Source organism: Vibrio cyclitrophicus (genome assembly GCA_023206055.1).
Classification (GTDB): domain Bacteria; phylum Pseudomonadota; class Gammaproteobacteria; order Enterobacterales; family Vibrionaceae; genus Vibrio; species Vibrio cyclitrophicus_A.
Window position 1 is genome coordinate 2,191,513 of record CP065366.1, and the last position, 57,671, is coordinate 2,249,183.

The window sequence follows — 57,671 nt, forward strand, 5'->3', positions numbered from 1 at the left end:
GTAAGCAAATCGCGTGTGCCTTTAACTTTAACTTTAACTACACCAAAGGCACACGATCACTTCTCGCAAACCTATCATTTATTCCTCAAGACCAACCTTTCCGTTGTTGCGCCCACTTAACTAAACCGTCAGTTCATTGCACAAAAATTAAACTTTTCTCGCACATACCTTGAATTCGATTCGATCTTCTTGTAATTTTAACTGACCAACCAATCGGTCAGCTTTCGAATTTAGGGAATACTATGAGCCATAATCTAGACCTTGAACCAAACACGTCGAGCACCAACGACATGGATCAAATATTCAACCGACAACAAGATCACTACCGTAGTAATGTTAATCCTACGCTTGAGCAGAGAAGAAAAAATCTCTCCACCTTAAAAGCATTACTAATACGCTACCAAGGGCAATTGATTGAAGCGGTATCTGAAGATTATGGCCATCGAGCAAAGCACGATAGCTTAATTGCTGACGTCACCCCTTCTCTGCACCAAATCAATTACAGTGATAAAAACCTTAAGAAGTGGTTGAAGCCTTCACGCCGTAAAGCAGGCTTGATGTTAACCCCAGCTAAAATCACTGTTCACTATCAGCCAATAGGTGTTGTCGGCATTATTGTGCCTTGGAACTTTCCTGTCATGCTCTCTTTAGGGCCCCTTATCACGGCGTTGGCGGCAGGTAATACTGCAATGCTCAAGATGTCTGAGTTCACTCCAGCGACAAACCGAGTTTTGAAAGCGATGTTGGCCGAAGGTTTTAACGACGATCAGGTTGCGATTATCGAAGGTGAAGCGGATGTTTCCGCGAAGTTTAGCCAACTGCCGTTTGACCATATCCTTTTCACAGGCTCAACCGCTGTGGGTAAACACGTCATGAGAGCTGCGGCTAACAACTTAACACCAGTTACCTTAGAATTAGGCGGCAAATCTCCAACCATCATTGCTCCTGACTTTGATGTGGCTGACGCTGTTGAACGCATCCTGTTTGCAAAAAGCTTAAACGCAGGTCAGATTTGTGTAGCTCCCGATTACATCCTATTACCACGAGAAAAAGTCGATGCATTCATTACGGCTTATAAGCGTTACTTCCACAAGCTATATAAAGACGGTATCGAGAGCAAAGATTTAACCTCAGTGATCGATATGCGTCAGTACAATCGTTTGAAGGGTGTAATTGCAGATGCTCAATCTAAAGGCGCGGTTATTCACACGGTAACCGAACAAGCACAAGACGATGTGAACCACAGAATGACGCCGCACCTTCTCACCGAAGTTAACGACGACATGGTCGCGATGCAAGAAGAGTTGTTTGGTCCTGTTCTGCCTATCGTGCCTTATGATTCTATTGAAGAAGCGATAAGTTACATCACCACAAGAGAGCGTCCACTTGCGCTGTACCTAATGAGTCACGACAAGAAAACCCAAAACAGATTCCTATCGGAAACTCACTCAGGCGGCGTTTGTATCAATGACTCTTTGGTGCATGTGGCAGCGGAAGACGCACCGTTTGGTGGTATTGGCCCTTCAGGCATGGGACACTACCACGGTATTGAAGGCTTCAAGACATTTAGCCATGCAAAAACCGTGTTGACTCGAGGCAAGATCAACTTCACTAAGTTGATGCACCCTCCATACAACAACCCAATCAAGAAAATGATGTTCAAAGTACTGAATCGATGATTACAAAAAGGCAAAAAATCCTAGATGCTGCGCTCTTGCTCTTCTCTCAGCAAGGGCTAGAGGGCACATCTACTGGGCAAATAGCGAAAACAGCCGGCGTGGCAAAAGCGACGTTGTTCCACCACTTCGAGAACAAATCTCTATTGATTGATGAACTGTTTCGCGAGCTGAAGCTAGAGCTATTCTCGACCCTTCAACCGCACACTAATGTGGCAGTAGAAGATCGCTACCAAGCCTTTAAGTTCATGTGGATCACAGGGATTGAGTGGGCATTAGAAAATCCGGTTGCGATGAAGTTCTTTACCAATGTTCATTTCGACCCAACAACTCAAACTCGAGAAGTGATTGTTTCACAGATGTTCGCATCGCTAGACGAGATCATTTTGAAAGGGCAAGAAGATGGTGAATTGATGGTGTTAGACATTAACCTTGTTAGACACTTCATCCATAGCCACTTTCTGATTTGTGCAAACTGGCTGATTGAACAAAGCGAGTCTCCACCAGAGCAAACATCGAAGTACATCAACGATAGCTTTGATATGTGTTGGCGAGCCGTTGGTGGGCAAATACAATAGACCTTCTGCTCTCTAGATTCTCCGCTATCAAGTAATTAAAGCGTCACACAGGCGCTTCAATTATTTGGATACATCTTAATCACATCACCATATTGACTTTAAGCACCCTCTTTCAGTAACATCCCACCATCATTTCAAAAGAGAATAACGCCATAATGAAGTACTAACATCCTGACATCCGATTTATTTTTATAAAAATCATTTGGACACTCGGGGTTAGTGGGCGTTACTTCGTCATCTATTTTCGCGACAAATCAAGTTCCTAAAGATCCGTATTTTGACAACATGTATCTTGCAGAACTGTACCTCAAAGACAGAAATTATCTCAGCACAGCTTTTCTATCTTTGATTGGTCATCTACCTAAGTAACGTCTTGGCGATCTATTCTTAGACTCCTATGTTGGAGTCTATGTAGAAAAGCGCCTCACCCCTTTTACTCGTTTACACGTAAAGGGAGGTATTTCTATGCCTACTATATTAGCCAACAATCTCTCATTCCAACTTGATACTGGTGAGTGGTTATTCAAAGACATCACCTTTAATTTGAGCACTCGCCTCACCGGCCTCGTAGGAAGAAATGGAGCTGGAAAGTCACTATTGCTTTCGTTACTGGTCGGGCAAACACAACCCACATCAGGCAGTGTTTCCAGACAAGGCTCGATCGGCTTTTACTCCCAGTTACCTTCAAAGCTACTGGATAGCGCAACCAGCATTGCTGACTTCTTGGGGATCACCGAAAAGTTAGACGCATTACACGCCATAGAACAAGGCAGCTGCGAACTTCAGCACTTCAATATCGTTGGCGAGGATTGGGATTTACAAGCGAACACAAAGCAACTTTTAGCCACATTAAAAATAACCAGTGGGTTGACCACGCCGTGCCATACATTGAGCGGTGGGCAACTCGCCCTTTTACAGCTTCATCGGTTATTTACATCAAACCACGACATACTGATTCTCGACGAACCTTCAAACCATTTGGATAACGATGGACGTAATTGGTTACTAGAGCAGTGCCAGTTGTTTGAAGGCAAAGTGCTTGTCGTCAGTCACGATCGAAGCTTATTGAGACACATGGAAGGGATCTATCACCTCAACAGTTTGGGCATGCGTTTCTACAAAGGGAATTACGATGATTACCTCACGCAAATGTCGAGTCAAAGTAAAGCACTGGACAAGCAGATAACGCATCATCTATCGGAAAAGAAACGACTCGAACGCCAAGCTCAAACTAACAAGGAAAAAGCTCAACAACGTGAGTCTCAAGGTAACCGACTCCGAAAATCGGGTAGCCAACCCAAGATATTATTGGATGCAATGAAAGATAAAGCAGGACGAACCCAAGGCGCATCGGCCACAAGCCACAAGAACTTAAAGGATCAAAACCAACATAAACTTCAATCTCTTAAAGAACAACAAGAACATCTGAAGCCACAAGCGTTGTACCTACAACAAGCGAATCGTTCTAAAAAACACTCACTATTAACCGTTGAAAAGTGTCGCCTAAATTTTGGTTCTGGTGCTCCTATTAGCTTCTCTCTATCACAAGGGGAACGATGTTATCTAACCGGGGCGAATGGGTGCGGGAAATCGACGCTATTAAAAGCCATTCACGGCCAACACTCGAACTATACCGGCTCCATTAAACGCTTAGGGGCCACTGTATACTTGGATCAACACTTTGGCCTGTTAAACGCCAACGACACTATGTTCGATAGCTTGATGACACACAGCTTTGGGTTAACAGAGAGTGACGCACGAACCTTGTTGGCTGGAATAGGGTTCAGGCGAGACTCCGTATACCGAAAAGTGGCACATTTAAGTGGTGGTGAAAAAATGAAACTGGCGATGTTGATCGTTAGCCACAAGCAAGACTCCCCGCTTCTATTACTCGATGAACCGGACAACCACCTAGACATCGACTCAAAGCAAATATTGGCGTCGGCTTTACGTGACTATCAAGGCGCGTTCATCCTAGTCAGTCATGACGCGGATTTTGTTGAGGAGGTCGGCGTAAGCCAAAATCACATACAGCTTTAAACTTCGTCGATTCGTTCAATGAACTTAGTTAGGCGAGCATCGTTCCGGTGCTCGCCTTTCTCGGTTGAGACAAGTACACTACGCGCCTCGAACATCTACTCATAAGGCTAAGGTTTGCATACTCTAGAACAATTAAAATCAGGGCAACTAAAAGGTATTAAGCGCTTAAAACTGTCAGAAGGTCTCACCGAATTTCCACTAGAGATCTTAGAGCTCGCCGATTCACTAGAGATTCTGGATCTTTCAGGGAATCAGTTATCGGAGCTTCCACAAGAGTTAACACAGCTAACTAATCTGCGTATTATCTTTGCGTCGAATAACCTATTTACGCACCTTCCTGATGTTCTTGGTTCGCTTCCTAAGCTTGAAATGGTTGGCTTTAAGACCAACCAAATCAAAACCGTGAGCGAAGAGTCCCTACCCGCTCAATTGCGCTGGTTGATCCTGACCGACAATGCCATCGAAGTTCTGCCTAACTCGCTGGGTGAAAGACCACGACTGCAAAAACTGGCACTCGCAGGCAACCAACTTCGTACTTTGCCTGAGAGTATGAAAAAGCTATCCAACCTCGGACTGGTTCGATTATCTGCAAACCAACTGACTGAATTCCCAGAGTTCCTTATTAAGCTTCCGAAACTAGCTTGGTTAGCGTTTGCGGGTAATCCGTTTTGTAAACACCCTAGCAGCTTAGATAGCGTGCCTGCGGTGAGTTCGCAATGTTACTCATTGAATCAAGTGCTTGGTCAAGGTGCTTCAGGCGTGATCTCTCATGCAAGCTGGCTAAATAGCGATTTTGATTTCCCTCAGGAAGTAGCAGTTAAAGTATTCAAAGGCGAAGTGACAAGCGATGGTTACCCACATGATGAACTGGAAGCGTGTCTTCAAGCTGGTCACCATAGCAACCTAGTGAAGTCTATCGCCCAAGTGGACGAGCAAGATTACCTCTCGTTGGTGATGGAGCTTATCCCAAGCAGCTATTACAACCTAGGCTTGCCACCGACACTCGAGACTTGCACCCGTGATACTTTCCCAGAAGGTTTCGAACTTCCAATCGCGCAAATCGACAACATCGTTACTCAAATGATTAATGTATTTAATCACCTACACGACAACAAGGTTTGTCACGGTGACTTGTATGCGCACAACACCCTAGTCAATGAGCAAGGCCAAATGATCTTTGGTGATTTTGGCGCAGCGACTATCTACGGTTACCTAACAGAAGAGCAGCAACAAGGCATTCGACGCATCGAAGCTCGCGCTCTCAAGTACTTTATTGAAGACCTATTAACGGTTTGCTCTACTGAAGAGATAGATTCAGAACTGTACAAGAAACTTGAAAACTATCACGCATAAGCGCTACCAAGCCTAAGTATTCAATCAAGGTTCGACAGAAATGAAAAAGCTAACGTTTGTCGTTAGCTTTTTTGCTTTTGGATCTAGATGAGTCAAACCAGAATTAACTAGCTTCCACCTGAACAAGCTTAAGGTAAGAGTGAAGCTCTTGGTTTTTATATTCCACTGCTGAGTGGATATTCAAGTCTTTACATGCAACCGCATCAAACTGGTAACGATTGTCACCTTTACTGATTTCAACTTGCAGCAACCCGCCCTTCAGCAGCCAATGACCTTGAGTTTCAAACCGGTCAAACAAACGGTATTCCGTTAGGCTACCATCCGAATGGAAGTGAACCTCAGTAATGTACCCTGCTGGGCAACTTTTTACCCAAGTACGCCCTAAGACATCCTCTACAACAAAGTTTCTTTTGCTCTCGCACCACTTTAAATAATCGGCGCTCTCGCTCAAGTCACTGTCTAAGTCGTGTTTATCCAGTAACTTTTGCTCTTGCTGTTCGCGGCAGTAAAGTTGAAGCAGTGTCTGTTGGTTATCACTCATTAATCGCCATTCCTAGCTAGTTAATCCAATCCAATAAGACTTAATCGACCAACTCATAAGAAACAACGTAAAGCTCAGAGATCCCAGGGTAGATGTCTTGAATTACGCCCTTCAGAACGTCTAACGTCATGTTCTCTTGCTGAGCATGGAACTCACCCAGTTCATCAAACAAGATTGGTTCTACGCTGATGATCTTAAGATTACAGAACACACGTCCTTGCTCTAGCGTTGAAACTTCCACAACGCTACCTGGTTGGTAGTCGCGCTCAGATTCATCGCGAATAGTAATCGTCTTCTTGCCAGAAAGGATATCGGTTTCAAAACGTTCGAAGAACGTCATAGTGGTAGGTGCGCTCATTTATTCGGTCGCTTAACATTTAGAGGTTAGGTAGATGTTTATATACCAGAATGCTTGTTCAAGCGAATAAAAATTAGATGCGGAAGTTCATCTCGTCATTCCCAAGACTGACGAAGGAAGGAGTTGGGAGTCTTTAAAAGCCAAATAGCAGGCAATAAAAAAGGAGAACCGAAGTTCTCCTTTTCTTAAACCTTTAAGCTAACTCTAAATTATAGAGATGCTTTCGCTTTTTCAACTAGAACAGCAAATGCTGCTTTGTCGAATACTGCGATGTCAGCAAGAATCTTACGGTCGATCTCGATAGATGCTTTCTTAAGGCCATTGATGAAACGGCTGTAAGATAGACCATTTTGACGAGATGCCGCGTTGATACGTGCAATCCAAAGTTGACGGAATTGACGTTTCTTGTTGCGACGGTCACGGTAAGCGTATTGACCAGCTTTGGTAACTGCTTGGAAAGCTACGCGGTAAACACGTGAACGTGCTCCGTAGTAACCTTTAGCTTGTTTTAGAACTTTCTTATGACGTGCACGAGCTTGTACACCACGTTTTACGCGAGGCATTATGCTTCTCCTAAACTAAACGAATTTATAAACTAAAAAGAATTAAGCGTATGGCATCATACGTAGAACTTGAGCAACTTCACATTTAGGAAGGATCGAGTTCGGACGAAGCTGACGCTTGTTCTTAGTAGTACGCTTAGTCAGGATGTGACGTTTACCAGCGTGCTTAAACTTAATACCACCAGCAGTTTTCTGGAAACGCTTAGCAGCACCTTTGTTGGTTTTCATCTTAGGCATGATGAATAACTCCGCATTGTTGAGTTGTTAATAACATAGTAATTAGGGCGAATAAAACCCCGCAACCTGAGGCTGCAGGGTTTAATTACTTGCAAAGCCGTTAATTACTTCTTTTTAGGGGCCAACACCATGATCATCTGGCGACCTTCAATTCTCGTTGGGAAAGATTCGACAACTGCAAATTCTTCAGTATCTACTTTCAAACGATTAAGAACGTCAACACCGATTTCTTGGTGAGCCATTTCGCGGCCACGGAAGCGAATTGTTACCTTCACTTTGTTGCCGTCTTCAAGGAAACCAGTCAGGTTGCGTAGTTTTACCTGATAGTCTCCAATATCAGTTCCAGGTCGGAATTTAATTTCCTTGATCTGAACCTGCTTTTGCTTTTTCTTCTGCTCTTTCGCAGCTTTGCTCTTCTCGAAGAGGAACTTACCGTAGTCCATCACACGACAAACTGGCGGCTCGGCGTTAGGGCTGATCTCTACAAGATCCATACCAGCTTCATTTGCAGCTTCCATCGCTTCAGCGATTGTTACTACACCAACAGCTTCGCCGTCTGCGCCAGTTAGACGCACTTCACGAACGCCACGAATGTCACCGTTTAAACGGTGCTGGTTTTGTTTGGCCGGTTGTTGGCCACGTCTTCCGCCTTTAATAGCTATTCCTCCAGATTGAGCTTACGGCTTGAAACCTCGGCTTGGATGTATGAAATAAAGTCATCCACTTTAAATTTGCCAAGGTCCTTACCTTTACGTGTACGTACTGCAATTTCGCCGGCTTCCATTTCTTGGTCACCACACACAAGCATGAACGGTACACGTTTCAAAGTATGTTCGCGGATTTTAAAGCCAATCTTCTCATTTCTCAAGTCTGCTTTGACTCTAAATCCACTTTTTTGCAGTTTTTTCGCAATTTCTTGTACATATTCAGACTGTTTGTCTGTAATGCCCATAACAATTGCTTGTTCTGGCGCCAACCACGTTGGGAAGAAGCCAGCGTATTCTTCAATAAGAATACCGATGAAGCGTTCTAGTGAACCTAAAATCGCGCGGTGAATCATAACTGGCGTGTGACGCTCGTTATCTTCACCTACGTAAGTTGCACCTAAACGCTCTGGTAATGCAAAATCGAGCTGCACTGTACCACATTGCCATGCGCGGTCCAAACAATCATGCAAAGTAAATTCAATCTTAGGTCCGTAGAACGCACCCTCGCCTTCTTGAATCTCGTATGCAATGTCCATTGCCTCTAGCGCTTGCTTAAGGTCAGCCTCTGCACGGTCCCACATTTCGTCTGAACCTACACGCTGTTCTGGACGAGTAGATAGCTTAACAACAATGCTTTCGAAGCCGAAAGTTGTGTAAGTATCGTAAACCATTTCAATACAAGCTTTAACTTCTTGTTGAACTTGGTCTTCAGTACAGAATACGTGAGCATCATCTTGAGTGAAGCCACGAACACGCATAATGCCGTGAAGTGCGCCAGACGGCTCGTTACGGTGACATGAGCCGAACTCAGCCATACGTAGCGGTAGATCACGGTAAGATTTCAAACCTTGGTTGAAGATTTGAACGTGACCAGGACAGTTCATTGGCTTGATAGCGTATTCACGGTTCTCTGAAGAAGTAGTAAACATCGCTTCAGCGTACTTATCCCAGTGACCAGAGCGTTCCCAAAGAACACGGTCCATCATTAATGGGCCTTTAACTTCTTGATAATCGTACTCAGTCAGTTTTTGACGAATAAATACTTCTAGCTCACGGAAGATAGTCCAACCATTGTGATGCCAGAACACCATGCCTGGTGCTTCTTGCTGCATGTGGAATAGATCTAAGTGCTTACCGATTTTACGGTGGTCACGTTTAGCCGCTTCTTCTAGGCGCACTAGGTGAGCCTTAAGCGCTTTCTTATCGTGGAATGCAGTGCCGTAGATACGTTGAAGCATCTTGTTGTCACTGTTACCACGCCAGTAAGCACCCGCTACGTTAAGTAGCGTGAAGTGTTGGCAGAAGCCCATATGTGGAACGTGTGGACCACGACACATATCGATGTATTCTTCATGATGGTACAGGCCTGGACGATCGTCTTTAGAAACGTTCTCATCCAAGATTTCGATTTTGTAAGTCTCGCCGCGAGCTTCGAATGCGTCACGCGCTTCCTGCCAGCTAACTTTCTTCTTAACAACCTGGTACTTGGTCTTCGCTAGCTCTTTCATACGCTTTTCAATCTTTTCTAGATCTTCTTGCGTTAGAGAGTGCTCAAGGTCGATATCGTAGTAGAAACCGTTATCGATGGTAGGACCGATCGCCATTTTCGCTTCTGGAAAAAGCTGCTTAATCGCGTGACCTAAAAGGTGAGCACAAGAGTGACGAACGATCTCAAGGCCATCAACTTCATCTTTAGCAGTGATGATTTCTAGGCTTGCATCGTTTTCGATAAGATCACAAGCATCAACACGCTCGCCGTCTACACGACCAGCAATGGTTGCTTTCGCAAGGCCAGGACCGATTGATAGGGCAACATCTAGAGTTGATACAGGGTTGTCAAATTGACGCTGACTACCGTCAGGAAGAGTAATAATTGGCATTATTTGTCCTTTACAGTGGTGTTGCACACCAAGCAACACATGAAAATGTTTAATATATGTTTTTCAACCAACAAGTATGTTGATCGGAGATATATGCATAATAAAGATACCCACATAGAAGCAAATACAGATGCCCCATTTGTGAGTAGCCGAACATTGTAACGAAATTATATGAAATGACAATGACAGAGAGAGCCTCTCGACTCTCCCATAGGCCCAATAGATGAGATCTCATCGTGCTAACCAGCGGCTTCCCCTCTCCTTCAAGCCACCTTTAAAATCGAGCTGCCCTAATTTGTTGTTTCGTCTTATTTATTGCACCTTATCTATTCCGACTTAGACCCCACGAATTCGGTATTTAGAACTAAGCTATATAGAAGCAATGGAATGCGGATGAAATGCATATGGGAACACAGACTACTTTTATATCGTTCATACCAACTTTATCGTTAATAGTAGCCGCAGTTATGTATGCTCCCGCGACATCGGCCAACAAAAATTACGGCCCCTTAATCAGCTATACTCAAGCACCATTACAATCAATGCGTCATACCCCAACACTTCGCTCAGGCTTTCCGCTCGAAGAGAAAAGGCTTGAAGTGTTTACAGCCTTAACTGCCGCGAGTATCTGGGCTAACTCCCACGACTATCATTTAGACTATTATCAGAATCAACTTCAAACAGGGCTGAAATGGCAGCTAACCACGGCGTGGCAAGTAGAACTCAACTACCGCTGGTTATACGCCGCAAATAATCACCTCGATAAAGTCATCATCAATTACCACGACCTATTTGGTATCGACCAAGCAGGAAGGGAACGTAAGGAGAGACACCAATTCGATATTTATGCACCAGACCATGAAGTCAATATTAGCGACTTCTCTGGCGACACACTGACCAGCGCTTTCACGCTCTACACTCAATATCAGATCATAAATATAGAAAACCACGGCTTGTCTTTTGGCGTATCTCTATATCACAATAATGTCAGCCACGGCGCCTTCGAAGGAAGCAGCAACGAGCAAAGCGCTCAATTCAACTATGCATACCAGCTAGGCATCAATACCTTCTATACAAGCTTGGGGGTGGCGAATCAGTCCAGTCGAGAGGTGGAAAATAGCTTTTCACATAAGAAAACGACATGGTCATGGATGGGAGGCTATCAGCTTACGTTATTTGAAAACCATGAATTACACCTAGAGTATCGATGGTATGAAGGTGCAGAAGATGGCGACACAGAGTTTTCAGAAGCCGCGAATGAAATGATGCTTGGCTATCGTTATCTCATGCAACGTTCAGCTATCGAGATATCCATTATCGAGAACATCTTCAACATGGACAACTCAACCGATGTTGCCTTCCAATTGGCCTATCGTCATCAGTGGTAAACACGTTTCAGGTCGACAAAGTAAAATCAAAAAAAGCCGAACGGATAAGTTCGGCTTAGGGAGTCTATGTTGTCTCTATTAATAGAAAAAGCGACTATTAACAGAAAGGGAACTACGCACTCATGATTCTTGATACAGCGTTGCGGATATCTGAGTCAGCCGCGTTTGCAGGCAAGCTGAATGAGATGTATTGATCGCCACGGAAGCTCATTGAGCGATCGATTTCTGCGAGGCAGTGAACCATTGAGCCTTCAACGATGAATGACAGCTCGATCTCTTTGTTATTCATGAAACCGCCGCTACGAAATTCAATCTCTTGGTAACACCCCGAACGAGAAGCAAAGCTGTTGCCTTTCAAGAAGCCCTTCTCTACGTCTGCTTTCACCATTGCCATTCCCGATGCTTCCACACCTTGGATAATTTTAGCGACAGTTGGCAGTGGGTGTACCGAGATAAAATCACGGTCTTTAGGGTCAATCGCGAAGCCAATATCTAGGTTAGTTTCTACCCACACATGGCATTGGTTCATTTGTGCGTTCAAGGCGGTGACTGGCGTTTCGTCATTTAACTTAAGACGGAATGGAACCAGTTTGGTTTCGCCCGGTTGGATAACGAAAGGTTCTACGGCTTGAATACGACCCAATGAAAAGGTTTCGTAGCTGGTGCTGTCTTCTGTTTCTACTTTAACTTCTGTGTTGAGAACCAAGTTGATAAGGTCAATTTGTTGCTCAACGTCGCCGCCAACAATGTGAACATTGCCAGACAACTCTCCACCTTGGAAAACTTCAATATTATCTAAGACGGTATCAACTTTTGCTGCACCGATGCCCAACGAGGCCTTTAATTTCTTAAACATATTATTTCCCTTTCTAATTATCTGATTTACGAATAGTTATTGCGTGACAATTTGCGACACTTACCTCACAGAATCAAGCAATTTGCCCCATCTATGTTGAATAACGTCACATTGCCCGAGGAAATGTTGAAATCGTGAAAAATTCCGTTACTCTATTTGTATAGTCAAATAAGGTTTCATTATGTCGAAAGCGCCGCTCTACCTTCAGATAAAACAGTTCATAGACGACAATATCACCAGTGGTCACTGGCCAGTGGGTTACCAGATAACCACAGAACTCGAACTCACAGAGCAGTTCAATGTGAGTCGAATGACGGTCAATAAAGCCATTCGAGATCTGGTGTCTGAAGGCAAGCTCATTAGGAAACCAAGGCTAGGTACTTTTGTTTGTGAACCAGATGAAAAAGCGCAGTCTCCCCTACTTGATATCAACAACATCGCGCAAGAGATCAAAGATCGAGGCCAAACGTATGCTAGTCAAGTTATCAAGCACAAGAGCATCAAGGCTGATGAAAGCACCGCCACACGGCTAGGTGTGATGATCAATGCCGAAGTATTCTATAGTGAAATCATTCACTTTGCTGACAACACACCGATTCAATTGGAAGCGCGCTGGGTAAACTCTCAAGCCGCTCCAAAATATCTAGAGCAAGATTTTTCAACCTCGACACCCAATGAATACCTTTCAAAAAGCTGCCCGTTAAGTGCTATCGAGCACACAGTTGAAGCCATTATTCCAGACTTACAAATCAGAACGTCACTTAAGCTATCTGAATCAGAGCCTTGCCTTCTTTTGAATAGAAGAACATGGAGCAAAGAGCGCCTAATCAGCTTTGCATTGCTCTACCATCCTGGCTCTAAGTACAAATTAAGCTCCAAGATACTTCTAGATTAAAGAACATCATCCTGATCGTCGATCACATTTTTGCAACATCAACTTGATTCGGGTCAGCATTTAGCCTATTTATTTGTATATACATTTAATGTTTAGCAAAGATCTAGGTGATTATGAATTTGATCCTCAAAAACGCACGAGTGGTCTCCATGAGTTCGGGAGCCGATGGTTATCAGCCTTCTTCCCCTCAAGATATCGTTATCGAAGACGGTAAGATCGTGTCCATATCTTGTTCAAACCAAAGCGCACTTGCTTCTGAATTAGAACAAGTAAGTATTGATGGTTCTTTGGATTACGTCACCTATGACTGCAAAAACAAGCTAGTAACACCTGGGTTAATTGATTGCCATACTCATCTCGTATTTGCGGGTAATCGCGCCAACGAGTTTGAGCAGCGTTTGAATGGTGTGTCTTACACCGACATCGCCAAGCAAGGCGGTGGCATTCTAGCGACAGTCACTGCAACACGCGCAGCGCAAGAATCCGAACTGGTTGAAATGGCCTTGCCGAGACTTGATGGTCTGCTAAGAAGTGGCGTAACCAGCATCGAAGTAAAATCTGGTTATGGTTTAACACTTGAAGATGAGCTCAAGATGCTGCGTGCAGCCAAAGCGTTAGAGAATCATCGCCGTATTAAGATCACCACGACTCTCCTTGCAGCACATGCTGTGCCGCCTGAATACAAAGAACAGCCGGACAGCTATATCGATCTGGTGTGCCAAGAGATCATTCCTAAAGCCGCAGAGCAAGGGCTCGCCGATGCAGTTGACGTGTTCTGTGAATCTATCGGCTTCAACCTAGAACAAACCGAACGTGTATTTGCAGCAGCCAAAAAACATGGGCTCGCGATTAAAGGCCACACAGAACAGCTCTCTAATATGGGCGGCAGCGCACTTGCAGCGAAATACGATGCCCTCTCTGTTGACCATGTTGAGTACTTAGATGAAGTTGGTATAAAGGCACTGGCTGAATCAGGCACAGTTGCTACCTTGCTACCCGGAGCTTTCTATTTCTTAAAAGAGACTCAACAGCCGCCAATTGCCTTACTTCGTGAACACAATATCCCAATGGCAATAGCGACCGATTTAAACCCCGGCACTTCGCCGTTTGCTGATTTAACACTGATGATGAACATGAGCTGCACCCTATTTGGCACGACGCCTGAAGAAGTCCTGCGCGGTGTGACTTGTCATGCTGCCGCTGCCATTGGTGAATCGCAAAACAGAGGCAAAATTGAAGTGGGTTACGCTGCTGATTTGGCTATCTGGAATATCGAGCACCCTGCCGACTTAAGCTATCAAGTCGGTGTTCCTCATTTGCATAAACGCATTGTTAATGGCGAGGTATGTCATGACTCAATCTAAGTCTAACGACATTAAAGCAACAGCAGTCACCACCCACAATTTTGTGTGGACGGGGCGTAATGACCTTGAAGATGGAGAACTTGGCACCCGAGTTCATCACATCACCAGCCAAGTCAAAAATGGCGATTTGGATGACCAGCTGATGAAGAATGCTATCGCCTTGGTTGGCTTTGCCAGCGATGCAGGCGTTGCACGAAATAAAGGCCGCGTGGGCGCGAAACAAGCCCCTAACCTGATTCGTCAAGCGTTGGCTAATATGGCTTGGCACAGCGATACACGCATTGCTGATCTTGGTGATATCGAATGTAGCGATGATCAACTAGAAGTCAGCCAAAAGCAGTGCGCAGATGTGATTGCCTATGCGCTATCAACTAGCAAAGTGATTACCCTCGGCGGCGGTCACGAAGTGGCTTGGGCGTCTTTCCAAGGCCTTGCTGAGCATCTTCACAGAACTCAACCAGAGCACAAACCTAAGATAGGCATTGTTAATTTTGATGCTCATTTTGATCTTCGTGAATTTGAAAGCGACATCGCTGACGTCAAGCCAAGCTCAGGCACACCATTTAATCAGATTAGCGAATACTGCCACAAACATCAGTGGCCGTTTCATTACGCTTGTCTTGGCGTGAGTGCTGCAAGTAATACCAAAGCTCTGTTAAACAAAGCCGACCAACTGGGCGTTTGGTATGAACACGACCGAAACATGACCCAAGTTAACCAAGTCGCTCAACTCATTAAGTTACAAAAATTCATCACTGAGTGTGATTACCTCTATCTCACTATTGATCTTGATGTGTTCCCCGCTGCGACTGCACCGGGCGTAAGTGCACCAGCGGCAAGAGGCGTGAGCTATGAAGCACTCGCTCCTTTTCTAGAACAGATTCTCCAACACAGTGAAAAACTCATTATCGCGGACATTGCAGAATACAACCCAGACTACGACATCGATGGCCAAACGGCTCGGTTGACGGCACGTTTGTGTTGGGATATAGCCAGTGCAATGGCCAGCGACTAATCCAGCTATACCGATAACTACAACTACAACTACAACTACAACGATATAACGTGAAACAGAAGGAATTCCAAAATGACGGAACACCACAACAGTGACCCTCGTCTCGACACGACTCGCGAAATTCGCGCACCTCATGGCACCACTTTGCGCGCTAAATCTTGGTTAACAGAAGCACCACTGCGTATGCTGATGAACAACCTAGACCCTGATGTGGCAGAACACCCACATGCACTGGTTGTATATGGTGGTATTGGTCGCGCTGCGCGTGATTGGAAATGTTATGACAAGATTGTTGAAGTATTAGAGCGTTTAGAAGACGACCAAACGTTACTTGTTCAATCAGGTAAACCTGTGGGCGTGTTCCCGACTCATAAAAACGCACCTCGCGTACTGATCGCGAATTCTAACCTTGTTCCACACTGGGCAAACTGGGAGCACTTCAACGAGCTCGATAAAGAAGGCTTGATGATGTACGGCCAAATGACAGCAGGCAGCTGGATCTACATTGGCTCTCAAGGCATCGTTCAAGGTACTTATGAAACGTTTGTTGCTATCGCGAAGAAGCATTTCCAAGGTGAAGCAAACGGCAAATGGGTTCTTACTGGTGGCCTTGGCGGTATGGGTGGTGCTCAACCTCTTGCTGCAACAATGGCAGGTTTCTCGATGATTGCGGTTGAATGTGATGAATCACGAATCGATTATCGCTTGCGTACTGGTTATGTCGACAAAAAAGCCACCAGCATCGATGAAGCGATGGCAATGATTAAAGAATCAGACACACCAATCTCTGTTGGCCTATTAGGCAACGCTGCTGATGTATTCCCAGAGTTAGTTGAACGCAACATCACGCCTGACGTAGTGACTGACCAAACCTCTGCCCACGATCCACTGAACGGCTACTTGCCTCAAGGTTGGACAATGGAAAAAGCGGCTCAAGAACGTTTAGCTGATGAAGCGAAAGTAGTGAAAGCCGCTAAGCAATCTATGGCGATTCAAGTACAAGCCATGCTAGATCTTCAATACCGTGGCGCTGCGACTGTAGATTACGGCAACAACATTCGCCAAATGGCACTGGAAGAAGGTGTGGAAAACGCGTTTGATTTCCCAGGCTTCGTTCCTGCATATATACGACCTTTATTTTGCGAAGGCGTCGGTCCATTCCGTTGGGCTGCTCTATCTGGCGACCCTGAAGACATCTACAAAACAGACCAAAAAGTAAAAGAATTGATTCCAGATAACCCGCATCTACACAACTGGCTAGATATGGCGCGTGAACGCATTCAGTTCCAAGGCCTACCTGCTCGTATTTGTTGGGTTGGCTTGAAAGATCGTGAACGTTTAGGCCAAGCATTCAATGAAATGGTTAAAAATGGCGAATTGAAAGCACCGGTTGTTATCGGTCGTGACCACTTAGATTCAGGTTCAGTTGCAAGCCCGAATCGCGAAACAGAAGGTATGATGGATGGATCAGATGCCGTATCAGATTGGCCTCTATTGAACGCTCTGCTAAATACTGCAGGCGGCGCAACATGGGTTTCTCTGCACCACGGTGGCGGTGTTGGCATGGGCTTCTCACAACACTCCGGTATGGTGATTTGTTGTGACGGCAGTGAAGATGCATCGCAACGTATTGCTCGTGTACTTCACAATGATCCGGCCACTGGCGTTATGCGTCATGCTGATGCGGGTTACGATATTGCCAAGCAGTGTGCTAAAGAGCAGAAGCTTGATTTACCTATGCTAAACGAAGAACTTCGTCGCCTTTAATGTCTGGAGAGAACATGTTGAATTTATTACTTAAACCAGGACTTCTTGGCCTACCTGAACTTCGTAAGATTAGTCGTAGCCCTGTGAACTTATCACTCGATCCAGCAGCGATTCCTGATATTGAAGCGAGCATGCACGTTGTCGAGCAAGTGATTGCTGAAGATCGCACTGTGTATGGCATCAATACGGGTTTTGGCTTGTTAGCAAATACCAAAATTGCGCCTGAAGATCTCGAAGTACTGCAGAAAAGTATCGTACTTTCTCACGCGGCGGGCATTGGCAAATTCATGTCTGATGAAACTGTGCGTTTGATGATGGTGCTCAAGATTAACAGCTTGTCTCGTGGCTATTCAGGTATCCGACTTAAAGTCATCAATGCTCTTATCGATCTAGTGAACGCGCAAGTTTACCCGTGTGTGCCACAGAAAGGATCAGTTGGCGCTTCTGGAGATCTCGCTCCCCTTGCACACATGAGTACAGTTCTACTAGGTGAAGGCCAAGCACGTCACAACGGCAAAATCATCACAGGCTTAGAAGCAATGCGAATCGCTGGCTTAGAGCCAATCACACTTGCTCCTAAAGAAGGCTTAGCGTTGTTGAATGGTACTCAGGCATCAACTGCCTTTGCATTAGAAGGTCTGTTCGCAGCTGAAGATTTGTTTGCGTCTGCAACCGTGTGTGGTGCGATGTCTGTAGAAGCAGCGCTAGGTAGTCGTCGTCCGTTTGACCCTCGTATACACCGCGTTCGTGGTCACCGTGGCCAAATGGATGCAGCACTTGCTTACCGACATATGCTTGATCAAAAGAGTGAAATTGGCGAATCACATACTTGTTGTGAAAAGGTTCAAGACCCTTACTCACTGCGTTGTCAGCCTCAAGTGATGGGGGCGTGTTTACAGCAAATTCGTAACTCAGCAGAAACCTTAAACATTGAAGCAAATGCCGTATCCGACAACCCGCTTGTTTTCGCTGACGATGGCGACATCATTTCTGGTGGTAACTTCCACGCAGAACCCGTCGCGATGGCTGCGGATAACCTTGCACTAGCGATAGCTGAAATCGGTAGCTTGTCAGAGCGTAGAATGGCGTTGTTGATTGATAGTGCGCTAAGCAAACTGCCACCTTTCTTAGTCGATAACGGCGGCGTGAACTCAGGCTTTATGATTGCTCAAGTAACGTCTGCTGCACTGGCTAGTGAGAACAAAACATTGGCTCACCCGGCGTCAATAGACAGCCTACCTACTTCAGCAAACCAAGAAGACCACGTATCAATGGCTACCTTTGCCGCTCGTAGGCTTAGATACATGGCTGAAAACACCCGTGGGATATTAGCAGTAGAATATTTAGCAGCAGCACAAGGGCTAGACTTCCGCGCTCCGAATCTATCGTCTCCTCGTGTGGAAGAAGCGAAACAGATTCTGCGTGAAAAAGTCAGCTTCTACGACAAAGACAGATATTTTGCACCGGATATTGAACAAGCGAACTTATTGCTCAAATTGTCCGTTCATAATCACCTAATGCCAGAAGGCACTTTGTGTAGCTTTTAAAGCAAAAACATTCTGAACAACACCCATTAGAGTGTCATATAAACAAGGGCTATCGATTAGCCCTTGTTGCATTGAGCCAAAGGCAACATCTCCCTTAAAATCGTCACATACCATCCAACGTATTTATCTAATTGACTGATATATAAGCAAAGTTAACTGGATGGACCATTAGATCGAAGTTAGTTAGCTATAATCCATGCCAGATTTGATGACTAATAGCGATACTATGTTTCTGACACCTTACTTTTCAACTGAAGACAATCAATTTCAATTCACTCGTGAACAGGCTAGCCACTTTGCTAAAAAAGTAGCCGCTGACTTCAACCCAATTCACGATGAAGACAACAAGCGCTTCTGCGTGCCTGGCGATCTTTTGTTTGCAGTACTTCTGCAAAAAGAAGGCATCAGCCAAAAAATGCGTTTTGATTTTTCAGGTATGGTGGGTAACGGTATTGCGCTAAGCGTTGACAACAAGTGTGAGAAAGAAAGCTCACTGGTTGACGAGAAAGGCAAAGAGTACCTACACATGTCTTGTGAAGGTGAAAAGAGCCACGATCAAGCGTTCATTGAGCACGTAGTAACAAACTACGTTAAGTTCTCTGGTATGAACTTCCCACACATCATGGTTCCTCTTATGGAAGAGCAACAGATGATGATCAACTGCCAACGCCCTCTTGTGATTTACGAGAGCATGGAAGTTGAATTTACTCGTCTAGACCTATCTCACCCAGAAGTTGAATTCTCTGGTGCGACTTTTGATGTTGAAGGCAAGCGTGGCATCGTGACACTGAACTTCGATTTCAAAGAAGACGGCGAAGTTGTCGGTAAAGGCGTGAAGCGTATGGTAGCAAGTGGTCTTAAGCCATACGACCAAGCTTCTGTAGACGACCTAGTAAACCGCTTCAACGAACGTAAAGAGATGTTTCTAGCTCAGTTCGCAGCAGCTGCTTAATCAGCATCCTTATTTACACCACGTGATGTAAATAACTCTAGAACAAGATCAATAAAGCCCAGCTTGATAATCTCAAGCTGGGCTTTTCTTTTTAGATTCCTGATTACGCTAAGTCACTCAAGCCCGCACTCAAATAGGCACATCATATCCAACGCCTAACCTTTTGTTTGTAATCAACATATTCTGCGCCGAACAATTGCTCTAGAGCACGCTCCTCTGGCTTGATTTGGAACTGGGTCATGTAAACCACGAATACAAAGCTAAGCAAAACACTTAACAGGTTTTGGAAGAAGTAACCGAAGCAAAACAGTAGGATGAATAATCCTAAATACATTGGGTTTCGCGTGTAGCCAAAAATACCGCTGTCCACGACTGACGATGCAGTTTCGACTTTGATCGGATTAACGGTGGTTTTCTGTTTTCGAAATTCCCATATGCCTAATATTCCAATGATGCCACTCAATACAATCCCAACAGCGAGCACAACAATTCCATAAGGCAATGCCAATGTCCCTAAACTCAGCTCCTGGGCGCACAAGTACGAGACTATGAATACAATAATGAATAGTGCGACGGGTGGTACTTTTAACTCTAGAAGTCTCATAGCTTTCCTTATTAACAATTCCATTGTTAGTTTAGAAAAAAGCCCAGCAATTGCTGGGCTAAATGTATTAAAGAATTTTGGCTAGCGCCTGTAATGGGTGGGCAAGCTTCTCACCCTCAAAACGCTTCACTTGGCTGCGGCAGGAATAACCTGTCACTAAGCAACGCTCTTTCGGTAAGTCTTGCATCCTTGGCTTCCAACTTAGACCGTATATATCTTTCGACATTTGCAACTTATCGACTTCATGCCCGAAGGTGCCCGCCATGCCACAACAACCTACAGGAACGCTGGTTAACGCAGCACCGAAATGTTTAAAGATAGTGCCCCACTCTTTTTCAGCGTTCGGCATTTTGGTCTTCTCAGTACAGTGAGCAAACAAGTACCACATTTCTTCACTTGCAGAGCGCGCTTCGAACTCACCTAGCGATGGCATTAACCATTCGTGCACGGTAAGCACACCAAAATCGCCGCGCTTGTCACCTAAGATTTCGACGTATTCATCGCGGTAACAAAGTACCAAAGCAGGATCGACACCCACTAAAGGAATACCGATATCAGCGACCATCGACAAGAAATCAGACGTCGATTTAGCCTCACGCGCAAAACGACTTAAGAAGCCTTTAATGTGCAGCGCTTTACCATTTGGCTTAAACGGCAGTAGCACCGGAATTTTACCAAGCTTCTGAGCCAAGGTAACGAAGTCTTCAACTACTTCTGCATCATAGAAGCTAGTAAACGGGTCTTGAACGATCAATACATGCTGTTTCTTCTGGTCAGAAGAGAGCCCTTCTAGATATTGAAGATCGAAGAGTTGCAGTTCTTTGCTCGCCAGACGATTTTTTAGTGTCGGCACCGACATCAACGGCGCATCGACATAACCGACCGTTTTCGCCGTTGCGGTTTGTATCCACTTTTGACCCAATGCAGCGTTCACTACTTTTGGCGCTTTCGCCATGAGTGGCAGCATTGTCTCAATGTTTGCTACTAAATAGTCTTTTGCTGGGCGTTGGTAACGTGAGTAATAGATATTCAAGAATCGAGAACGGAAACTCGGCACATCGACTTTAATCGGGCACTGACTCGCACATGCTTTACACGCCAAACAACCATTCATCGCTTCATGAACTTCATGCGAGAAATCGTACTCATGGCGTTTGTTCATCGTATTGCGAACACGCTCAATCATAGTCTTAACGGGTGTGTTATCTTTCAACGCTTCTTGCTCAAGGTCGAGAATATCAACACCTTGTTCAGTAAGTTGACGCAACCATTCTCTTACCAAGCCTGCGCGGCCTTTTGGTGAATGACGTCGGTCTGCCGTCACTTTCATTGAAGGACACATTGGCGAGCTAGTATCGTAGTTGAAACACAAACCGTTTCCGTTACATTCCATTGCTTGCTTGAAGCTATCACGAACTTGTACGTCGATCTGACGGTCGTAAAAGCCACGCTTAGTATCAGTAACTTTCACCAATTCAGCATCGCTTTCTAAAGGCGTACAGATTTTGCCTGGGTTCATCTTGTTGTGCGGGTCGAATGCTGCTTTAACTCGTCTTAATTCGGTAAACAGCTCTTCACCAAAGAAGTCTGGACCATACTCAGAACGGAAGCCTTTACCGTGTTCACCCCACATTAAGCCGCCGTATTTTGCCACCAGCTTAACCACTTCATCAGAGACTTCATGCATCAAGGCTTCTTGCATCGGATCACACAGATCCAATGCTGGACGAACGTGCAGTACGCCCGCGTCAACGTGGCCAAACATGCCGTAGTTCAACTCTTTTGAATCGAGCAACACTCTAAATTCAGAGATGAAGTCCGCCAAGTTTTCCGGTGGAACACAGGTATCTTCAGCAAAAGCGACCGGCTTAGCTCGGCCTTTCGCCGCACCTAATAAACCCACCGCTTTCTTACGCATGTTGTAGATTCGGCCAATACTCGCCAAATCGCTACAAACTTGGAAGCCAATAACGCCGGCCTCTTCGCTTTCAACCATGGTTTCAAGGCGTGCCGTCAGCGCTTGAACTTGCTGTTCAACTTCCGCTTCATCTTGGCCTGCAAACTCAACCATATTGATGCCGAGCATCTCTTTGTTCGGTACATCCATAAGCAGGTCGCTCACGGTGTGCCAAACAATGTCTTGCTTCGCTAAGTTCAATACTCTTGAATCAACCGTTTCAACAGACAAAGCTTTCGCTTCCACCATAAACGGCGCATTACGCAGCGCAGAATCAAACGTGTTGTATTTCACGTTAACCAGTGTGCGCGCTTTTGGAATCTTGGTTAGGTTTAATTTTGCTTCCGTGATGAATGCCAACGAGCCTTCAGCGCCACACAGAACACGAGTCAGGTCAAAGCTGTCGTCTTGTTCGTTAATTGCATTCTTTAGGTCATAGCCTGTTAAGAAGCGGTTCAACGGAGGGAATTTATCTAAGATTTGAGCGCGCTTGTCTCGACAAACCGCCTCAGTCACCGCAAGTGCATGGTGAGCGAATTCACCCTCAACGGGTAAGCCATGTGATAAATCAGATTCAAGACATGAACCATCTGCAAACACCGCTTGCAGTGACAATACATGGTCCGACGTTTTACCGTACTTCAATGACCCTTGGCCAGAAGCATCGGTATTGATCATGCCCCCCAAGGTTGCTCGGTTACTGGTAGAAAGGTCTGGAGAGAAAAAGTAACCATAAGGGCGAACAGCGTCGTTCAATTGATCTTTAACGACACCAGACTGAACTCTTACCCAGCCTTCTTTCTCGTTAATCTCAAGAACCTTATTCATGTATCGTGATAGATCAACCACGACACCTTTTGTTAAAGATTGTCCGTTGGTTCCGGTACCACCACCACGAGGGGAAAACGTCACACGTTCGTAAGCGGATTTAGAAACCACTTTACCGATAAGCACAACGTCTTGCGTTGTTTTAGGAAGGATGACCGCCTGCGGCAATTGCTGATAGACACTGTTATCAGTCGCCACAGCCAAACGGCTAGAATATTGAGATTCAATGTCGCCAGTAAAGCCCGCTGTTTTTAGTTCATCTAAAAAGCGTACGACAACTGGATCGACATCAGCATTGAGTTGAAGTCTTGGTAACATTTGCTTCCTGCCCCTACTTCGCTGATCCTATCAGCATTGGGTTATCTGAGATTTTTAATAATTTTCTTTGAATTTCGTCACTTTACTACTATTAAGATCATATAAAAAGGTGATCAAATCAGAATCTCAGTGCAAGAATGGAGAAATAGTCACTTTCGTCTTAATTCAGTAACAACATACTGAATAACATTTTGTTTAAGACATCTCCACGAGCACATAACAATGAAAAAAAACAAAACAGTCACAACTGAAGATATTCTTCTTAAACTATGCCAATCAGTCTCAAGCGTACTCACTTCAGCGACGGCTTCTCAGGTGTCCTATTCAGCTATGGTGCAAAAGATTAACAAGACAAGCCTTAAACCAGATTTTGGTTGCTTCGTTCTGTTTGATGGCGGCTTTTCTGGTCTTGTTGTCATCAATTTTACGTCTAAAGCGGCGCTAGAGATCTATACCAATTACATGCGTAACATGGGCATGCCAGAAGATGAGTTAGCAGTACTTCACACGTCTGACGAAGTGGGCGATGTTTTAGGCGAGTTAATGAACCAACTAGTTGGTGATTTCACGAATAAAATTCGCAAGGAACTGCAAACCAACATCACGCAGAACCAACCGAAAATGCTGGCACTGAACAAGCAGGTGAACCTTTCAGTTGATACTAACCTGGATCGTCCACAAGCTCGCCGTGTGACTTTCTCGACGGCGAACAACAACATCTTCTATCTTGAGCTTGCAATGGATAAGACCGAATTCATCCAATTGGAAGAATTTGAAATCGCTGAAGACGAATGCCCAGATAGCATTCTTGAAGCGACTCAGAAAAAAATGCAAGAAGCGAACAAACCAACACAAAGCTCAGGCAATGATTCTGCAGCAGATCTACTCGATGAGCTGGGTATTTAGTGTGCGAATGCTCTAATCAGTCTTAAAAATCGTGTCACGAACGCCATCAATGCTCTTGATGGCGTTTTTGTTTTTGGCGCTAAGTCGGTTCACACAATCCAATGTTAACGCCTCACGTGTTCATCAAACCAGTTTTGCCTTTCTGTTACCCGCGAAAACATGTAAAATGTTGGACTTTTAAAAATTTGCAGTAATGATTAAGTAGTCGATGGATAAGAAAAAAGCCCTAAAGAAAATTGCCAAGTGCCTTGAGCTTGGTAATTCTGCGAACGTCAATGAAGCTGCCAATGCAATAAAGATGGCGCATAACTTGATGCTGAAATATGGTCTCGAAAAAGACGATATTGAATTTATCAAGATGGGGAAAACTCAGTCCAGCCACCTGTTACCTGCAAATATCAGTTCTACACTGCTGCGTGTTATTCGCGGTATCAACACCAAATTTGGCGTAGAAGCCGTGTTACTGAACCACAAAGGCCTCAAGCGTGTTGAGTTCATAGGGGAAGCCGACCGTGCGATCTTCGCAGCCTTTGCGTTCGATATTATATATCGCGAACTGAATGAACACACAGGCCAATTCAGAAACAGCTTTGCTGGCTCTGGCACAGGTTCGCTAGAAGTCACTCGTCGCGTAAATTCTTACGTTTCTGGCTGGGTAGAAGGTGCGCTTGAAAAGTTGCCAACCATTACTCCAGACGACGAGTCAAACAACAAAATCAATAACTACATTGATAAAGAGTTCAAAAATATCGACCGTGAAACGTTCAAACAGCAACTGAGAGAAGCGATGAAAAACCTCACCGCCGATTATGAAGTTGGTTTGAAGAAAGGTCGTAAATTGTCTGTTAATCGACCAGTTGGCGGTACCCAGGCAGCTAAAAAGATAACTAAATCATAGAGCCACTTTACATTACTTCTTCGTATTGATAAAACCATCAGCAAAATTTACAGGACTATGTTTGTCATTCGGATTCATTCGTTTGACAGAAGTACATGATGGAGAAAATACGTTGAAAAAAATCACACTAGCCCTAGCGCTTACTATCGCTTTAACGGGTTGTCAGGCTACTCAACGCCAAAACGCTACAACTGGCGAATCTGAGACTAACTCTGCAACTCAAGGCGCTCTAATTGGTGCACTTGCTGGTGCCGTTGCTGGTGCTGCTACCGGTAACTCCAAAGACCGAGGTAAACGTGCACTTATTGGTGCGGCAGGTGGCGCGGCTGTTGGTGGTGGTATTGGATACTACTTTGACCGACAAGAAGCAGCCCTTCGTGAAGAGCTAATGAATTCAGGCGTTCAAGTTGAACGCGTTGGCGAAAACCAACTTCTACTTCGCCTAGAAAACGGCATCGGTTTTGATTCTGGCTCTTACGCTTTGGAATCAAGCATTCACAATACCCTTCGCGGCGTTGCTCGCATCCTAGTTGAATACCCGGACACTAGCCTAGTGATTGAAGGTCACACTGACAGCACTGGCAGCGAATCGACGAACCAAATACTTTCTGAGCGTCGTGCTGAATCTGTTCGTGCATTCTTGATCTCTCAAGACGTTGCAGCAGGTCGTGCCATTGCTCGTGGTAACGGTGAGCGTTACCCTCTGTGTGACAACAACACCTCTCAAGGTCGTGCTTGTAACCGTCGCGTAGAAATTCAAATCTTGCCGCTTAAGTAGCACGATTAAAGCCCAGTCCGTCTTTATCTATTGAATTAACCTCTATATAGTTGTTTATCAGTTATGTTATTCATTTAACGTGATAATAATAGCCAACAACCATAAAGCATATTCATACTGACATATCGATTCTGGGCTTTTTTACGAGACTTATCTTTTGCTTATCCTATCCAACTTTCTGACATCATCGCCTCTAAGAACTCTGCTTCTCGCCTTCATCTTTGCCACGATACAGTTATTCTCAACACATTTGGTTCATGCAGAAAGTAGCCCTCAGCTGTCATTAGGTTCACAACCTCAAGATCCAGCATCTCAATACCAATTGGCGCAAGCGTATGAATTGGAAACGGATGTGCCTGAAAACATCGATGACGCATTCTATTGGTACTCGCAATCTGCAGATAATGGCAATGGAGATGCGCAATTTAAACTCGGTGAGTGGTATTTGGCGGGAATAAGTGTCGAACAAGATAACAAACTGGCCTTAGAGTGGTTTATCAAAGCGGCACTGCAAGGTAACAAGCAAGCGCCTATAAAAGTAGCAAAGATCTACGAATCCTCACTTGATAAGGAGCTCCTTCAACCACTAGATGCCGCGCAACTATGGTATGAAGCAGCCTTACAAAATAATCCACAAGCAGAAGATGGTTACAACCGTGTTTTAGAAGCACAATTCAACCAACAGCGTGCTAAGCAGATCTCTTCGATTGAGAAGCTCAATGATGACGTCAATACTGAAACCAGTACAAGTCAGGCGCTGTCTGGTCAACAACGACCTAATCAAGGGCTATCAAGCTCATTCCCTTCCGTTCAGCCCTATAATGGGCAAGCGGCAAGCTCTAATCTAACGAACTCTGACTATATGATTGGCGCAATACTGGCCATTTTGATTTCTATCGTGAGTATCAGTGGGACTCTGGTGATCTCGAGAAAGGGACAGATTTTAAAGTCTGGTGAATTGAATCAGCAACAACAGACTCTTGAAGCGCAACTTAACTCGAAGGATTTCACCATTAAGCAGCAAAAGCGTCAGCTTCAAACCATTTATAACGAATTAAAGAAGCAGAAAAACAGCAAAAGCCTAAGTCATTTACAAGTGGCTTGCGCTCTGTTTGGATACACACCGAGTTCAATACCTGACCAAAAAAGCATCAAGATCCGATACAAACAGCTATCAAAGATCTACCATCCAGATGGTCACGGATGTGACGAAGAAATGAAACGTTTGAACAATGCGCTAAAAACCATTTTACAAAGTGTTACAAAATCGTAAATAACCAAACAACTTTGACTTTCCAATTCACGGAGATATCGATTTTATTGGTGTTGCAATCGATCACCTTCTCAAAAACGGGTAACAAACTATTAACTAATGGGTCTTACTTGTGTCATAATTTGCGCCGAAAATACACCTGACTTAAACAGGTGAGGAGAAAATATGTTCACAATAGAAGGCGTTTGTGATTGGTGCAAAAAGCCAAGCCTAGTAAAAAAGCACGACTACCTAGATGGTAAGTGTCATCATGCATGTAAAGAGTGCAATGATATTGCAACCATTGATGTTCGCCAGTTCAATATTGGTGAAATGGAAATGAGAACAAAACTCTCCCAAGCGACATTGAGATAAGCAACACCGTGAAATATAAGAAAGCGCCTAAGGCGCTTTTTTTGTATCTGGGATTTATCTTCTTATCTTCTATACAGGTGTATACAGTACTTTTCTGTAAAAACCACTGTATACACCTGTATAGAAATCACATTATTTCAACTTATGAGACAAAACAACAAATTCATTCAAATTTAATTTATTGAATCATTTCAATTACTTAATTATATTTCATCCATAACTCCAGACAGAATCGTCCAATAATCCCGCAAAAAAGGCTTGATCTTATAAGCAACTAAAACTACTGTATACACATACAGCATGTATATAAGGACAGCAAAATGATTCAAGCACACGTTAAAGCACAACACTCTAGCCCGCTAGTTCACTGCGCATTTACATCAGCTTCTCGTAAAAGTAAAAATTCAAACGAGGAAGCGTTGTTTGCAAGAATGGCGTTGCTGTCCAATCAACATCAGTGGTTGCTGTTTACAGCTCAAACGCCACGACCATCGGCTAAGCAGCTTAAGCAACACAACGTGTGCTGTGACCGCGTTATTCACATGAAAGCCTCTCACCAGATGACGGAAGTTGAAACGGTTGAGAAAGCCATCCGCTCTAAGAATGCGAGTGCGATTGTTGCAAGTGCATCGATTGATCAGTTCAGCCAGCAATACCTAAGAACATTAGGAATGCGCTTTCAATGTGAAGTATTCTTTATGGATGCAAATTCAGAGCGTATTCACTGATCTACGTTGCTTAACATTTTGGTTCACAAACATAGCTTAATCTTTTAGCTCAAAAACACGGTCCAAACATACTGCCTTCCCCTGCCCTACAACTCGCCAATTTTTAAGCGGATAGTTAAGCAGGGTTTTTTATTTGATTAATAGATTTAGCAATCGTTTGCTTTTTCTCTGGAAGCAAACAGTAGATTGGGTATAATGCCCGTCTAATCATGTGCACACCGCACTTCTCTGTATGACGTTTGATAAAAGATAGGAATGTCTAAATGAGCCTTGCTGATCAAGTTCTTGCCGTAAATGATGACCTACCAATCCGTACTGACAAACCTGTCCACAGTGGCAAGGTTCGCTCAGTCTACTGGTTAACTGAAGAAGATAGCCAACGACTAATTAAAGAGAAAGGCTACGATGTAGCACCAGATGCGCCTTTAGCCATCATGGTGATCAGTGACCGTATCTCTGCATTTGATTGCATCTGGCGTGGTGAAGGGAATCTAAAAGGTGTTCCAGGTAAAGGAGCGGCTCTGAATGCTATCTCTAACCACTGGTTCAAATTGTTTAAAGACAACGGCCTTGCTGACAGTCATATCCTTGATATCCCTCACCCATTCGTATGGATTGTACAAAAAGCTCGTCCAGTCATGATTGAAGCGATTTGTCGTCAATACATCACAGGCTCTATGTGGCGTGCGTACGCGAACGGCGAACGTGAATTCTGTGGTATCGAGATGCCTGAAGGCCTAAAGAAAGACAAGAAGCTGCCTGAGCTACTTATCACGCCTTCTACTAAAGGGATTCTGAGAGATATTCCTGGCGTTCCAGAAGCTGACGATGTGAACATCACACGTAACAACATCGAAGATAACTTCGCAGCATTCAACTTTACTCAAGCAAGCGACATCGCTCATTACGAAAAATTGCTTAAAGAAGGCTTCAACGTAATCAGCCAAGCGCTAGCAAAAGTAGACCAAACCTTTGTTGATACAAAATTTGAGTTCGGCTACGTCAACGATGCTCAAGGTAAAGAAAAACTTATCTACATGGACGAAGTCGGTACTCCAGATTCATCTCGCATTTGGGATACTCAGGAATACAACAACGGCAACATCGTTGAGAATTCAAAAGAAGGCTTCCGTCAGTTCTTGCTTAACTACTTCCCTGATGCCGACATTCTTTTGAACAAAGAACGCATGCCAGAACGTGAGGCATTGGCTCGTGACAATGAACTGCCTCTTGATTCGCTAATGTCTCTGTCTCGCACTTACCTTGATATCGCAGCGAAAATCACAGGTGCAGAGATCGTACTGAGCGAAAATCCTAAGCAAGAGATCATTGATGTTCTGCGCGCTAACTATGGTCTAATCGACTAATTGCTTAATTGCTTAATTGCTTAATCTTAAGATAAAAAGCTAATAAGCTAATAAGCTAATAAGCTAATAAGCTAGAAAGCTAGAAAGCACAGATTTTAGATACTAAAAGGGCCTCACAATATTGAGGCCCTTTTTACGTGTACGTTTTTATATCCTTTGAGAGAGCTTATAGGCGACTGAGTTACAACCTAATCGTCAACTCTTCCCCAGAATTACCCGCAATCACTAAATGACTGCGCGATTCGATGTACTCGATCTGCTCTTCTTCAAGAGAATATGGCATAACCACCTTAAGTTCATTGATACCTTCGAGCTTGGCAAGCTTAAGCAAAGTAACAATGTTTGATTCATCGCTTTTACGTGTCGACATTGATTTCAATGCCATCTGCCATAAGCGATCCTCTGGGGTACCCAGCTCTTTAATGCTATCTCGCCAAACGGTACTGAACACTGGCGCAATTGTGGTGAGTGCTTCCAGAAAAGTCCATTTTTTACTGCATGAGGCGCCAAGAAATGTTGTGTAATCGAACTCTACACGCGTTTCTTCCTGTTTATCCATGATGTCCCCCGACACTTTGGCAACACAATATACTCAATATCTATCAACTTTTTCTTTATAGCAATAGGATATAGAAGAATAGTCTTTTATGACCTTTTGATTGGTTAAAAAGGCATATAAAAATCAAACTTGTAACAAAATAAGCACTGAAAAATCATATATGCACCTATTTGATTAATATTTTAGAGATAAAAGTTATCCATCTATTTGATATCAATTATTCGGCTCGCTTTTTTGTATTGAATACGCCACCCAGACCATGTGGGTAGCTCCCAACGTTTTGGTGATAACTTCCGACTACCCGATTGATAATGAACGTAAATCAACTTCCTTCCAGTCAGGTATTCCACCTCAAGTTGCAAGTCGGCAAGACACAATGAAAACGGGTATTTTTCCGAGAATTCGTTATACAGCCAAGTAGGTATACCATCAAAGGGAATATCGTCATGTTCGAACATTTCCAGCTCACTGACATCCGTCACGCCTAACACTTCCAGTTGCTCTATAAACCATAGTTCAAAGCTCAATTGCTCGATCTCTGGCGTATATTTGGTTTGTTCATCTAACCCAAGTTTCACGTACAATTGCCAATGCTTAATCTCTTGAGTGCGAACCTCTGCAAAGCCAGGAAGCTGAGCACCACTTACCACAAGATCAACGATAGGCTTCAAAGATAACTGACCTTCTGCCGCAACGAGCTTGGTATTAATCGTGCGGCCAGCGTACACCAATGCCATTTCGGTAAACACACCCTCGTCATTGACCACAGTTTCACCTTGCTGCCATTCACCTAATTCTGCTTCAACAACGAGTTCTAAAGGAATAGGAGCAGTGGTCGTCGCTAATGTGAATGTTTGCTTCACACCGCGCCCCGGCAAGCTGTGAGTGTCCAACACCAACATCGCTTGTGCATTGTCAGGGAAGCGATTCTGACGGCCGAGTACTACTTCTAACATCCCGTTAGCAAAGGCTTCTGTTCTTTTCAGTCGGCGTACAAACACCAATTCAGGATGCAGCTGAATAATGGTTTCAAGTAGAGCGGTGCGTTGGTAGCGAGAGGCAACCTCTAACTGCGGAAGTTCAAATACCTCACGCATTTGCTTAGCCAGACCTTGAGCTTCATTCCGTGCTTGCTGGTCGATGTCTAAATGCGGATATTCGCGACCACGCACAACCTGTATGAGTAAAGATAAATCACACCCTTCTTTCTCTTGTTGCGCGAGCGCTTCTAGGTGCTCTGCATTGTTTGGTAACTGATACAAACGAGCAGGAACGGACAACGCCGCAGTGAGATCGACCATCGCTTCTTTTAATGATTTGGGTTTGATTCGAGTAACGATATCGGCATACAAAGCATCTATCGGCAACGGATACAGCTTTTTACCATGCTCGGTAATTTGATGGTCGGCGTTAATCGCTTCCATCCTCAGCAAGGTTTGAGTCGCGCTGTTTAATGATTTTTCAGGAATAGGATCAAGGAAAGACAGACTCTCTAGAGTCGCACCACAACATGCCGCCGCCAACATAGGTTCGGTCAGTTCTTCACGCTGTAGTTCAGGAGGCGTAACCAACTCCAACGCCGCATGTTCGCCATACAAACGAACACAGACACCATCCATTACCCTACCCGCGCGGCCCGCTCGTTGTTTGGCACTCGCTCGTGATATGGATTTAAGCATCAATGTGGTTCTGCCATTACGCTGGACGGTGCGTCTTTCTAATCCTGAATCTATCACCACGCCAATATCAGGAATGGTTAATGAGGTTTCAGCAACGTTGGTCGCCAAAATGACTTTTCGTAAACTATCGCCGTCATTTTTAGTATCGATATTACGACCAGAGAGCGCCAAATCTCGTTCTTTATCACTCACCGACGCATGTAATTTAACGACTTGGATATCTGGATTTTTCGCTAAGGCCTGTTCACATTGCACGATCTCTTTTTTACCCGGCAGAAAAACCAATATATCGCCAGAAGACGCTATCAATTGATGATTCACTTCTTCAGCAATGCGCTGCTCTAGATGTCGACTATCCGGCAGAGCTCTGGATTCATTCGCTCGGTGTTCAATCTCAACTTGATAAGTTCGTCCTTCACAGCGTATGCGATTCGCCTCCAAATACTGAGCAAGGCGTTCACCTTCAATGGTTGCTGAAGTGATCACCAAACGATGACTCGCTTTTTGCTTCAGAATCGCCACCAGCAGATCAATGTCCCAACGTCTCTCATGAAATTCATCCACCACAATCACATCGAAGTTAGCTAATCCATCTTCTGACAGCCAACGCAGCGCGATACCGGGCGTCACAAACACAACGTCTGTTTGCTCGTTGTACTCCGACTCTAGCTTAATCGCATAGCCAACCTTTGAACCCAGCTTTTCTCCCGATTGTTGCGCTAAATATTTAGCCAGTGATGTACACGCGATGCGTCTTGGCTCCACCACCAACACTCGCCCATGTTGAGAAGCCCAAATTGGTAAGCGCGTTGATTTACCTGATCCGGTTTCAGCCTCTACGACAAGGTGAGAACTAACGATTTGTTCGTGGAATACGTTTTGATAAGCATCGATGGGAAGTAATGACATAAAATGGAGAATTGCGAAAAAGTGTGTGCAGAGTATAACGAATTATCGTGTTGAAATTCGATAAGTGTGGGACAGAGGTAAGAATATCATTTTGTTTGCTCAGATCGCGGAGAAACTATTTACAATTGAATAACTAAACCGTTATCATTTTTCAGTTACCCTTTCTCCCATATTAGGCATCCAATGAACAACGATAAACGCCCTCTATATATCCCTTATGCTGGTCCTGCTCTACTAAGTACACCTCTTCTAAACAAAGGCAGCGCATTCTCGGCTGAAGAGCGCAGTTCTTTCAACCTTGAAGGTTTGTTACCGGAAACAACCGAAACAATCCAAGAGCAAGTAGGACGTGCATACAAACAATATTGTAACTTCGAAAGTGATATGGATAAGCATATCTACCTTCGTAACATCCAAGACACTAATGAAACGCTTTTTTATCGTTTAGTTCAAAACCACATCTCTGAAATGATGCCTATCATTTACACGCCAACGGTTGGCGCAGCATGTGAGAACTTCTCAAATATTTACCGTCGTGGCCGTGGTCTGTTTATCTCATACCCGAACCGCGATCGTATCGATGATCTACTGAATAATGCGACAAACCACAATGTTAAAGTTATCGTGGTTACGGATGGTGAGCGCATTCTTGGTTTGGGAGACCAAGGTATCGGTGGCATGGGTATTCCAATCGGTAAGCTAGCACTTTACACAGCGTGTGGCGGCATCAGCCCTGCTTACATGCTACCAATCGTGCTCGATGTGGGTACGAACAACCCTCAACGTCTTGCAGACCCAATGTACATGGGCTGGCGTCACCCTCGTATCACAGGTGCTGACTACGATGCATTCGTTGAAGAGTTCATCCAAGCGGTTCAACGTCGTTGGCCTGATGCATTAGTTCAATTCGAAGATTTCGCACAAAAGAACGCAATGCCACTGCTTGAGCGTTACAAAGATCGCCTCTGTTGTTTCAACGATGACATCCAAGGCACAGCAGCTGTAACGGTTGGTTCTCTACTTGCAGCATGTAAAGCAGCAAACAGCAAACTTTCAGATCAACGAATCACCTTCTTAGGTGCGGGTTCTGCAGGTTGTGGTATTGCTGAAGCTATCATTGCTCAAATGGTGTCTGAAGGTATCAGCGATGCACAAGCTCGCTCTCAAGTTTACATGGTTGACCGTTGGGGTCTGCTACAGGAAGGAATGCAAAACCTGCTTGATTTCCAACAGCGTCTGGTTCAAACCAACGAAAACACCAAAGACTGGGAAAGCGACGGCACTGGTTTCTCTCTATTAGACGTTGTTCGCCACGCGAAACCAACAGTATTGGTTGGTGTATCTGGTGCTCCAGGTTTATTCAGCAAAGAAGTCATCAAAGAGATGAACCTACACTGTGAACGCCCTATCGTGTTCCCACTGTCGAACCCAACTAGCCGTGTTGAAGCAACGCCAAACGACATCATTCGTTGGACTGATGGCCAAGCACTTGTTGCAACAGGTAGCCCATTTGAGCCAGTGGTTCACAACGGCACGACTTACCCAATCGCTCAATGTAACAACAGCTACATCTTCCCAGGTATTGGCCTTGGTGTACTGGCTGTGAACGCTTCACGCATCACTGACGAAATGCTAATGGAATCGAGCCGTGCACTTGCAACGTGTTCTCCACTAGCAATCAATGGCACAGGCGCTCTACTTCCACCATTGGAAGAGATCCACACCGTATCTAAGAAGATTGCTTTTGCCGTTGGTAAAAAAGCGATTGAGCAAGGTGTTGCTCTAGAGATCACTGAAGAAGCATTGCAACAAGCGATTGACCAGCACTTCTGGCAGCCGGTTTACCGTCGCTACAAGCGTACTGCATTCTAATAGAGCATACTTGTTCTCAAATAGCACTCTTACAAGAGCCTCTGCAATCGCAGGGGCTTTTTTCTTTACACTGTCTTGTCTTTTTAACTGATTTTTCTCATTTTTATTTGGTATTATCGAGCACTCAAAAATTAATGCTCAGTCAAAGGACCATACCGAGAGTGAAATTTGATTCTCACATTATCCGTAGCTACTTAAATAAAGCTTACAAGAAACTGCAAGGTTTTCTGTTTGGCGCTTTCCTCGTGTTCTTAGTAGGCAGCGCTGCGGTTATTGCGATCGATTATTGGGTTTCATGGCAAGCGGAAGATCGCATCATCTACGATATAGATGAAGTGCCCGAGCTTGAGGTCGCCGTTGTGCTTGGCACGAGCAAATATTTGGGTCGAACACTCAACGACTATTATAAGCACCGAATCGAAGCCGCAATTGAGCTCTTCGATCGTGAAAAAGTAGACCAATTTCTACTGAGCGGCGATAACGCTCATCGCTCTTACAATGAACCGTGGACGATGAAGCGCGACTTGTTAAAAGCGGGCGTCCCCGAGGAACGCATCAATCTAGATTACGCGGGTTTCAGAACCTTGGACTCGATTGTTCGCGCCAAAAAGATATTCGATACCGATAACTTTCTGATCATCACTCAAAAATTCCACTGTGAAAGAGCGCTATTCATCGCTAACTCTTACGATATTCACGCGCAGTGTTTAGCGGTTTCAGGTCCAACCCACCATTCGGGAAGCTCAATACGTTTACGTGAAGTGTTTGCGCGTACCAAAGCGTTTCTTGACCTGTATATTATGGGAACAACGCCAAAGTTCCTTGGACCTAAAGAGCCGATTCAACCGAGTCCAAAACCGGAATCATTTCCGATCCCAAACCCTATTACTGACCCCACTGTAAACCCTACAACAAACCCGATTGCAGACCCCGCAGAGACCGATGTGTAGAAAACTACACATTTTGAATTTGTTGCCTCACACTTCACCATTGTTAAGCAAAAACACACCAACACTCCTTTATTAACTTGAGTAACATTCTTCCAACAAAGTCTGACCCTACATCAAGCTATATACCTCGAAAATAATAAGCACAACTCAATGAAGTCGTGCACCAATAAAACGAGGATAAACAAAAGGAGCGTCTTATGACGGCACTTGTTACTACACTGAAACACTGGTTGTTTACCCGCAACAGCATGATATTAATTGGTAATTTCACGCTATTTGCAGTTTTGCTCAATACCCTGCCATTCGAAGCGCAAGTGAATACGGGGTTAAGTATTCTCGTGTTCGTTGCCATTCTATGGTTAACAGAAGCTATTCACGTCAGCATCACCGCTCTGCTCGTTCCCCTATTGGCTGTCTTGTTTGGTGTATTCAACACGCCTGCAGCACTGGCTAACTTCTCAAACCCTATCATCTTCTTATTTATGGGTGGTTTTGCGTTGGCAGCCGCACTGAACAAGCAAGAGCTAGATAAAGCGATTGCAGACAAAGTACTGCTGATAGCAAAAGGTAGAATGTCAGTAGCTGTGTTCATGTTGTTCGGTGTGAGTGCGGGCCTATCCATGTGGATATCAAACACAGCCACCACAGCAATGATGCTTCCTCTTGTTCTTGGCATCATGAACAAAGTCGACCAAAGTGAAGACCGCAACACGTACGTGTTCGTGCTGCTGGGTATCGCTTACTGTGCATCGATTGGTGGTATCGCGACCTTAGTGGGTAGCCCACCGAACGCAATCGCCGCTGCAGAAGTTGGCTTGAGCTTTACTGAGTGGATGGCGCTAGGTCTTCCAATCTCACTTATCTTGATGCCAATCGCGATGTTCATTCTTTATGTGATGACGAAGCCAAAGCTTGACCACAAATTCGAGCTAGACCACGCTCCTGTAGAGTGGACGAACAGCAAAAAAATCACGCTATCTATCTTCTTGTTAACGGTTACGCTTTGGATATTCGGTAAGCCAATCAACGCAATGATCGGCGGCTTCTCTAAGTTCGATAGCTTGGTAGCGATTGGTGCGATTGTACTGCTTGGTGCTTCTAGAGCTGTAGAATGGAAAGACGTTGAGAAAACTACGGACTGGGGTGTACTTATCCTGTTCGGCGGCGGTATCTGTTTAAGTAATATTCTGAAAGCGACAGGAACTAGCGTATTCCTAGCACACTCATTAAGCGGGTTTTTAGAAACAGCTGGCGTACTGCTTACGATTCTAGCCGTGGTAGCCTTCGTGGTATTCCTAACAGAGTTTGCGAGTAACACAGCGAGTGCGGCATTGCTTGTCCCTGTATTTGCGACTATTGCAGAAGCGCTGGGTATGTCTCCAGTTATCTTGTCTGCACTGATTGCGGTAGCTGCATCTTGTGCTTTCATGCTGCCAGTCGCGACACCACCTAACGCAATCGTGTTTGGATCAGGCCACATTAAGCAGAAAGAGATGATGCGAATCGGTATGGTGTTAAACCTAGTTTGTATCCTAGTTCTGACTTTGTTCGCTTGGATCTTCTGGTAAGCACTAACGTCCTATAAGCGCATACTTGTAGGAATGCTCCCCTAAACTGGTTGAACTTCCCCCGGTTCAACCAATACAAAAATGCCCGCTCAGTTTGAAACTACCAGTCAACTGAACGGGCACATAAAAACAAGAAACGCTTTTCCCTTTTGGTGGCCCCGCGCCACCTTTTTTGTTTTTGGCTATTGGCTATTGATGTGACCCCATAAAAGTAGACACTTAATACAGAGCATTGAGTGTCATGAAAGTAAAATCACAAAGGCAATATACAGACGAATTTAAACGAGAAGCTGTTCAGCGATCTCTTGATTCTTCTGACACCGTTAAGTCAGTAGCACTATCCTTAGGAATATCGCCGGTGCTACTTTCTAAATGGAGATGCCAAATGACGTCGAAGAAGACTAATAACTCCCTCCCAATACCTAATCACGGTCCCGAAAATCCGTTGCACAACTGGAGAAAGAGATCCGTCAATTGAAAAAGAAGCTTGAGATTGCAGAGCTGGAGAATGATTTCTTAAAGGAAGCGAAGGCTTTCTTCGACAGCCAAAAAGAATAAGGTTCGAGTATATCCTTAAGAAGGCCAGTGTGAAGTTTCCTGTCATTCGACTATGCAAATGGTTAGGCGTTTCTAAAGCGGGTTATTACAAGTGGCTAACAAGGAAACCATCGAAGCGAGAGACAGACAATGAGTCTTTAAGTCACTACTTGAGGAGAGAAAGCAAAGCTCAGTATTGTATTCCAGGCTATCGAAAGCTTTGGGAAGCAGCAGTCGCTAACGGCTTTATTTGCAATAAAAAGCGAGTACAGAGGCTTCTACAGAATATGGGCTATCGCTCTTGCGCGAGTAAGAGGCGATATGGACGAGCGCCAAGACAAAATGCGCTTATACCAGCCTATAACATTCTTGCCCGTCAATTTAAGGTGGATAAACCCGATCGAGTTTGGGTGTCTGATATAACTCAGGTGCGCTGTACGGATGGCTGGCAATACCTGTGCGTCGTCTTAGATTTGTTTTCACGCAAAGTGATTGGTTGGTCGACAAGTCGCATTAATAACGCAAAGTTAGTGCTTAGAAGCCTGAATAAGGCTTGGGAACAAAGGCAGCCCTTAGGTCACGAGCTTTTGTTTCACTCCGATCAAGGTATACAGTATCGAGCGTTGGAGACGATCCGTTGGCACCGTAAACGAAAGATTAAAGTCAGCATGTCGAGAAAAGGAAACTGTTGGGATAACGCTTGTTCCGAAAGCTTCTTTGCGCAATATAAGAAAGAGTGGATGAACAACTTAGATCAGCTTTCACGACAAGAAATGACGATGCAGAGTCGCATTTATATCGATACCTATTATAATCCAGTAAGAAGACATGGGACTCTAGGTGGAGTGAGTCCCATAGACTTTGAACTAATCAACTAAACCCCTGTGTCTACTTTTTAGGGGCCATATCACTATTGGCTATTGGCTATTGGCTAAAGCAAACAACTCATAACTATTCAGAACAACAGTGTTAAATTGCGCTTGGCACCAAACGCGTCCAACCTAGCAGTAGCATCGAAGCACATAACACCCACACTAAGGTTGCCAACGAGAGTGTCGATACCAAGTTATAGCGATAACTGAACACATACACTGCGCCAAGATAAGCGGCGTATGGCACAAGTGAAAACAGGCCAAACAACGCTGTGGTACGCAACTCGACCATGGTTTGTTCCGTGCCGACAATGTAGTGAGCAATCAGAGCAAAGGTCGGAAACAGCGGCACTAAACCAGAGATATAAAAGCTCTTACTTTTCGACAACAGAGCAATTAATAAAACCGCCGCTGCACCTAGCAAACATTTAAAGAACAGTGAAATCATTTCAATACGTTATCCAAACATACTAACCAACAAAAGGTTCTAGAGGGTAAACTCATATAGCGCCCATAAAAACGCCACACGTCACATATGCACGTGTGGCTTATTAAGTGATCAAAACAATTTTTAGATTAGTGACTCAAGATCACTTGATTTCTACCTGAATGCTTCGCTTGATATAAAGCTTCATCAGCGCGGGCAATGGTCTCTGTCACTCGTTCTTGCTTCATCTCGGCAACACCAATACTGCATGTCAGTGGATCGCCATGAACCCAAAGGTGTTGGCTGACTAAAAGTCGAATTTTCTCGGCCTTCCTTTGTGCTTCGCCAAGATCAGTCTCAGGGCAAAAAACAATAAATTCCTCGCCGCCCCAACGAACCAACTTGTCGGTAGCGCTGATCGAGCTGCCCACCACCATGCTGAACTCACGTAATATATGGTCACCCATTTGGTGCCCGTATTTATCGTTCACACTCTTGAAGTAATCAATATCGAGATAGAGCATACTCAGCTTACCGTGGCCTTGCTTCACGTATTGTGACTGCATTTTCAACCAATCACGAATCGCGTGTCGGTTGAGTATTCCTGTTAACTCATCACGATGGGCCATCTCTGAAAATTCAAAGTTTTGTTCTCTCAGTGCCCGATTGACGTTCTTCAAGTGATGATGTCTTTTCTCTGCAATCACCATGCGCTTTCTTGATCTGTGCAACTCTGAAAGCAGGAACACAGTGCCCGTACCTACCCAAACAAACAGCAAGATCATAAACAAGCTTTCACCCGTGATATACGAGCCTTCGAATTCAATACTTCGTATGACGATTCTGTGGTGACCGAGTTTCGCTCCAGACGCAGTAGCAAACTCGACCATATTCACGTTCGAATACTCAGGGGCAGAGTGCTCTAACGCAATATCGTTATCAGCCAACCACCATGTCATCACTTGCAGGTTTTTGATCGGAATCTCAATCACACCACCATCAATTCCTGGAGAAAATTCCATCCCGTTGTACTTGTGCGTGTACTCGTCATCAGGAACCGAATAAGCAGGGTTGTAGTTACGTAGGTAGGTTCTCAAACGACCGCTAGAGTCAGCCTCTGCATGGTAATCAATGTTCACTCTAAAGGTGTGATATTGGGAAAGATCAAGACCTTCGGTAATGTCAGGGGTGATTCGAATCGATAAGCCGCAATAAGGCCACGGATACTCGGATTCTTTAAGTTCACACTCGAGAATGTACTGCCCATTTTCATAAAAAAACTGGGATGTACTGATTCCCCTATCAACTCGATCGCTGGTCGCGATAAATTCATATTTATCAGGGGTAATTGCCGTTATCACACGATTTCCGCTCACACGGTAATACTGCACAATGGCAAGCGTTGCGATAACTAGAAAGATAACAATCTTATGGATCCACTTCACGTCTAAGCTTCCGGCTTAATATCCCTATAATTGGGACTTCATGATAAAAAATAAGTTGAGAGAATTAGTGATCTTAATGCCAATAATCCACTAAAAAACGTTATATCACGCCCGAACAAAATGTCATACTATATTTTTATGCAAGTGCATGCTGTTGATTATTCACGTCGAGAATCAAGTAATATTGCGTATAAAAACAGGTCCTATTTGTTATACTCATCGCATAATCATCGTTAACCGTATCGCCTGCTCACAAGGCGAACGAGTGGGCGAAATAATAATCAAAATACAACGAGTAATGTCATGTCTTTATTAGCAAAAGGAACACTCAAGAAGATGAGTGCTTCCCTTGATGGTGCGGTTACTTACCGTTTACCTGTAGGTGAAGAGTTTGTAGAACTAAACCCTCTGATTGGTAAAACCATCAACCTCACCCATACTGGCAATATTTTTTGTTGTTCGTGTGGTAAGAAAACCAAGAAAAGCTACTCTCAAGGCCACTGCTTTGTGTGCATGAGAAAGCTAGCAAGTTGCGACATGTGCATCATGAAGCCAGAGACTTGCCACTACGATGAAGGTACTTGTCGTGAGCCTGAATGGGGCGAAGCGAACTGCATGGTTGATCACTTCGTTTACCTGTCGAACACATCAAGCCTTAAAGTGGGTATCACTCGTCATACTCAAATCCCGACTCGCTGGATCGACCAAGGTGCCACTCAAGGCCTGCCAATCTTGAAAGTGAAAACACGTCAAATTTCTGGCCTGATCGAAGTTGAATTAGCAAAACACATTGCTGACAAAACCAACTGGCGCACGCTGCTTAAAGGCGACGGCGACGATATGGAATTGGTAGAAAAAGCCAAAGAACTGTTGCCGTTGGTTGAGGATAAAATCCAAGAGATCAGAGCGAAGTTTGGTGATGATGCTATCGAGATTCTTAGCGAAAACATCACTTCATTGAGCTACCCAGTAGAACAACACCCAGTGAAAATTGTATCGCACAACTTTGATAAGAACCCTGAAGTGACGGGCGTACTTCAAGGCATTAAAGGCCAATACCTAATCCTAGATACTGGTGTGATTAACATCCGTAAATTTGGCTCTTACGAAGTAGAAGTGTCTGCATAACTTTTAGAACTTAAGCGTTTCTCATCGTGAGAAGCGTTTAGTTAATAGCCAAAAACTCAAATGCCCTCAAGTGATGACTTGAGGGCATTTTTCGTTGTCGATTCTATTCGCCATTGGATAATGGTTATAAGCGTTAAAGCGCAACTACATCTCCGTCTACACAATTCTTGCCATTGGCTTTCGCGCGATAGAGAGATTGATCGGTTAAATTCACGAGTGCGTCAATCGTTACACCGCCTTCACAGGCTTGGCTATCACTGATTCCGATACTGACACTCGAATTAAATCGAATCTGTTCATCGATTTTGAACTCGACTTGATGGAACTGTTGGCGAACCTGTTCAGAAACCTCATGCGCTGTTTCAAGAGACGCATTTGGGATAAATATAATAAACTCTTCACCACCCCAACGGCCTGCTACTCCGCCGACTTTCTCGGCATTGCGCTTGGTAATATTAGCCAAAGCACAAATGACTTCATCACCAACCATATGGCCGTAAGTATCATTAATCGACTTAAAATCATCGATATCCAGCAGCATACACACAAGGTAGTTGTTAGAGGACATGTGCTCTCTCAGCCACTCATAAATCGCTCTGCGGTTAAGTAAGTTAGTCATTTCATCGTAGTTCGCTTGGTGAACCAACTGCTTTTCCAACATCACCTTTTGCGTCACATCTTCGAGAACAACCTGAACAGCGGGCAGACCTTTCCAAGTAATCGCATTGTCGTAAATATTGAAGAACCGATGAACGCCATCAAAGCCAATGTTTTCAACCACAGTACTCGTTCCGGACAACTCCCCCGAAACGATCGCTTGATAGTGCTTGCTAATGCCATCGGTATTCTGTTTTGGCACCAGTTCAAGGATAGAGTCCAACTCTAATACTTGCTCAATGGAAGAACCACCCTGCATTTTAACCCACGATTGATTGACCATCAGCGGTTTGAACTCTCGGTGAACCAAGATGCCCTGCCCTGATTGCATGATCATATCGTGATACATCTTATCTTGTTCACGCACCGCATTTTGTAGCTGAATCGCAGGGGAAAGATCGATCACCGTGACTTGCAGTGCTGGCCGACCTTGCCACTCTGTCACATGGTCAATAGAGAACACTGTGAACTCTCGACCATTGCGATCAACATTAACATAGGTGTGGACCTGCGGATCGCGTTGACCACTGATCGTTTCAAGGTAATTTTGATAGGCTAAAACATGGTATTCTTCTGAGATTAGATCTAGGAAGCTATCTATATTAGTAAGTAGTTCTTCGGGTGATTGGTATCCATAGATGCGAGCATAATTAGCGTCAACACTAACTACATTCATATCTTGAATAGTTATTACACCGTACGTGGATTCGAAATTTATTGAAGACATTGCCAACTCCGCACTCTCGCTACACTCCACAAACTGGAGCATAACAACACATCCTGCCAACGCTTCCACACAATCTTTCACGCGTTAGGGGCATTAATATGGTATCTAGTATATCGTACTGCTACAGGCTTCTCTACAATTCTATCGCTAACACGAGTCACTAAAAGTAGACAAGTATCTCAATCCTATTACTCGCGTCAAAAAACAAAAAAAGATAACGTATATCTATGTAAGCGTTAGCTTTTCTGTTTTCCGCTTTAAAGTAGGTAGCTAGAGCTAATCACGACTCTTTTCAAATCCTTTTATTATTCACTTCTATCTTGTTGGCTGTTAGCTTGAAACCTTGTCGGTTATTCATTCCAATCCGAAAAGTAAGCGACTAAGAAGTCGATCGCCAATCTTGCTCTCTGGGGTAAAAAACGACGGTTTTGATATACGACCCAACTGCTGGTTCCCGCTCCCCAATACTCTTCAAGCACCGGGACCAGTTTTCCATTACTAAGACCGCCATTGAAGCTGCTTTTGGGTAGGTAGACAACACCAAGCCCCTCTTCACATGCTTTCAGTACTGCGCTCGAATTGTTACTGCGCCAGCGCCCATGCACTCGTACTGCATTTAACGGTTTACCCTCTTTCTCAAACAGCCACTGATCACTGTTGGCAATAATACAACTGTGCAACTTCAACTGCTCAGGCTGGGTTGGAGAACCAAATTGATCGATGTAATCCTGACTCGCGGCCGCTGCCATCGGACGATCCACCAGCTTCCTTGCCACCAAACCAGAATCATCTAACCGACCATAACGAATCGCGAAGTCGATACCATCTTCGATGAAGTTAACCATGTTGGTATTGAAGTTCATTTCGATGGTGAGATCAGGGTGATCTTTGGCAAATTCCATTAGCGCCGCCGCGACATGATTTTCTGCAAACGCACCCGCCGCACTCACGCGTAAAGTACCACTCAGCTGAGCTTGTTGAGACGTGACTTGTTCATTCGCCTGTTGCAGCCCGATAACCAGATCTTTGCATTGCTGATAATAGGTATGCCCAGACTCGGTCAAACTCACCATACGAGTTGAACGCGCCAACAACGCCACGCCTACCCGTTCTTCTAGTCTCGATACTTGGCGGCTGACATGGCTGGTGCTGCAACCCAATTGTTTCGCTGCCGCGGAAAAGCCGTGGCATTCGGCTACCGCAACAAACTCATTAATCCCTTCAAAGCTATCCATACTTCACCTGTTAACGTCTAACGAATTCACATTCGACTAATTCACATCTGACTATTGCTATATAGCAATAATGTTTTGCCTATTCGGCATATTATCACTCAAATGGTTTGCTACTAGTATTACAGGTAATGAAACAGCGGCATCTAAATTGAAAACTTTGGTTTTCTAAATAAAAACCACGATGCCTAAAGAAAAACCACAACGCTGAAACCAAACAAACGTGCTCAAAGGGACGAATCATGAAAAAAATACTAATACCTGTAACTAACCACGCAACACTAGGCGATACAGATCAAGCGAACGGTACTTACGCACCTGAACTGACTCATGCTCTGAAAGAGATCATTGCTGCGGGTTTTGAGTACGACATCGCGTCTATCAAGGGTGGCAAAGGCCCATTGTACGGAACCAATATTGAAGGGGATTCAGTAAACGCCGAGATCTTGGCTGATGATGACTTCCAGAACCGCATTAATAACACGATTCCTGTAAGCCAAATTAACGTAGAAAGCTACGATGCTATCTTCTACCCAGGTGGATTCGGCCTACTTTCTGACTTAGCAACCGACGAGCAATTCGCAGCGATTGCGGCTAAGCACTATGAAGATGGCGGTGTGATCGCATCTGTATGTCACGGCCCAGCAGCACTGCTTCCGATTGTCCTAAGCAACGGCGAGAAGCTATTGAGCTCTAAATCGGTGACTGGCTTTACACGCGAAGAAGAGATCGACTTTGGCACAATCAATGACATTCCGTTCTTATTGGAAGAGTCTCTTGCTCGCAGCGCAGCGCGTTTCAATAAGGTTCAACCTTGGCATGAGCTTGTAATTGTTGATGAGCGAGTGATTACCGGTCAGAACCCAACCAGTGCGCACGCAGTAGGTGTAGCCCTCGTTAAGCAGTTGTCTTAGTTCAATCACGGCTTAATCGAGTGGCGGTTTTAGTCTTAGTAACCGTCCTAACAGAATAACTACCGTTAAACAGATATAAGTTCATGAAACAAAAAGAGCACACTTCCTACTCAATATTATTGAGAGAAGTATGCTCTTTTCTAATTCTGTAGCTATTAAGTGCTAGTGACTTCTCGCTAATTACTTCTGCTAGTGGCTTCGCAAGATCCCTTCAAGCACATTAAACAACAAGTCGATCTCTTCAATCGAGTTGTAATGCATACAACCAATACGCACCACGCCCTGCTCTTCAATACCCAACTGTTTCACCAAACCTAATGCGTAGAAATGTCCGTTCCACACACAGATATTATGTTCACCCAACTTCTTAGCGATGAACTCTGGAGAGTGGTCATCAAAGGTAATCGCAAACGTTGGGGTTCTTAGGTTCGAATCAAATTCGGTTTTCCCGTAAAGCTTTGCCCCTTCAAGGTCGGCCAAGCGTTTAAGGAAGTACTCACTCAGTTGGCTTTCATGCTTATTATACAGCGCGTAGCTTTGCTCTAAACGAGAACGCAATGAATCGGCTGGATCACCTAACTGCGCCAAGTAATCCACCGCCGCAATCACACCGGCAAGGCCTTCAAAGCTTTGTGTTCCTGTTTCAAATCGACCTGGGCCGATATTGGTTGCAGGCTCAACCTTGTAAGGCTTTAAAGTATGCAGCCATTGAGGCGCAACATAAGCAATGCCAACATGAGGGCCGAAGAACTTATACGCTGAACACGCTAAGAAATCACAATTCAGTTGCTGAACATCAATCAAGTGATGGGGTGCGTAATGCACGGCATCGACATAAACCTGCGCACCATGCTGATGGGCAAGCTCAATAACTTTCGCCATGTCGACAATCGAGCCCGTCGTATTCGAAGCAAACGTCACCGCGACAAGCTTGGTTTTCTCGTTAAGCAGCGACTCAAAGTGCGCCATATCCAAACTGCAATCCGACTCGTCTACGCGAACTTGGCGAACAATCGCACCTTTGTCGCCTGCCGCTTGCTGCCAGCTCGAAACATTTGAGTAATGGTCTAACGCCGTGACGATAACTTCATCGCCCTCTTTCCAATCGCGGCTGATCGCTCGGCTAAGTTGGAAGGTCAGCGATGTCATGTTCGCGCCGAACACAACATTGCCAGAAGACTCCGCATTAAGCAGTGCTTGCGCCGCTTCTCGCGCTTGCTGCATTAAGCTTGTGGTCTTTTGGCTAGAAAAATAGTGGCCGCCTAGGTTTGAATTGAAATGCCCTAGGTATTCGGTCATCGAAGCTAAAACATTCTCTGGTACCTGAGATCCACCAGGCCCATCAAAAAAGGTCACCGGCTTGCCGTTATGATATTGGCCTAAAGCACTAAACTGTTGGCGCACATCATTAAGAGTGAAGGACATTGCGCGCATCCTTAGCTGTTAGAACAAACACATCCATATAGCCCATCTCATCGTGGTCTATGGTACGAATCGGCTGTGCGTTGTGCCAAAGCTTGCTGTCGGCCAGCATTGCGACTTCACCGTCTTCAAGCACTTTTCTAAAGAATGGTGCTTCATGAGAATCTTGGTACAGCATGATCTCGCCGCCCACAATGTTATGACGGTTAACACCAATTAAAGCGATGTGGTCGAAGCCATCTTGGTGAACACCTTCTGGCGCAACCTGAGTTTCTTCAAAAATAGCGGCAATGCGGATTTGGTGGATTTCGATTTCTTGTCCGTCTTCAAGCCCATTGGTTTCAATAAACAGTTCACACATCTCTTGCATGCCTTCGCTGCTTAGAATTGGTGCTTCAATTGGCTCGAATTGGCGAACAACATCACCTTGAAAGTGATTAATGTCTTCAGACTGAACAAAGTTATGTTTGTCTAGCTCTACGACTTGTCCATTACTGAATTGAACCACCGAGTACCTTCTCAATCGAAACTGACCATCCGCATGCTCTGTGCTTGGAAGCTTAGAGAATGACGGTGACAACTCCTCAACTGCGTGGTTACTGAGGTGGGTAATATGTAGGGTATTTTCGTGAGCATGTAACATCATCGACTCCTTAATGATTGTTAATTTACTTTCGATATTTAACGTTTTATTTACATAAAGGATACTTGAAGATCTTGTCAAATCAACATTAAACAATCATTTATCCCGTCAGATTTAATAATTCAGACACTAAATCCAACTTGAAAATCAAAAGCAGTGTATAACACCAGAATAAAAGATGACCAACTCTTAAAACTAGCACACTCCACTAGCTAGTTATAAATCCCTACAAATTTAAATTTAACGATATTATTAACTAGCATGTGATGTTTCATACTATGTCAGCCCTCTCTCTTCAATACGCCAGTCTCCATGCATGAGTTCAGGCATCACACTCGTCATCATTCATTTCTATGCTTTTGCACAACGAAATACGACCTACCTATCAATTGCCAAGCTATTGATTATTTACACAACAATCTGAAATTGGTTAATTTATGAGTACGCCAGAATCCACACGCCTTTGCTTGCGCGTCTGGAACAGGTCGAGTTCGGGGGGAACTCGGCCGCCCTCAAATGGCTCATTTCTTTTAGAAGAGCAACTTGATAGTTCTTTTAGTATCGAAGATGTTTGAGATGGAATGTTGCGGGTGGGATTTGCTCAGTAGCGTTTGAAGTCGATGGTGACAATGAATCTAACGTCTAAATAAACGGCAAGTAGTCAAAAACGCCAAGTGTTCTTAGCTAACACGTTTATGCCCCATGATTTGGTAACCTTTTACTCATTCACATCGTGTTCATGGGATTTTACCCTACTAGAAGTTATCCATTCTTCTAATACTGTTCGTCGTGAATCCCCCGTGTTGGATCTCGGGGGTAAATTCGACCAACTATCAACTACTTTGCACTTCAAATAATTGCAATTGATTAATTTCCTTTAAATCAATTAAGTAGCATAATGCGCCGCAACAGCATATCAAATTCAAATATGGTAAATTAATGAGCGTTGATACTAAAAAAGTTAAAGTGACTTTTTTTATAACTGGGCAAGATGATAAGAGTAAAACTCTAAATGCCCCACTACAATTTGGTAGCTTATGGAAAGACCATTTCTCTAAGTCAAAAAAACCAAAGTTGCAAACTCGTGTGTTGACTAACAATTCGACAACCAAAACATCTACACGTGACCTAGTTCTTTCCATTATTGAATGGGACAAAGATGCTGAATTTTATTTCGGTTATGTCGGTACATTTAGAGACACGACGCTACCAACAAAGTTTAATAAAGATACACTGATTGACCAAAATATCGACTTGGACAACCAAGAAGAGATTATGGAAAAAAGTTATTTCTTGTATTACCCAAAAACAGACATTCTCGTATTCCACCAAAACCACCTTGGCCCTCGTGCCGATGACTTGGGGTATCTGTTATACATGTTTGGAGGTCTAAAAAGAGTACATTTTGAACCTATTTGGAAAGACGCAGATATCAAAGCTCTGCTAGAAAATAACAATGTGATCAAAAATGGGTCTTTAACACTTGCTCTACCACGTAACTTCTCTGAATCAAACTTAGATTTGTCTAATTCTTGGAGCAAAGAGATCATTAGTATGATGTCATCTACTGGTATGAGTCGTCTTGCGATAAACTTTTGGGGTCGAGCAGGTAGAAAAACTGAGAAAGGCTATCTTAATGATAATATTCGTGCCGGTATTAAGGAGTTAATTAGTACTTATGGCACAAGTCGTAGACTTGGTAAATCGGAGCCCGCAATCAAAAAAGCGGAAGTCACTTTAAAAAGTGGTGGAAAGAAACAAACTCTTCTCAACCAAGATCTATCGACTAAACTAGATGTAAACGTAGTTAAAGGCTATCCGACATTACAAGGTATGCGTCAGACATTAGTTTTTGCAAAAACGAGGTGCCAAGATACCTTGTTGCAGTACTACCATCAAAAAAGATAGTGAAAAATGATATCAGAATTTAAGTTTAGTAAATCGAAGTTATTTTACAGTGCTGTTGTTATATGCCCTGTACTCGCTTTTACTGCAGAGCCAACACACGACAGAATCATAGCTATAGCTAGCCCATTGGCTACTGTAGCTGGTATTTTGTTTGGATTTGTAATGGCATCGATAACTTTTATTTCTTCTAATTCCAAAAATCAACTCATCGCCAACATGAAGAGCACCAACTTGTACCACCCGCTGATGGAAAACCTCGCAACCACAGGTTTAGCCTTAATCACGAGTTGTATATTTATGGTGTTTTCTATTTTCATGCCCGAAAATGATATGTTTTCTTGGTTTTTGAAGACTAGCTTCAAGCTCAACTGGGACAATTTTTTTCTATTGATTGGCTTTTACACCTTAATTTACGGTCTCTTTGAGTTCTTATCTACGTGGCGTAAAGTTAACGACGTAGTATGTAAATTATAAAGCTCCGACCGGAGCTTTTTTTATTTCATGATTTTAGCTAATGCCCTAGCGACTTTTAACAGATGCGTTGATGTCCGGATCTCCAATTCAGATTGAATCCCCCCAACAGTGCAATCCCTGCCAATGTTTGCTGTGGCCTAACTACTTGGCCTGTAGGCCTACAAGCTTCTTCAAAGTCGATTTCAAACCAACGAGAGGTAAGTTTGATTAAGGGAGTGATACCTCATCTATTCAACCGTACACAGCCATAGCCCAACACTCCAAAGCCCCAAAACCTTTACGTGTTTTGACCAATCTTCCAGCCACGAAAACGTTTGTCTCGATTAAGTTCTAAACTATAACGATTAATTACACTTCTGCCCTTGTTTACACTTTTATTGCCTCCATATTTTCCATACAATCCTAAGCGATTATAAATAAAACAATTTCAATTTCGGAGTCCTCATGAGCGACGTAAAGCACTGTAATTTATTGATTCTTGGTTCTGGCCCTGCTGGCTATACAGCTGCAGTTTACGCTGCTCGTGCAAACCTAAACCCAGTACTTGTTACAGGTATGCAGCAAGGTGGTCAGCTTACAACCACAACAGAAGTGGAAAACTGGCCGGGTGATGCGGAAGGTTTAACGGGTCCAGCTCTAATGGATCGCATGAAAGAGCACGCAGAGCGCTTTGAAACAGAGATCCTGTTCGACCACATTAACGAAGTCGACCTTTCAAACCGCCCTTTCCGCCTTAAAGGCGATTCTGGCGAGTACACGTGTGATGCGTTGATCATCTCAACGGGCGCATCAGCTAAGTACCTAGGTTTAGATTCTGAAGAAGCATTCAAAGGCCGCGGCGTTTCTGCTTGTGCTACGTGTGATGGTTTCTTCTACCGCAACCAGAAAGTAGCGGTTGTGGGTGGTGGTAACACGGCTGTTGAAGAAGCTCTTTACCTATCTAACATCGCGTCTGAAGTTCACCTAGTTCACCGTCGTGACACGTTCCGTGCTGAAAAGATTCTTGTTAAGCGTTTAATGGACAAAGTAGAGAACGGCAACATTGTTCTTCACACTGATCGCACGCTAGACGAAGTTCTAGGCGACGACATGGGCGTGACTGGCGTTCGTATTAAAGATACTCAGTCTGATAAGACAGAAGACATCGAAGTAATGGGCGCGTTCATTGCTATCGGTCACCAACCGAACACGGAAATCTTCAAAGGCCAAGTTGATATGAAAGATGATTACATCATCGTTCAATCGGGTCTTGAAGGTAACGCGACACAAACCAGCATCCCAGGCGTATTCGCTGCGGGTGATGTGATGGACCACAACTACCGCCAAGCAATCACTTCTGCTGGTACAGGTTGTATGGCTGCACTGGATGCTGAACGCTTCCTAGATGGTCTTAACGATAAGTAAATCTGAGATTGCAGATTTGATTATCGGTGCTCTCGCCTCAGTAGATGCAGGGCGTCATCACATTTTGTTGTAAATCCCTAAAGCCCAGTGGTATATCCACTGGGCTTTCTTTTGTATACTAGCCGCCCTCAACAAATAATAATTATCATTAAGCCTTCATAATGGATAAGAAAAAACAACGCAGCTTGAACAAGTGGCTTAAGCAACAGAGTAAGTTAGCGAAACGCTGGCTTATGATTGCGATTAGCCTTGGCGTACTTTCAAGCGTGTTCTTAATTGCTCAAGCAGCTCTTCTCGCCTCTATTCTTCACCAGCTGATCATCGAGAATGTCGATAAGTCTGAACTGGTTGGTCATTTTGCTGGCTTGGCACTTTCGGTCGTTGGCCGTGCGGGCTGTACATGGGGTCGTGAAATCGCAGGTTATCGCTGTGGTGAACAGATCCGTGTTTACATTAGGCAGCTCATTCTCGATAAGTTACGCGAACTAGGCCCTGCTTACATCAAAGGTAAGCCTGCGGGTACGTGGGCAACGTTGTTGCTAGAACAAGTTGAAGACATGCAAGACTTCTTCTCTCGTTACTTACCTCAGATGTCTTTATCGGTAATGATTCCATTCATTATTTTAGTTGTGGTGTTCCCAGTAAACTGGGCAGCAGGACTGATCTTCTTGATTACTGCTCCACTGGTACCGATGTTCATGGCACTTGTTGGTATGAAAGCGGCCGATGCAAACCGTAAAAACTTCAAAGCGCTGCAGCGTCTTTCAGGTCACTTTTACGACCGTTTGCAGTCAATGACAACCATTCGTCTATTTGATCGCACCAACGCTGAAACAGAAGTACTTAAAGGTGCATCTGAAGTGTTCAGAACGCGTACCATGGATGTGTTGAAAATCGCTTTCTTGTCTTCTGCGGTACTTGAGTTCTTCACGTCGATCTCTATCGCTATGACGGCGGTTTACTTTGGTTTCACCTACATCGGTGAGCTGAACTTCGGCCACTACGGTGCAGGCATTACGCTATTCGCAGGTTTGTTTATCCTTATCTTAGCGCCAGAGTTTTACCAACCTCTACGTGACTTAGGTACTTTCTACCACGCGAAGCAACAAGCGGTTGGCGCAGCCGAAAGTATTGTCGAGTTCCTAGAAACCGACATCACTAAGGTTAAATCAGGCAACACTCAACTAGACCCAGCTCAAGGCATCAATATTGAGGCTCAAGACCTGAAAGTGTTGAGCCCTGAAGGTGTTCAACTGGTTGGCCCTATCTCGTTTGCGCTGAATACTCGCCAGTCGACTGCATTAGTTGGCCCAAGCGGTGCGGGTAAAACAAGTTTAATTAATGCCATTCTTGGTTTCATGCCTTATGAAGGAAGCTTGAAAATCAATGGTATTGAACTGCGTGAACTCGATTTGGCTTCATGGCGAAAAACCATAAGCTGGGTTGGTCAAAACCCGTTACTACTGCACGGCAGCATTCGTGACAACGTCACTCTAGGTAAGCACGATATTGCTGACCAAGTTGTCGAGAATGCACTTGAGCAATCATTTGCTAGTGAATTTGTAAACGAGCATGGCTTGGATTACATGATCTCTGATCGCTCTGGCGGCCTGTCTGTTGGTCAATCTCAGCGTTTGGCTTTGGCTCGCGCAATGATTCAAGACGGTCAGTTCTGGTTATTGGACGAACCGACAGCCAGCCTAGATACTCGTAGCGAACAGTTAGTGATGAAAGGCATCAATAGCAACATTGAAAGCCGTACTGCCCTACTTGTGACGCACCAACTTGCTCCTCTTCAATCGGTCGATAACATTCTGGTTATGCGCGATGGTGGTCTGGTTGAACAAGGTCATTACTCTCAGCTTTCGACTGCGGGTGGTTTATTCGAAGAGATGCTGAACGCGAACTTAGCTCAACAAGACAATAAGGGTAATTTAGATGCGTGATTTACTGCCTTACCTGAAACTCTATAAAAAGCATTGGTTTGGCCTATCGCTAGGCATGCTATTGGCTTTTGCTACTCTGTCGGCTTCTATCGGCTTGTTAACTCTATCAGGCTGGTTCATTTCAGCTTCTGCGGTTGCAGGCCTTACAATTGCACGTGAAACCTTCAACTACATGCTACCGGGTGGTGGTGTGCGTGGTTTGGCGATGAGCCGCACTGCGGGTCGTTGGGGTGAACGTGTTGTGAGCCACAGTGCAACATTCAAGCTACTGACTGATCTGCGTATCTTCTTCTTCAAGAAGCTGGCTCCGCTGATCCCAGGTCGTATATCAAACCTACGTGACGCCGACCTACTTAACCGCTTAGTTGCGGATGTCGACGCAATGGACCACGTTTACTTACGCTTAGTAAGCCCAGTGACGGTTGGTGTGTTAGGCATCTTCTTCCTGACTCTGTTCTTGATGTGGTTCGATAGTTCGCTTGGTTTAATCTTAGGTTCTATCCTTCTGGTCATGTTGCTAGTTTGGCCTGTCTTGTTCTACAAGTTGGGTAAACGTAACGGCGGTGAGCTGACACAGAACAAAGCGGATCTTCGTGTTACCACTCTGGATTGGATTGAAGGCTATAGCGAACTGACTCTGTTTGGTGCGGAAGAGCGTTACCGTAATGCGATTCTAGAGACACAACACAAGCTGATGACGAATCAGTTTGTGAACGCTAACCTAACCGGTATGGCTTCAGCAGCGCTCATGCTGTTCAACGGTTTAACGCTGGTTCTTATGCTTTGGCTTGCGGCTGACGGCGTGGGTGGTAATGCACCAGACCCGTTCATCGCGCTAATGGCGTTCGCTACTATGGCAAGTTTTGAACTGTTGATGCCAATCGCAGGCGCGTTCCAGCATTTAGGTCAAACTCTGTCTTCAGCACGCCGCTTGAATGAAGTGATTCTGTCAGAGCCTGAAGTTCAGTTTGCTGAAGAGAAACTCGACATCAACAAGCCGCTTGATATTACGTTCTCAAACGTGACGTTCAACTACCCTGACTCTGAGCGCAATGTTCTGAATGCTGTCGACCTAACAATTCCGGCTACCAACAAGGTGGCGATTGTGGGTCAAACGGGTTCTGGTAAATCGACTCTGATTCAGCTTCTGACTCGCTACTGGGATCCGAAGAAGGGTTACATCTCAATCGCGGGCATTGAACTGACTCAGTGGAACGAATCACAGCTTCGTGAATCAATCAGTGTAGTAAGCCAACGTGTCGACATTCTAAATGGTACTTTGCGTGACAACTTGTTGATTGCAAGACCAGAAGCGACCGATGATCACTTAGCAAATATCCTAAGAGATGTTGGTCTAGAAAAGCTGCTTGAGAATAACGCACTTGATAGCTGGTTAGGTGACGGTGGTCGTCAACTGTCTGGTGGTGAGAAGCGCCGTATTGGTATTGCACGTGCAATCCTTCATGATGCCCCTATCCTGCTTCTAGATGAGCCAACAGAAGGCTTAGATAAGCAAACAGAGCAAAGCATCATGACGCTGTTCGAGAAGCACTTTGAAGGCAAGACGGTTATCTTCATTACGCACCGTTTGATTGGTCTGGAATCGATGGATTCTATCGTTCTGATTGAACAAGGCGAGATTGTAGAAAACGGCTCTCATGAGAAACTATTGAACGAAGAAGGACGCTATTTCCAACTTCGCCAGGCAATCTAGCTCTTTTATATATTCTACTTAAGCTATAACGAAAACCATTCAAAGCCCGAGTTCATACTCGGGCTTTTTGTTGCCTGTGATTCTTCTGAACTGCCCCCTTCTCCAATCATACAGACCAGTCAATTCCAATAAGTCCTGACCTTGCTCCAAATAGCCAAACAGCTTACAAACTACAAGCGAACGACCCTACGATGGTGAAATTTATGGAGCAGTACTTCCCTACTCGTGCGGCCCTTAAAGCTCAGCTCCCCAGTTACCCGAACAACTAGTTGGGGTTCACAACTCTAGCTAGCAGGCACAAAAAAGCCGAATGTGATAATCACATTCGGCTTTCAAACTATCTGTTAGCGCTTACAGCTTGAAGCGGCTAATTTCGCTCTCTAGCTCGTGAGACAGTTCAGAAAGCTGCGCAGCTTGCTCTGCAGCTTGGTGTGCTTCGTCTGCTAGCTCGTTAGATACGTCACGGATTCCTTCAGTGTTACGAGTAATCTCAGACGTTACTGACGCTTGCTCTTCTGCAGCAGAAGCAATCTGTGTTGCCATGTCGCTGATGCGTTCAACAGCAGCATGGATTTGCGTTAGGCTTGCAGCCGCTGAGTTAGCGTCATCAACACTGGTTTCAGCAAGCGTACGGCTATCGTTCATGATGTTAACCGCTTTGCCTGTTGTACCTTGCAGCAATTCGATCGTTTGTTGAATTTCTTGCGTTGAACCGTGTGTACGTTGGCTCAGAACTCGAACTTCATCCGCTACTACTGCGAAACCACGACCTTGCTCACCGGCACGTGCTGCTTCAATAGCGGCATTAAGTGCAAGTAGGTTCGTTTGTTCTGCAATACCTTGAATGTTAGACAAGATAGCGTTGATGCTGTTGCCGTGCTCTTCAAGTTCTAGAATCACGTTGGTTGCGATTTGAACTTCTTGAGCAAGATTTTGGATAGAGCTTTGAGTCTGCGTTACTTGACCAGTACCGTGCTCACACGCGCCAACCGCTTCAGATGAGTTCTGTGCAGTGTGGTCTGCGTTACCTGCGATCTCTTGTGTTGCTGCAGCCATTTCGTTAACGGCTGTTGCGACCATGTTGATCTCGTCTTGTTGCATCTGGATGCGAGCACTACGTTCTTCCGCTTGAGAAGCCGTTTGACGTGCTTGGTTGCCTAGCGCAGCAGATACTTCGCTCAGCTTGATAACCATAGTGTGCATGTTGCCCACGAAACGGTTGAAGTTTGTAGCAAGCTGACCAATCTCGTCGTCGCTCTTGGGCTCAAGACGTTGAGTAAGGTCGCCCTCACCTGAAGCAATTTCTTCAAGTGCAGCTGAAACGCGGTTTAGGTCGCGGAATAGGAAGCTTACTAACCAAGACACGAGTACGATTACTATTAGAGTAATAACGATAGCAGTGATGATCAGCTGAGTAAGTAGCGTTGAGTGGTTCGCTTCTTCTGTTGCTTTGTCCATCTGAACCGCGAAGATCCAGTTAGTGTTAGGAACCTTCGTGAAGTAGAGCAACTTCTCAGCGCCACGCTCTTTAATGATCTCGATGCTACCAGTACGCACTGCGTTCTCGATGATTGGCATAGAAATGTCGTTTGAAAGCTGGCTTACCGGCTTCAGGCTCAATGCTGAATCTGGGTGTGCTAGGAATGTGCCGTCAGAGGCATCAATTAGCATTGCGTTGGCATTGTCACCAACATCAAGGCTGATTACATCGTTAACCAATTGGTCGATAAGTACGTCTGCACCCACTACACCAACAAGTTGGCCGTTGTGGCGAACAGGTTCTGCGATCGTTACTAGAAGTGCTTTAGTGATCGCATCTTGGTAAGCCGTCGTGATGATTTGCTTACCTGCTGCGTTTGCTTCTTGGTACCAAGGACGTTGACGAGGATCGTAATCTGCACGATTACGTTCAGGATGTGAACGGTACATTCCGCCTTCTGGAGTACCTAAAAAGATATCGTCAAAGCCACCCGCTACACGAGCTTGCTTAAGGAAAGGAACAACATCATCCTCTCGTGAAAAGTCATTAAATGCTGATGCGATATCCGTACGAATATCAATCCAGTTCTTAATACCTTCAGATGCTGCTTCTGATACGCTTTCAGCTCGCAGGTATACGCCATTACGAGTCTGTTCAAATAATTGGTTTGCTGATAACCAAGTCAACGCTGTAGCCATAACGACAACAGCAGATAGGCTAGCACCTATCAACTTCTGCTTAAGTGTTAGTTTCATGTCAAAGTTTCACGAGTGGTGGGAAATCTCGCGCATACTACCCAATATCAGTATTAAATTCGAGCGATTTCACGATTTAATAATGGAATATAATTTTAAGTAAACCATAAGCTTACCTAATGTCAATTCCTTGGCTTGTCGCCAAATTTAAGACGGTATTATCTTTGCGGTTATTAGAATTTTTATCGCACTTTACATGATAAAAAGAGACAAAAAACACGGTAGAGAAGAAACAAAAAAGGCAGAAGAGTTTCCTCTTCTGCCTTCATATTATTGACTGTTCTACTGCGTATAAATTGCTGTAGATTTCAGCTTAAAAAGCCTAGCGTTTTTCTGTACGCATACCCATTAGCAAACTCACACACATCAGTAATAGAATGATGGTGAATGGCAATGCCGTTGAGATTGCACCCGCTTGTAGAGCTTGTACTGCTTCAGTACCGCCAACCCACAATAGAGCGACAGCAATCGCACCTTCTAGGAATGCCCAGAACACACGTTGAGGCACAGGTGTATCAACTTTACCACCTGCGGTGATGCTATCGATAACTAGAGAGCCTGAGTCAGACGATGTAATGAAGAATACTAGAACCAATACAACCGCAATGATTGAAAGCAGAGTACCGAACGGCAGAGCATCAAACATTTGGAACATCGCTAGTGATACGTCCGTTAGGCCGTCTTGGCCAAGAATACCCACGTTATTCACGATTTGGTCAAT

Annotated in this window: 47 protein-coding genes and 1 pseudogene (1 of these 48 running past the window's edge); 28 read left to right on the plus strand and 20 right to left on the minus strand. The window is 44.5% G+C overall.

All coding sequences use genetic code 11. The annotated features are described in order from the left end of the window. Positions 1 to 242: 242 nt before the first annotated feature. The 4 genes from ITG09_09620 to ITG09_09635 all read left to right on the plus strand — a co-directional run bounded on the left by ITG09_09620 (position 243) and on the right by ITG09_09635 (position 5,647). Positions 243 to 1,679 carry a coniferyl aldehyde dehydrogenase gene (locus tag ITG09_09620; protein ID UPR50974.1) on the plus strand — a complete coding sequence of 479 codons (1,437 nt, stop codon included), beginning with the start codon at positions 243 to 245 and terminating at the stop codon, positions 1,677 to 1,679. Further along, positions 1,676 to 2,254 (plus strand): TetR/AcrR family transcriptional regulator, encoded by a 579-nt coding sequence (locus tag ITG09_09625; GenBank protein UPR50975.1) that lies wholly within the window; start codon positions 1,676 to 1,678, stop codon positions 2,252 to 2,254. The genes ITG09_09620 and ITG09_09625 overlap by 4 nt, the downstream gene beginning before the upstream one ends. Before the next feature lie 465 nt (positions 2,255 to 2,719). After that, positions 2,720 to 4,294, plus strand: a complete 1,575-nt coding sequence (locus ITG09_09630; protein ID UPR50976.1) for an ABC-F family ATP-binding cassette domain-containing protein — start codon at positions 2,720 to 2,722, stop codon at positions 4,292 to 4,294. A 114-nt stretch (positions 4,295 to 4,408) separates the two neighbouring features. Beyond that, positions 4,409 to 5,647 carry a protein kinase gene (locus tag ITG09_09635; protein ID UPR50977.1) on the plus strand — a complete coding sequence of 413 codons (1,239 nt, stop codon included), beginning with the start codon at positions 4,409 to 4,411 and terminating at the stop codon, positions 5,645 to 5,647. A gap of 103 nt (positions 5,648 to 5,750) precedes the next feature. Here ITG09_09635 and ITG09_09640 read toward each other — a convergent pair whose 3' ends face one another. From ITG09_09640 to thrS, 6 genes are all read right to left on the minus strand, one after another. Continuing rightward, entirely contained in the window at positions 5,751 to 6,188 is a 438-nt protein-coding gene (locus ITG09_09640; protein ID UPR50978.1) for a hypothetical protein, read from the minus strand. Positions 6,189 to 6,228: 40 nt separating this feature from the next. Continuing rightward, the gene (locus tag ITG09_09645; protein UPR50979.1) at positions 6,229 to 6,546 is read right to left on the minus strand and encodes an ASCH domain-containing protein; all 318 of its coding nucleotides are present in this window, start codon (positions 6,544 to 6,546) and stop codon (positions 6,229 to 6,231) included. 209 nt (positions 6,547 to 6,755) lie between these two features. Further along, positions 6,756 to 7,109 carry a 50S ribosomal protein L20 gene (rplT, locus tag ITG09_09650; protein ID UPR50980.1) on the minus strand — a complete coding sequence of 118 codons (354 nt, stop codon included), beginning with the start codon at positions 7,107 to 7,109 and terminating at the stop codon, positions 6,756 to 6,758. Between the two features lie 42 nt (positions 7,110 to 7,151). Beyond that, positions 7,152 to 7,346 (minus strand): 50S ribosomal protein L35, encoded by a 195-nt coding sequence (gene rpmI / locus ITG09_09655; protein UPR50981.1) that lies wholly within the window; start codon positions 7,344 to 7,346, stop codon positions 7,152 to 7,154. A gap of 104 nt (positions 7,347 to 7,450) precedes the next feature. After that, the gene (infC, locus tag ITG09_09660) at positions 7,451 to 8,002 is read right to left on the minus strand and encodes a translation initiation factor IF-3 (protein UPR53623.1); all 552 of its coding nucleotides are present in this window, start codon (positions 8,000 to 8,002) and stop codon (positions 7,451 to 7,453) included. 2 nt (positions 8,003 to 8,004) lie between these two features. After that, complete coding sequence (gene thrS, locus ITG09_09665; GenBank protein ID UPR50982.1) at positions 8,005 to 9,933, minus strand: threonine--tRNA ligase; 1,929 nt, start codon at positions 9,931 to 9,933, stop codon at positions 8,005 to 8,007. 404 nt (positions 9,934 to 10,337) lie between these two features. Between thrS and ITG09_09670 the strand changes: the two genes are divergently transcribed. Then, positions 10,338 to 11,321 (plus strand): DUF3187 family protein, encoded by a 984-nt coding sequence (locus ITG09_09670; protein ID UPR50983.1) that lies wholly within the window; start codon positions 10,338 to 10,340, stop codon positions 11,319 to 11,321. Positions 11,322 to 11,433: 112 nt separating this feature from the next. Here the strand turns inward: ITG09_09670 and ITG09_09675 are convergent, their stop codons facing one another. Then, positions 11,434 to 12,177 carry a sporulation protein gene (locus tag ITG09_09675; GenBank protein UPR50984.1) on the minus strand — a complete coding sequence of 248 codons (744 nt, stop codon included), beginning with the start codon at positions 12,175 to 12,177 and terminating at the stop codon, positions 11,434 to 11,436. Between the two features lie 181 nt (positions 12,178 to 12,358). Here ITG09_09675 and hutC point away from each other — a divergent pair, with 181 nt between their 5' ends. The 6 genes from hutC to ITG09_09705 all read left to right on the plus strand — a co-directional run bounded on the left by hutC (position 12,359) and on the right by ITG09_09705 (position 19,717). Beyond that, positions 12,359 to 13,072 (plus strand): histidine utilization repressor, encoded by a 714-nt coding sequence (hutC, locus tag ITG09_09680; protein UPR50985.1) that lies wholly within the window; start codon positions 12,359 to 12,361, stop codon positions 13,070 to 13,072. Positions 13,073 to 13,185: 113 nt separating this feature from the next. Next, the gene (locus tag ITG09_09685) at positions 13,186 to 14,436 is read left to right on the plus strand and encodes an imidazolonepropionase (protein UPR50986.1); all 1,251 of its coding nucleotides are present in this window, start codon (positions 13,186 to 13,188) and stop codon (positions 14,434 to 14,436) included. After that, positions 14,423 to 15,451, plus strand: a complete 1,029-nt coding sequence (locus tag ITG09_09690; GenBank protein UPR50987.1) for a formimidoylglutamase — start codon at positions 14,423 to 14,425, stop codon at positions 15,449 to 15,451. The genes ITG09_09685 and ITG09_09690 overlap by 14 nt, the downstream gene beginning before the upstream one ends. A 72-nt stretch (positions 15,452 to 15,523) precedes the next feature. Continuing rightward, a complete protein-coding gene (locus tag ITG09_09695) occupies positions 15,524 to 17,218 on the plus strand; it encodes a urocanate hydratase (protein ID UPR50988.1) in 1,695 nt (564 codons plus the stop codon). Between the two features lie 14 nt (positions 17,219 to 17,232). Continuing rightward, on the plus strand, positions 17,233 to 18,765 hold the full coding sequence (hutH, locus tag ITG09_09700) for a histidine ammonia-lyase (GenBank protein ID UPR50989.1): 1,533 nt from the start codon (positions 17,233 to 17,235) through the stop codon (positions 18,763 to 18,765). Positions 18,766 to 18,991: 226 nt separating this feature from the next. Then, the gene (locus ITG09_09705; GenBank protein UPR50990.1) at positions 18,992 to 19,717 is read left to right on the plus strand and encodes a DUF3581 domain-containing protein; all 726 of its coding nucleotides are present in this window, start codon (positions 18,992 to 18,994) and stop codon (positions 19,715 to 19,717) included. 142 nt (positions 19,718 to 19,859) lie between these two features. On the opposite strand, the gene ITG09_09710 is transcribed toward ITG09_09705, so the two are convergent. After that, positions 19,860 to 20,321: an isoprenylcysteine carboxylmethyltransferase family protein gene (locus tag ITG09_09710; protein ID UPR50991.1), complete on the minus strand. Its 462-nt coding sequence runs from the start codon at positions 20,319 to 20,321 to the stop codon at positions 19,860 to 19,862. A gap of 67 nt (positions 20,322 to 20,388) precedes the next feature. Then, positions 20,389 to 23,424 carry an FAD-binding oxidoreductase gene (locus tag ITG09_09715; GenBank protein UPR50992.1) on the minus strand — a complete coding sequence of 1,012 codons (3,036 nt, stop codon included), beginning with the start codon at positions 23,422 to 23,424 and terminating at the stop codon, positions 20,389 to 20,391. A 222-nt stretch (positions 23,425 to 23,646) separates the two neighbouring features. Here ITG09_09715 and ITG09_09720 point away from each other — a divergent pair, with 222 nt between their 5' ends. From ITG09_09720 to ITG09_09750, 7 genes are all read left to right on the plus strand, one after another. Then, the gene (locus tag ITG09_09720; protein ID UPR50993.1) at positions 23,647 to 24,330 is read left to right on the plus strand and encodes a DUF3334 family protein; all 684 of its coding nucleotides are present in this window, start codon (positions 23,647 to 23,649) and stop codon (positions 24,328 to 24,330) included. Between the two features lie 208 nt (positions 24,331 to 24,538). Further along, positions 24,539 to 25,228, plus strand: coding sequence for a DUF2786 domain-containing protein (locus ITG09_09725; GenBank protein UPR50994.1), 690 nt, complete (start codon positions 24,539 to 24,541; stop codon positions 25,226 to 25,228). Between the two features lie 112 nt (positions 25,229 to 25,340). Beyond that, a complete protein-coding gene (locus ITG09_09730) occupies positions 25,341 to 26,006 on the plus strand; it encodes an OmpA family protein (GenBank protein UPR50995.1) in 666 nt (221 codons plus the stop codon). Positions 26,007 to 26,163: 157 nt separating this feature from the next. Next, the gene (locus ITG09_09735; GenBank protein ID UPR50996.1) at positions 26,164 to 27,279 is read left to right on the plus strand and encodes a J domain-containing protein; all 1,116 of its coding nucleotides are present in this window, start codon (positions 26,164 to 26,166) and stop codon (positions 27,277 to 27,279) included. A 165-nt stretch (positions 27,280 to 27,444) separates the two neighbouring features. Beyond that, complete coding sequence (locus tag ITG09_09740; protein UPR50997.1) at positions 27,445 to 27,633, plus strand: hypothetical protein; 189 nt, start codon at positions 27,445 to 27,447, stop codon at positions 27,631 to 27,633. 320 nt (positions 27,634 to 27,953) lie between these two features. After that, positions 27,954 to 28,361, plus strand: a complete 408-nt coding sequence (locus ITG09_09745; protein UPR50998.1) for a hypothetical protein — start codon at positions 27,954 to 27,956, stop codon at positions 28,359 to 28,361. Positions 28,362 to 28,624: 263 nt separating this feature from the next. Continuing rightward, a complete protein-coding gene (locus ITG09_09750) occupies positions 28,625 to 29,728 on the plus strand; it encodes a phosphoribosylaminoimidazolesuccinocarboxamide synthase (protein UPR50999.1) in 1,104 nt (367 codons plus the stop codon). A gap of 181 nt (positions 29,729 to 29,909) precedes the next feature. Here ITG09_09750 and ITG09_09755 read toward each other — a convergent pair whose 3' ends face one another. Together ITG09_09755 and ITG09_09760 are read right to left on the minus strand one after the other, a co-directional pair. After that, the gene (locus ITG09_09755; protein UPR51000.1) at positions 29,910 to 30,287 is read right to left on the minus strand and encodes a transporter; all 378 of its coding nucleotides are present in this window, start codon (positions 30,285 to 30,287) and stop codon (positions 29,910 to 29,912) included. A 203-nt stretch (positions 30,288 to 30,490) separates the two neighbouring features. Continuing rightward, a complete protein-coding gene (locus ITG09_09760; protein ID UPR51001.1) occupies positions 30,491 to 32,875 on the minus strand; it encodes an ATP-dependent RNA helicase in 2,385 nt (794 codons plus the stop codon). A gap of 183 nt (positions 32,876 to 33,058) precedes the next feature. Between ITG09_09760 and ITG09_09765 the strand changes: the two genes are divergently transcribed. The 4 genes and pseudogenes from ITG09_09765 (at position 33,059) to ITG09_09780 (ending at position 38,680) form a co-directional block, all read left to right on the plus strand. Next, positions 33,059 to 34,747 (plus strand): NAD-dependent malic enzyme, encoded by a 1,689-nt coding sequence (locus tag ITG09_09765; GenBank protein ID UPR51002.1) that lies wholly within the window; start codon positions 33,059 to 33,061, stop codon positions 34,745 to 34,747. Positions 34,748 to 34,908: 161 nt separating this feature from the next. Further along, positions 34,909 to 35,697, plus strand: coding sequence for a YdcF family protein (locus ITG09_09770; protein UPR51003.1), 789 nt, complete (start codon positions 34,909 to 34,911; stop codon positions 35,695 to 35,697). 197 nt (positions 35,698 to 35,894) lie between these two features. Next, positions 35,895 to 37,265: a DASS family sodium-coupled anion symporter gene (locus ITG09_09775; GenBank protein ID UPR51004.1), complete on the plus strand. Its 1,371-nt coding sequence runs from the start codon at positions 35,895 to 35,897 to the stop codon at positions 37,263 to 37,265. Positions 37,266 to 37,506: 241 nt separating this feature from the next. Beyond that, positions 37,507 to 38,680 (plus strand): annotated as a pseudogene (locus ITG09_09780) (IS3 family transposase). Positions 38,681 to 38,771: 91 nt separating this feature from the next. Here the strand turns inward: ITG09_09780 and ITG09_09785 are convergent. Together ITG09_09785 and ITG09_09790 are read right to left on the minus strand one after the other, a co-directional pair. Beyond that, positions 38,772 to 39,122 (minus strand): GlpM family protein, encoded by a 351-nt coding sequence (locus tag ITG09_09785; GenBank protein ID UPR51005.1) that lies wholly within the window; start codon positions 39,120 to 39,122, stop codon positions 38,772 to 38,774. A gap of 128 nt (positions 39,123 to 39,250) precedes the next feature. Continuing rightward, positions 39,251 to 40,546, minus strand: a complete 1,296-nt coding sequence (locus ITG09_09790) for a GGDEF domain-containing protein (GenBank protein UPR51006.1) — start codon at positions 40,544 to 40,546, stop codon at positions 39,251 to 39,253. A gap of 303 nt (positions 40,547 to 40,849) precedes the next feature. On the opposite strand from ITG09_09790, the gene ITG09_09795 reads away from it, so the two are divergent. Next, positions 40,850 to 41,674: a DUF2797 domain-containing protein gene (locus ITG09_09795; GenBank protein UPR51007.1), complete on the plus strand. Its 825-nt coding sequence runs from the start codon at positions 40,850 to 40,852 to the stop codon at positions 41,672 to 41,674. Between the two features lie 133 nt (positions 41,675 to 41,807). Here the strand turns inward: ITG09_09795 and ITG09_09800 are convergent, their stop codons facing one another. Next, complete coding sequence (locus tag ITG09_09800) at positions 41,808 to 43,100, minus strand: GGDEF domain-containing protein (protein ID UPR51008.1); 1,293 nt, start codon at positions 43,098 to 43,100, stop codon at positions 41,808 to 41,810. Between the two features lie 308 nt (positions 43,101 to 43,408). Beyond that, positions 43,409 to 44,293: a LysR family transcriptional regulator gene (locus ITG09_09805; protein UPR51009.1), complete on the minus strand. Its 885-nt coding sequence runs from the start codon at positions 44,291 to 44,293 to the stop codon at positions 43,409 to 43,411. Positions 44,294 to 44,532: 239 nt separating this feature from the next. Between ITG09_09805 and ITG09_09810 the strand changes: the two genes are divergently transcribed. Further along, complete coding sequence (locus tag ITG09_09810; GenBank protein ID UPR51010.1) at positions 44,533 to 45,204, plus strand: type 1 glutamine amidotransferase domain-containing protein; 672 nt, start codon at positions 44,533 to 44,535, stop codon at positions 45,202 to 45,204. Positions 45,205 to 45,393: 189 nt separating this feature from the next. On the opposite strand, the gene ITG09_09815 is transcribed toward ITG09_09810, so the two are convergent. Together ITG09_09815 and ITG09_09820 are read right to left on the minus strand one after the other, a co-directional pair. Continuing rightward, positions 45,394 to 46,629, minus strand: coding sequence for a cysteine desulfurase-like protein (locus ITG09_09815; GenBank protein ID UPR51011.1), 1,236 nt, complete (start codon positions 46,627 to 46,629; stop codon positions 45,394 to 45,396). Further along, positions 46,613 to 47,269, minus strand: coding sequence for a 2OG-Fe dioxygenase family protein (locus tag ITG09_09820; protein UPR51012.1), 657 nt, complete (start codon positions 47,267 to 47,269; stop codon positions 46,613 to 46,615). Before ITG09_09820 ends, ITG09_09815 begins: the two co-directional genes overlap by 17 nt. A 939-nt stretch (positions 47,270 to 48,208) precedes the next feature. Here ITG09_09820 and ITG09_09825 point away from each other — a divergent pair. Beyond that, entirely contained in the window at positions 48,209 to 49,177 is a 969-nt protein-coding gene (locus ITG09_09825; GenBank protein ID UPR51013.1) for a hypothetical protein, read from the plus strand. Between the two features lie 44 nt (positions 49,178 to 49,221). Here ITG09_09825 and ITG09_09830 read toward each other — a convergent pair whose 3' ends face one another. Beyond that, on the minus strand, positions 49,222 to 49,374 hold the full coding sequence (locus tag ITG09_09830; protein UPR51014.1) for a hypothetical protein: 153 nt from the start codon (positions 49,372 to 49,374) through the stop codon (positions 49,222 to 49,224). Between the two features lie 721 nt (positions 49,375 to 50,095). Between ITG09_09830 and trxB the strand changes: the two genes are divergently transcribed. The 3 genes from trxB to cydC all read left to right on the plus strand — a co-directional run bounded on the left by trxB (position 50,096) and on the right by cydC (position 54,715). Next, positions 50,096 to 51,055 carry a thioredoxin-disulfide reductase gene (trxB, locus tag ITG09_09835; protein ID UPR51015.1) on the plus strand — a complete coding sequence of 320 codons (960 nt, stop codon included), beginning with the start codon at positions 50,096 to 50,098 and terminating at the stop codon, positions 51,053 to 51,055. Positions 51,056 to 51,216: 161 nt separating this feature from the next. After that, positions 51,217 to 53,001 (plus strand): cysteine/glutathione ABC transporter permease/ATP-binding protein CydD, encoded by a 1,785-nt coding sequence (gene cydD, locus ITG09_09840; GenBank protein UPR51016.1) that lies wholly within the window; start codon positions 51,217 to 51,219, stop codon positions 52,999 to 53,001. Continuing rightward, positions 52,994 to 54,715 (plus strand): cysteine/glutathione ABC transporter ATP-binding protein/permease CydC, encoded by a 1,722-nt coding sequence (gene cydC, locus ITG09_09845; GenBank protein ID UPR51017.1) that lies wholly within the window; start codon positions 52,994 to 52,996, stop codon positions 54,713 to 54,715. The genes cydD and cydC overlap by 8 nt, the downstream gene beginning before the upstream one ends. A 351-nt stretch (positions 54,716 to 55,066) precedes the next feature. Here cydC and ITG09_09850 read toward each other — a convergent pair whose 3' ends face one another. After that, positions 55,067 to 56,950, minus strand: coding sequence for a methyl-accepting chemotaxis protein (locus ITG09_09850; GenBank protein UPR51018.1), 1,884 nt, complete (start codon positions 56,948 to 56,950; stop codon positions 55,067 to 55,069). A gap of 322 nt (positions 56,951 to 57,272) precedes the next feature. After that, on the minus strand, positions 57,273 to 57,671 hold the 3' end of the coding sequence (locus tag ITG09_09855) for a BCCT family transporter (GenBank protein ID UPR51019.1). The gene runs 1,173 nt beyond the window's last position; 399 of the gene's 1,572 nt are visible here — the last part of the coding sequence; the start codon falls outside the window, past its right edge; its stop codon occupies positions 57,273 to 57,275.

Excerpts from the sequence above, each read along its gene's own strand:
- ITG09_09620 (UPR50974.1), top strand. The coding sequence starts at position 243 with ATGAGCCATAATCTAGACCTTGAACCAAACACGTCGAGCACCAACGAC.
- ITG09_09625 (UPR50975.1), top strand. The coding sequence starts at position 1,676 with ATGATTACAAAAAGGCAAAAAATCCTAGATGCTGCGCTCTTGCTCTTC.
- ITG09_09630 (UPR50976.1), top strand. The coding sequence starts at position 2,720 with ATGCCTACTATATTAGCCAACAATCTCTCATTCCAACTTGATACTGGT.
- ITG09_09640 (UPR50978.1), bottom strand. The coding sequence starts at position 6,188 with ATGAGTGATAACCAACAGACACTGCTTCAACTTTACTGCCGCGAACAG.
- ITG09_09645 (UPR50979.1), bottom strand. The coding sequence starts at position 6,546 with ATGAGCGCACCTACCACTATGACGTTCTTCGAACGTTTTGAAACCGAT.
- rplT (UPR50980.1), bottom strand. The coding sequence starts at position 7,109 with ATGCCTCGCGTAAAACGTGGTGTACAAGCTCGTGCACGTCATAAGAAA.
- rpmI (UPR50981.1), bottom strand. The coding sequence starts at position 7,346 with ATGCCTAAGATGAAAACCAACAAAGGTGCTGCTAAGCGTTTCCAGAAA.
- thrS (UPR50982.1), bottom strand. The coding sequence starts at position 9,933 with ATGCCAATTATTACTCTTCCTGACGGTAGTCAGCGTCAATTTGACAAC.
- ITG09_09670 (UPR50983.1), top strand. The coding sequence starts at position 10,338 with ATGGGAACACAGACTACTTTTATATCGTTCATACCAACTTTATCGTTA.
- ITG09_09675 (UPR50984.1), bottom strand. The coding sequence starts at position 12,177 with ATGTTTAAGAAATTAAAGGCCTCGTTGGGCATCGGTGCAGCAAAAGTT.
- hutC (UPR50985.1), top strand. The coding sequence starts at position 12,359 with ATGTCGAAAGCGCCGCTCTACCTTCAGATAAAACAGTTCATAGACGAC.
- ITG09_09685 (UPR50986.1), top strand. The coding sequence starts at position 13,186 with ATGAATTTGATCCTCAAAAACGCACGAGTGGTCTCCATGAGTTCGGGA.
- ITG09_09690 (UPR50987.1), top strand. The coding sequence starts at position 14,423 with ATGACTCAATCTAAGTCTAACGACATTAAAGCAACAGCAGTCACCACC.
- ITG09_09695 (UPR50988.1), top strand. The coding sequence starts at position 15,524 with ATGACGGAACACCACAACAGTGACCCTCGTCTCGACACGACTCGCGAA.
- hutH (UPR50989.1), top strand. The coding sequence starts at position 17,233 with ATGTTGAATTTATTACTTAAACCAGGACTTCTTGGCCTACCTGAACTT.
- ITG09_09705 (UPR50990.1), top strand. The coding sequence starts at position 18,992 with ATGTTTCTGACACCTTACTTTTCAACTGAAGACAATCAATTTCAATTC.
- ITG09_09710 (UPR50991.1), bottom strand. The coding sequence starts at position 20,321 with ATGAGACTTCTAGAGTTAAAAGTACCACCCGTCGCACTATTCATTATT.
- ITG09_09715 (UPR50992.1), bottom strand. The coding sequence starts at position 23,424 with ATGTTACCAAGACTTCAACTCAATGCTGATGTCGATCCAGTTGTCGTA.
- ITG09_09720 (UPR50993.1), top strand. The coding sequence starts at position 23,647 with ATGAAAAAAAACAAAACAGTCACAACTGAAGATATTCTTCTTAAACTA.
- ITG09_09725 (UPR50994.1), top strand. The coding sequence starts at position 24,539 with ATGGATAAGAAAAAAGCCCTAAAGAAAATTGCCAAGTGCCTTGAGCTT.
- ITG09_09740 (UPR50997.1), top strand. The coding sequence starts at position 27,445 with ATGTTCACAATAGAAGGCGTTTGTGATTGGTGCAAAAAGCCAAGCCTA.
- ITG09_09745 (UPR50998.1), top strand. The coding sequence starts at position 27,954 with ATGATTCAAGCACACGTTAAAGCACAACACTCTAGCCCGCTAGTTCAC.
- ITG09_09750 (UPR50999.1), top strand. The coding sequence starts at position 28,625 with ATGAGCCTTGCTGATCAAGTTCTTGCCGTAAATGATGACCTACCAATC.
- ITG09_09755 (UPR51000.1), bottom strand. The coding sequence starts at position 30,287 with ATGGATAAACAGGAAGAAACGCGTGTAGAGTTCGATTACACAACATTT.
- ITG09_09760 (UPR51001.1), bottom strand. The coding sequence starts at position 32,875 with ATGTCATTACTTCCCATCGATGCTTATCAAAACGTATTCCACGAACAA.
- ITG09_09765 (UPR51002.1), top strand. The coding sequence starts at position 33,059 with ATGAACAACGATAAACGCCCTCTATATATCCCTTATGCTGGTCCTGCT.
- ITG09_09775 (UPR51004.1), top strand. The coding sequence starts at position 35,895 with ATGACGGCACTTGTTACTACACTGAAACACTGGTTGTTTACCCGCAAC.
- ITG09_09785 (UPR51005.1), bottom strand. The coding sequence starts at position 39,122 with ATGATTTCACTGTTCTTTAAATGTTTGCTAGGTGCAGCGGCGGTTTTA.
- ITG09_09795 (UPR51007.1), top strand. The coding sequence starts at position 40,850 with ATGTCTTTATTAGCAAAAGGAACACTCAAGAAGATGAGTGCTTCCCTT.
- ITG09_09800 (UPR51008.1), bottom strand. The coding sequence starts at position 43,100 with ATGCTCCAGTTTGTGGAGTGTAGCGAGAGTGCGGAGTTGGCAATGTCT.
- ITG09_09805 (UPR51009.1), bottom strand. The coding sequence starts at position 44,293 with ATGGATAGCTTTGAAGGGATTAATGAGTTTGTTGCGGTAGCCGAATGC.
- ITG09_09810 (UPR51010.1), top strand. The coding sequence starts at position 44,533 with ATGAAAAAAATACTAATACCTGTAACTAACCACGCAACACTAGGCGAT.
- ITG09_09815 (UPR51011.1), bottom strand. The coding sequence starts at position 46,629 with ATGTCCTTCACTCTTAATGATGTGCGCCAACAGTTTAGTGCTTTAGGC.
- ITG09_09820 (UPR51012.1), bottom strand. The coding sequence starts at position 47,269 with ATGTTACATGCTCACGAAAATACCCTACATATTACCCACCTCAGTAAC.
- ITG09_09825 (UPR51013.1), top strand. The coding sequence starts at position 48,209 with ATGAGCGTTGATACTAAAAAAGTTAAAGTGACTTTTTTTATAACTGGG.
- trxB (UPR51015.1), top strand. The coding sequence starts at position 50,096 with ATGAGCGACGTAAAGCACTGTAATTTATTGATTCTTGGTTCTGGCCCT.
- cydD (UPR51016.1), top strand. The coding sequence starts at position 51,217 with ATGGATAAGAAAAAACAACGCAGCTTGAACAAGTGGCTTAAGCAACAG.
- cydC (UPR51017.1), top strand. The coding sequence starts at position 52,994 with ATGCGTGATTTACTGCCTTACCTGAAACTCTATAAAAAGCATTGGTTT.
- ITG09_09850 (UPR51018.1), bottom strand. The coding sequence starts at position 56,950 with ATGAAACTAACACTTAAGCAGAAGTTGATAGGTGCTAGCCTATCTGCT.